This window comes from Nocardia sienata NBRC 100364, from assembly GCF_001613205.1.
Taxonomy (GTDB): Bacteria; Actinomycetota; Actinomycetes; order Mycobacteriales; family Mycobacteriaceae; genus Nocardia; species Nocardia sienata.
Genome location: NZ_BDBX01000035.1, coordinates 1 through 56,937 on the forward strand (window position 1 = coordinate 1; position 56,937 = coordinate 56,937).

Annotated in this window: 56 protein-coding genes; 32 read left to right on the forward strand and 24 right to left on the reverse strand. The window is 65.6% G+C overall.

Going from position 1 to position 56,937, the window contains the following annotated elements:
• Positions 1-1,048: 1,048 nt before the first annotated feature.
• Positions 1,049-2,791 (reverse strand): WXG100-like domain-containing protein, encoded by a 1,743-nt coding sequence (locus NS4_RS18940; protein WP_157106117.1) that lies wholly within the window; start codon positions 2,789-2,791, stop codon positions 1,049-1,051.
• Positions 2,792-3,776: 985 nt separating this feature from the next.
• Between NS4_RS18940 and NS4_RS18945 the strand changes: the two genes are divergently transcribed.
• The 5 genes from NS4_RS18945 (at position 3,777) to NS4_RS18965 (ending at position 10,628) form a co-directional block, all read left to right on the forward strand.
• Positions 3,777-4,622, forward strand: a complete 846-nt coding sequence (locus NS4_RS18945; RefSeq protein WP_063060870.1) for a 2OG-Fe(II) oxygenase — start codon at positions 3,777-3,779, stop codon at positions 4,620-4,622.
• Between the two features lie 260 nt (positions 4,623-4,882).
• Positions 4,883-5,668 carry a hypothetical protein gene (locus NS4_RS18950; protein WP_157106118.1) on the forward strand — a complete coding sequence of 262 codons (786 nt, stop codon included), beginning with the start codon at positions 4,883-4,885 and terminating at the stop codon, positions 5,666-5,668.
• Positions 5,669-5,700: 32 nt separating this feature from the next.
• A complete protein-coding gene (gene argS / locus NS4_RS18955) occupies positions 5,701-7,425 on the forward strand; it encodes an arginine--tRNA ligase (RefSeq protein WP_063060872.1) in 1,725 nt (574 codons plus the stop codon).
• Positions 7,426-7,542: 117 nt separating this feature from the next.
• The gene (locus NS4_RS18960) at positions 7,543-8,508 is read left to right on the forward strand and encodes a hypothetical protein (RefSeq protein ID WP_157106119.1); all 966 of its coding nucleotides are present in this window, start codon (positions 7,543-7,545) and stop codon (positions 8,506-8,508) included.
• A gap of 173 nt (positions 8,509-8,681) precedes the next feature.
• Positions 8,682-10,628 carry an acyl-CoA dehydrogenase family protein gene (locus NS4_RS18965; protein WP_063060874.1) on the forward strand — a complete coding sequence of 649 codons (1,947 nt, stop codon included), beginning with the start codon at positions 8,682-8,684 and terminating at the stop codon, positions 10,626-10,628.
• An 8-nt stretch (positions 10,629-10,636) separates the two neighbouring features.
• On the opposite strand, the gene NS4_RS33460 is transcribed toward NS4_RS18965, so the two are convergent.
• Positions 10,637-11,569 (reverse strand): alpha/beta hydrolase, encoded by a 933-nt coding sequence (locus NS4_RS33460; RefSeq protein ID WP_245665541.1) that lies wholly within the window; start codon positions 11,567-11,569, stop codon positions 10,637-10,639.
• 232 nt (positions 11,570-11,801) lie between these two features.
• On the opposite strand from NS4_RS33460, the gene NS4_RS18975 reads away from it, so the two are divergent.
• A complete protein-coding gene (locus NS4_RS18975) occupies positions 11,802-12,722 on the forward strand; it encodes a hypothetical protein (RefSeq protein ID WP_063060876.1) in 921 nt (306 codons plus the stop codon).
• A 113-nt stretch (positions 12,723-12,835) separates the two neighbouring features.
• Here NS4_RS18975 and NS4_RS18980 read toward each other — a convergent pair whose 3' ends face one another.
• Positions 12,836-13,630: an IclR family transcriptional regulator gene (locus NS4_RS18980; protein WP_063060877.1), complete on the reverse strand. Its 795-nt coding sequence runs from the start codon at positions 13,628-13,630 to the stop codon at positions 12,836-12,838.
• 152 nt (positions 13,631-13,782) lie between these two features.
• On the opposite strand from NS4_RS18980, the gene NS4_RS18985 reads away from it, so the two are divergent.
• The 6 genes from NS4_RS18985 to NS4_RS19010 all read left to right on the forward strand — a co-directional run bounded on the left by NS4_RS18985 (position 13,783) and on the right by NS4_RS19010 (position 21,168).
• Entirely contained in the window at positions 13,783-14,649 is an 867-nt protein-coding gene (locus NS4_RS18985; protein ID WP_063060878.1) for an isocitrate lyase/PEP mutase family protein, read from the forward strand.
• A gap of 17 nt (positions 14,650-14,666) precedes the next feature.
• A complete protein-coding gene (locus tag NS4_RS18990) occupies positions 14,667-15,911 on the forward strand; it encodes a 3-isopropylmalate dehydratase large subunit (protein ID WP_063060969.1) in 1,245 nt (414 codons plus the stop codon).
• Positions 15,908-16,441 (forward strand): 3-isopropylmalate dehydratase small subunit, encoded by a 534-nt coding sequence (locus NS4_RS18995; RefSeq protein ID WP_063060879.1) that lies wholly within the window; start codon positions 15,908-15,910, stop codon positions 16,439-16,441. The genes NS4_RS18990 and NS4_RS18995 overlap by 4 nt, the downstream gene beginning before the upstream one ends.
• Positions 16,438-17,787 (forward strand): MFS transporter, encoded by a 1,350-nt coding sequence (locus tag NS4_RS19000; protein WP_063060880.1) that lies wholly within the window; start codon positions 16,438-16,440, stop codon positions 17,785-17,787. Before NS4_RS18995 ends, NS4_RS19000 begins: the two co-directional genes overlap by 4 nt.
• Complete coding sequence (locus NS4_RS19005; protein WP_084487498.1) at positions 17,784-19,460, forward strand: class I adenylate-forming enzyme family protein; 1,677 nt, start codon at positions 17,784-17,786, stop codon at positions 19,458-19,460. The genes NS4_RS19000 and NS4_RS19005 overlap by 4 nt, the downstream gene beginning before the upstream one ends.
• A gap of 139 nt (positions 19,461-19,599) precedes the next feature.
• The gene (locus NS4_RS19010; protein WP_169811779.1) at positions 19,600-21,168 is read left to right on the forward strand and encodes a pentapeptide repeat-containing protein; all 1,569 of its coding nucleotides are present in this window, start codon (positions 19,600-19,602) and stop codon (positions 21,166-21,168) included.
• Between the two features lie 314 nt (positions 21,169-21,482).
• On the opposite strand, the gene NS4_RS19015 is transcribed toward NS4_RS19010, so the two are convergent.
• Both NS4_RS19015 and NS4_RS19020 read right to left on the reverse strand, forming a co-directional pair.
• Positions 21,483-21,989, reverse strand: coding sequence for a GNAT family N-acetyltransferase (locus tag NS4_RS19015; protein WP_245665543.1), 507 nt, complete (start codon positions 21,987-21,989; stop codon positions 21,483-21,485).
• A gap of 34 nt (positions 21,990-22,023) precedes the next feature.
• Complete coding sequence (locus NS4_RS19020) at positions 22,024-23,319, reverse strand: helix-turn-helix domain-containing protein (RefSeq protein ID WP_084487501.1); 1,296 nt, start codon at positions 23,317-23,319, stop codon at positions 22,024-22,026.
• A gap of 255 nt (positions 23,320-23,574) precedes the next feature.
• On the opposite strand from NS4_RS19020, the gene NS4_RS33670 reads away from it, so the two are divergent.
• Both NS4_RS33670 and NS4_RS19025 read left to right on the forward strand, forming a co-directional pair.
• The gene (locus NS4_RS33670; protein ID WP_281219836.1) at positions 23,575-23,706 is read left to right on the forward strand and encodes a hypothetical protein; all 132 of its coding nucleotides are present in this window, start codon (positions 23,575-23,577) and stop codon (positions 23,704-23,706) included.
• Positions 23,703-24,005 carry a hypothetical protein gene (locus tag NS4_RS19025; protein ID WP_063060885.1) on the forward strand — a complete coding sequence of 101 codons (303 nt, stop codon included), beginning with the start codon at positions 23,703-23,705 and terminating at the stop codon, positions 24,003-24,005. Before NS4_RS33670 ends, NS4_RS19025 begins: the two co-directional genes overlap by 4 nt.
• A 155-nt stretch (positions 24,006-24,160) precedes the next feature.
• Here NS4_RS19025 and NS4_RS19030 read toward each other — a convergent pair whose 3' ends face one another.
• Together NS4_RS19030 and NS4_RS19035 are read right to left on the reverse strand one after the other, a co-directional pair.
• On the reverse strand, positions 24,161-24,481 hold the full coding sequence (locus tag NS4_RS19030) for a helix-turn-helix domain-containing protein (protein ID WP_084487502.1): 321 nt from the start codon (positions 24,479-24,481) through the stop codon (positions 24,161-24,163).
• Positions 24,482-24,579: 98 nt separating this feature from the next.
• Positions 24,580-25,038 carry a hypothetical protein gene (locus NS4_RS19035; RefSeq protein WP_245665544.1) on the reverse strand — a complete coding sequence of 153 codons (459 nt, stop codon included), beginning with the start codon at positions 25,036-25,038 and terminating at the stop codon, positions 24,580-24,582.
• A gap of 401 nt (positions 25,039-25,439) precedes the next feature.
• Between NS4_RS19035 and NS4_RS19040 the strand changes: the two genes are divergently transcribed.
• The 4 genes from NS4_RS19040 to NS4_RS32970 all read left to right on the forward strand — a co-directional run bounded on the left by NS4_RS19040 (position 25,440) and on the right by NS4_RS32970 (position 28,145).
• Positions 25,440-25,736 (forward strand): hypothetical protein, encoded by a 297-nt coding sequence (locus NS4_RS19040; RefSeq protein WP_157106121.1) that lies wholly within the window; start codon positions 25,440-25,442, stop codon positions 25,734-25,736.
• Positions 25,736-26,935, forward strand: a complete 1,200-nt coding sequence (locus tag NS4_RS32965; protein ID WP_218020367.1) for a DUF6973 domain-containing protein — start codon at positions 25,736-25,738, stop codon at positions 26,933-26,935. The genes NS4_RS19040 and NS4_RS32965 overlap by 1 nt, the downstream gene beginning before the upstream one ends.
• A complete protein-coding gene (locus NS4_RS19050; protein WP_157106122.1) occupies positions 26,925-27,341 on the forward strand; it encodes a hypothetical protein in 417 nt (138 codons plus the stop codon). Before NS4_RS32965 ends, NS4_RS19050 begins: the two co-directional genes overlap by 11 nt.
• 468 nt (positions 27,342-27,809) lie before the next feature.
• Positions 27,810-28,145 (forward strand): NUDIX hydrolase, encoded by a 336-nt coding sequence (locus NS4_RS32970; protein WP_063060890.1) that lies wholly within the window; start codon positions 27,810-27,812, stop codon positions 28,143-28,145.
• An 18-nt stretch (positions 28,146-28,163) separates the two neighbouring features.
• Here the strand turns inward: NS4_RS32970 and NS4_RS19065 are convergent, their stop codons facing one another.
• Together NS4_RS19065 and arfB are read right to left on the reverse strand one after the other, a co-directional pair.
• Positions 28,164-28,529 carry a hypothetical protein gene (locus NS4_RS19065; RefSeq protein ID WP_063060891.1) on the reverse strand — a complete coding sequence of 122 codons (366 nt, stop codon included), beginning with the start codon at positions 28,527-28,529 and terminating at the stop codon, positions 28,164-28,166.
• Between the two features lie 283 nt (positions 28,530-28,812).
• Positions 28,813-29,241: an alternative ribosome rescue aminoacyl-tRNA hydrolase ArfB gene (gene arfB, locus NS4_RS19070; RefSeq protein ID WP_063060892.1), complete on the reverse strand. Its 429-nt coding sequence runs from the start codon at positions 29,239-29,241 to the stop codon at positions 28,813-28,815.
• 308 nt (positions 29,242-29,549) lie between these two features.
• On the opposite strand from arfB, the gene NS4_RS19075 reads away from it, so the two are divergent.
• The 3 genes from NS4_RS19075 to NS4_RS19085 all read left to right on the forward strand — a co-directional run bounded on the left by NS4_RS19075 (position 29,550) and on the right by NS4_RS19085 (position 32,848).
• Positions 29,550-30,371: a CPBP family intramembrane glutamic endopeptidase gene (locus NS4_RS19075; RefSeq protein ID WP_084487503.1), complete on the forward strand. Its 822-nt coding sequence runs from the start codon at positions 29,550-29,552 to the stop codon at positions 30,369-30,371.
• 417 nt (positions 30,372-30,788) lie between these two features.
• Positions 30,789-31,844 (forward strand): Fic family protein, encoded by a 1,056-nt coding sequence (locus tag NS4_RS19080; protein ID WP_245665545.1) that lies wholly within the window; start codon positions 30,789-30,791, stop codon positions 31,842-31,844.
• A 179-nt stretch (positions 31,845-32,023) separates the two neighbouring features.
• Positions 32,024-32,848 (forward strand): alpha/beta hydrolase family protein, encoded by an 825-nt coding sequence (locus tag NS4_RS19085; RefSeq protein WP_063060895.1) that lies wholly within the window; start codon positions 32,024-32,026, stop codon positions 32,846-32,848.
• Positions 32,849-32,920: 72 nt separating this feature from the next.
• Here the strand turns inward: NS4_RS19085 and NS4_RS19090 are convergent, their stop codons facing one another.
• Together NS4_RS19090 and NS4_RS19095 are read right to left on the reverse strand one after the other, a co-directional pair.
• Complete coding sequence (locus NS4_RS19090) at positions 32,921-33,817, reverse strand: aminoglycoside phosphotransferase family protein (protein WP_063060896.1); 897 nt, start codon at positions 33,815-33,817, stop codon at positions 32,921-32,923.
• 64 nt (positions 33,818-33,881) lie between these two features.
• Positions 33,882-34,487, reverse strand: a complete 606-nt coding sequence (locus NS4_RS19095; RefSeq protein WP_063060897.1) for a dihydrofolate reductase family protein — start codon at positions 34,485-34,487, stop codon at positions 33,882-33,884.
• Between the two features lie 342 nt (positions 34,488-34,829).
• On the opposite strand from NS4_RS19095, the gene NS4_RS19100 reads away from it, so the two are divergent.
• Positions 34,830-35,570 carry an AAC(3) family N-acetyltransferase gene (locus tag NS4_RS19100; protein ID WP_218020369.1) on the forward strand — a complete coding sequence of 247 codons (741 nt, stop codon included), beginning with the start codon at positions 34,830-34,832 and terminating at the stop codon, positions 35,568-35,570.
• A 253-nt stretch (positions 35,571-35,823) separates the two neighbouring features.
• Here the strand turns inward: NS4_RS19100 and NS4_RS19105 are convergent, their stop codons facing one another.
• The 3 genes from NS4_RS19105 to NS4_RS19115 all read right to left on the reverse strand — a co-directional run bounded on the left by NS4_RS19105 (position 35,824) and on the right by NS4_RS19115 (position 38,221).
• Entirely contained in the window at positions 35,824-36,291 is a 468-nt protein-coding gene (locus NS4_RS19105) for a hypothetical protein (RefSeq protein WP_063060898.1), read from the reverse strand.
• Between the two features lie 25 nt (positions 36,292-36,316).
• A complete protein-coding gene (locus NS4_RS19110; protein ID WP_157106123.1) occupies positions 36,317-36,829 on the reverse strand; it encodes a hypothetical protein in 513 nt (170 codons plus the stop codon).
• Positions 36,830-37,090: 261 nt separating this feature from the next.
• The gene (locus tag NS4_RS19115; protein WP_063060900.1) at positions 37,091-38,221 is read right to left on the reverse strand and encodes a hypothetical protein; all 1,131 of its coding nucleotides are present in this window, start codon (positions 38,219-38,221) and stop codon (positions 37,091-37,093) included.
• A 293-nt stretch (positions 38,222-38,514) separates the two neighbouring features.
• On the opposite strand from NS4_RS19115, the gene NS4_RS19120 reads away from it, so the two are divergent.
• Complete coding sequence (locus tag NS4_RS19120) at positions 38,515-38,946, forward strand: pyridoxamine 5'-phosphate oxidase family protein (protein WP_063060901.1); 432 nt, start codon at positions 38,515-38,517, stop codon at positions 38,944-38,946.
• 74 nt (positions 38,947-39,020) lie between these two features.
• Here the strand turns inward: NS4_RS19120 and NS4_RS19125 are convergent, their stop codons facing one another.
• Positions 39,021-39,449, reverse strand: a complete 429-nt coding sequence (locus tag NS4_RS19125; protein WP_063060902.1) for a nitroreductase family deazaflavin-dependent oxidoreductase — start codon at positions 39,447-39,449, stop codon at positions 39,021-39,023.
• A gap of 86 nt (positions 39,450-39,535) precedes the next feature.
• On the opposite strand from NS4_RS19125, the gene NS4_RS19130 reads away from it, so the two are divergent.
• From NS4_RS19130 to NS4_RS19140, 3 genes are all read left to right on the forward strand, one after another.
• The gene (locus NS4_RS19130; RefSeq protein WP_063060903.1) at positions 39,536-40,498 is read left to right on the forward strand and encodes an AraC family transcriptional regulator; all 963 of its coding nucleotides are present in this window, start codon (positions 39,536-39,538) and stop codon (positions 40,496-40,498) included.
• A 135-nt stretch (positions 40,499-40,633) separates the two neighbouring features.
• Positions 40,634-41,215 (forward strand): DUF1707 SHOCT-like domain-containing protein, encoded by a 582-nt coding sequence (locus NS4_RS19135; RefSeq protein WP_169811780.1) that lies wholly within the window; start codon positions 40,634-40,636, stop codon positions 41,213-41,215.
• A gap of 540 nt (positions 41,216-41,755) precedes the next feature.
• On the forward strand, positions 41,756-43,399 hold the full coding sequence (locus NS4_RS19140; RefSeq protein WP_063060905.1) for a flavin-containing monooxygenase: 1,644 nt from the start codon (positions 41,756-41,758) through the stop codon (positions 43,397-43,399).
• Between the two features lie 64 nt (positions 43,400-43,463).
• Here NS4_RS19140 and NS4_RS19145 read toward each other — a convergent pair whose 3' ends face one another.
• The 6 genes from NS4_RS19145 to NS4_RS19170 all read right to left on the reverse strand — a co-directional run bounded on the left by NS4_RS19145 (position 43,464) and on the right by NS4_RS19170 (position 48,477).
• Positions 43,464-44,711 (reverse strand): cytochrome P450 family protein, encoded by a 1,248-nt coding sequence (locus NS4_RS19145; RefSeq protein WP_157106124.1) that lies wholly within the window; start codon positions 44,709-44,711, stop codon positions 43,464-43,466.
• A 91-nt stretch (positions 44,712-44,802) separates the two neighbouring features.
• A complete protein-coding gene (locus tag NS4_RS32975) occupies positions 44,803-45,129 on the reverse strand; it encodes a hypothetical protein (protein ID WP_063060906.1) in 327 nt (108 codons plus the stop codon).
• A gap of 84 nt (positions 45,130-45,213) precedes the next feature.
• A complete protein-coding gene (locus NS4_RS19155; protein WP_063060907.1) occupies positions 45,214-45,759 on the reverse strand; it encodes a YybH family protein in 546 nt (181 codons plus the stop codon).
• 141 nt (positions 45,760-45,900) lie between these two features.
• The gene (locus NS4_RS19160) at positions 45,901-46,542 is read right to left on the reverse strand and encodes an AAA family ATPase (RefSeq protein ID WP_218020370.1); all 642 of its coding nucleotides are present in this window, start codon (positions 46,540-46,542) and stop codon (positions 45,901-45,903) included.
• Positions 46,543-46,615: 73 nt separating this feature from the next.
• Positions 46,616-47,284 carry a histidine phosphatase family protein gene (locus NS4_RS19165; protein ID WP_218020371.1) on the reverse strand — a complete coding sequence of 223 codons (669 nt, stop codon included), beginning with the start codon at positions 47,282-47,284 and terminating at the stop codon, positions 46,616-46,618.
• Positions 47,281-48,477, reverse strand: coding sequence for a PEP/pyruvate-binding domain-containing protein (locus NS4_RS19170; protein WP_063060908.1), 1,197 nt, complete (start codon positions 48,475-48,477; stop codon positions 47,281-47,283). The genes NS4_RS19165 and NS4_RS19170 overlap by 4 nt, the downstream gene beginning before the upstream one ends.
• A 56-nt stretch (positions 48,478-48,533) precedes the next feature.
• Between NS4_RS19170 and NS4_RS19175 the strand changes: the two genes are divergently transcribed.
• From NS4_RS19175 to NS4_RS19195, 5 genes are all read left to right on the forward strand, one after another.
• Entirely contained in the window at positions 48,534-48,929 is a 396-nt protein-coding gene (locus NS4_RS19175; RefSeq protein ID WP_063060909.1) for an SANT/Myb-like DNA-binding domain-containing protein, read from the forward strand.
• Complete coding sequence (locus NS4_RS19180) at positions 48,926-49,561, forward strand: hypothetical protein (protein ID WP_063060910.1); 636 nt, start codon at positions 48,926-48,928, stop codon at positions 49,559-49,561. The genes NS4_RS19175 and NS4_RS19180 overlap by 4 nt, the downstream gene beginning before the upstream one ends.
• A gap of 899 nt (positions 49,562-50,460) precedes the next feature.
• Positions 50,461-51,261, forward strand: a complete 801-nt coding sequence (locus NS4_RS19185) for an SGNH/GDSL hydrolase family protein (RefSeq protein WP_169811781.1) — start codon at positions 50,461-50,463, stop codon at positions 51,259-51,261.
• Entirely contained in the window at positions 51,258-52,508 is a 1,251-nt protein-coding gene (locus tag NS4_RS19190) for an acyltransferase family protein (protein ID WP_063060912.1), read from the forward strand. Before NS4_RS19185 ends, NS4_RS19190 begins: the two co-directional genes overlap by 4 nt.
• A 119-nt stretch (positions 52,509-52,627) precedes the next feature.
• Positions 52,628-53,179, forward strand: a complete 552-nt coding sequence (locus tag NS4_RS19195; protein WP_063060913.1) for a dihydrofolate reductase family protein — start codon at positions 52,628-52,630, stop codon at positions 53,177-53,179.
• A gap of 62 nt (positions 53,180-53,241) precedes the next feature.
• Here NS4_RS19195 and NS4_RS19200 read toward each other — a convergent pair whose 3' ends face one another.
• Positions 53,242-53,742 carry a cupin domain-containing protein gene (locus NS4_RS19200; protein ID WP_063060914.1) on the reverse strand — a complete coding sequence of 167 codons (501 nt, stop codon included), beginning with the start codon at positions 53,740-53,742 and terminating at the stop codon, positions 53,242-53,244.
• A 266-nt stretch (positions 53,743-54,008) separates the two neighbouring features.
• A complete protein-coding gene (locus tag NS4_RS19205; protein ID WP_063060915.1) occupies positions 54,009-55,223 on the reverse strand; it encodes an MFS transporter in 1,215 nt (404 codons plus the stop codon).
• Between the two features lie 96 nt (positions 55,224-55,319).
• On the opposite strand from NS4_RS19205, the gene NS4_RS19210 reads away from it, so the two are divergent.
• On the forward strand, positions 55,320-56,300 hold the full coding sequence (locus NS4_RS19210; protein WP_084487505.1) for a LysR family transcriptional regulator: 981 nt from the start codon (positions 55,320-55,322) through the stop codon (positions 56,298-56,300).
• 43 nt (positions 56,301-56,343) lie between these two features.
• Here NS4_RS19210 and NS4_RS19215 read toward each other — a convergent pair whose 3' ends face one another.
• The gene (locus NS4_RS19215) at positions 56,344-56,877 is read right to left on the reverse strand and encodes a hypothetical protein (RefSeq protein WP_245665546.1); all 534 of its coding nucleotides are present in this window, start codon (positions 56,875-56,877) and stop codon (positions 56,344-56,346) included.
• Between the last annotated feature and the right edge of the window lie 60 nt (positions 56,878-56,937).

Consider the following 56,937-nt stretch of genomic DNA (forward strand, 5'->3'; position numbering starts at 1 on the left):
CAGGCGAGGGGCCCGTCGACGGACCATCCGACCCGCGCGACGGCCTTGAACCGCCACCTTCGCCACCGGAGCTGCTGGCACGGCGGTCGAGCTCCGCTTGCTCCCGACGGCTCAAGTCGTCCGCCGTAGGCCGAGTCCCCACCCCAACCGGATCGCCGGACCCGCTGGTATCACCAGCGCCGGTGGGTAGGTCCGGTCCCCGCCCATCGGAACCCGGCCCATGCGACGACGCGGGCTGTCCATCCGCCCGTGGACCGGTCCGCGGCGGCGGCCATACCTGCACATCCGGCGAGGAGCCATCAGGCGTATGAACCCACCTGTTCGAGGGTCCGAAATAATGCCAACGCATACCAGGTGGCGGTGCAGTTGTGGGCTGTGGTGGCCGCAGTGTGGGTCCCGGCAGAGAGGCTTGCCTACCCGGTTGGGCCCCGGCGCCCGGGCGGCCCCCCTCACCGAGTGACCGTGGGGCCGCGCTGTCTGGGCCAAGCCCGGCAGAATCACCCCGTCGATTCCCGAAAAAGGGAAGATAGTGCATCCAATGCGGGGCCTGATCGCCGTCCCCGCGAAGCAGCCCGTCGGCCGTTTGACTGTCTCTAGACCTGAAGCGTCCCTCGAGGTCTCTCAACTTTCTGGGAAATTGTTCGAGCACGCTGGCCAGTGCGGGAAGCTTCTCTACGAGCTTCGCTTTACCGGCTCGAAGTAGTCCCTTGAATCCGCCCGAACCCGCCACTTGCTCCTCCAACCTCGAACGAGGCTTCCGTCATGCCCGCTTCTTCGTCACACTCGAGGTGCACTTACCGTCTCGACGCAAACAGCGGGCCGCCGTTCACCCTGTTCCCCGCAGTTCGGCAACCCGGCTGGGTCGGCGAGAACAGTGCCCGAGCCAGTTTGTCGAACGACAGGTCCCCGTACCGCCGAAACCGCTACCTGTCGAGCTGGTCGTCAGGCCGCTCCCATTCTGAGCTATCCCCACGATCGGGGACTCACCACTGCGCAGGCACTGAGTCGCGCCCCGCCCGCGCGGCCGTATAGCCAGGACGGGAGCGCATTATGCCGACCCGCTCGCCGGCGGCCGGGTTTCCGCCCCGGAGGGGTCGCCCTCCTTGGCCGGCGCCGCGACAGGGACATCGTGGTCTCGGTCTCGGTTGTCTGTGGTGGACTTGTCGGCTGGGATATCCGGTGGGGGCACTGCGGTGCTGGGGGCAAAAACCTGCGGAGCCGTGGCCCGGGGGCTGTCGGGTGCCGCCTCTGTCCGAGGAGCACCACCACTCGTGCCGGGATCTTCCGCCGAGACCGCGGGCACTTTCTGGTCCGCATCTTTCGTGGCGGGTGCGACACGCCCCGCTTTGCCGCCCGCACGCGACCACGGTGTTTTCGAAACCTTCTTGTCCGAGGGTCGAGCGTCCGATCCAGCAGGGGCGCCTGTTCCACCTTGACCACCTGCACCGCGAGCTGCGCCGCTCTGGCCCTTTCCTGCCGCAGCGTCAGTGGGACGCTGTGCGTTCGAATTGGCCCCGGCCTGCGACGAACCGGCTGCCGACTGGGCGCCGGCAGCCGACTGGGCGCCGGCAGCCGACGGGGTGGACTGCGCTGTTGCCTGGGGCACCATTCCGGGACTCATACCGGCCTCGTGGTGCGTAGATGCCGCGTCGGCGGCAGTATCCGCGCCGGAGCTCGCGTTGTCCGGCGCAATCGATCTGGTGTCCGCTGTGATCCCGGCTTGACCGGAAGGATCTGGTCCACCCGCCGAGATACCCGCCGGCAGGGAAGCGCTTCCGGGTGCAGACGACGGAGCAGCTTCTGGTGGCACGGTAGCCGCCGGCCGACCCGCGCCGGAATCGGACGAGGTTTCAACCGGCGGCGCGGTGTCGCCGTTTGTACGTGGGTCTGCGGGCGCTGTGGAGCCGGACTCGCGGGCCGAGGCGCCCTCGGAAGGTGTTTCGATGGTCGACTGCCGCGCAGCGTCAGGTTGTTGCTGTGGGCCGGGCAGGAGATCGGGGAACATCGTCGTCAGCGGATTCGGCTGTGTAACGTTCACCGGCGGAGACACATTGGCCGGTCCAGGCAGTTCTTCGGTCGGCACTTCCAACCCCGGAGTATTGAAGTCCAGCTCGGAGAGGCGGTTACCGAGTTTTGCGCCGTGCTCCTCCATATCGCGCACATGGTTTTCCAGGACCCTGATGGCCCGGTCGACTCCCTCGGGATCCATGTGCACCTTCGAGGAGGAGCCCGGTGTCGGCAGAGCCACATCGGGCGGGCGTAAAGCGTCCCGAAGGAACTCGTCGAACTTGTCGAGCATCGGCTCGAAAGCTTTGGCCATCAACTCGCCCGCGACGTACCACATAAGGAATTCGGCCATCGCCTTGGCGATCTGACGCGCCGCAGCCGCGAGCAGCGGGCCGGTGACCGGCCCGGCGGGTGTGAACATACTCGCGATAAAACTCGCGGCGAGCGCCGCTAATTCTACGAGAACGGCGATCTGTATCCCCTCGATGACATCCGCCGCGATATCGAGCGCAGTCGATGTCACATCGAATGCGGTTTCCAGCTCCGCCATCTTTCCGGTGGTATGGGACCACAGCACGAGAATACTTTGGTAGGAATCGCCGGACAGGACCGTTTCCATCTCTTCGAGAGTGACGGTCGAGTCATCGAAGGTCTTTCGAACATCCACGGCGAACTCATTGATGGCCTGCGCCATCTCGCGAACCTGGTCCACGTCGATATCGGGATAAGGAATGCCCAGGGCATTGAGAAAGAACACAACCTCACTCGGTATGTGGATACTCAATTCTCGAACCTTCTCACCGCAGCGTGAACGGGTCGGCTGGGCCGTGAGTTACATCCGGACGACCGGTCAGGGCACGGCGGGTGCTGCGGGCCCTCCTTGCAGAGGTCATCGAGCTCGCACTCCCCGCGACCGCGTAGAGCACCGGCGCGACGAGGGCCCAGACTGCCGCGACATTCGACTTCACGCACCTCGCTTCGTACACGTTCGTTCAGACAGCGCACCAACTCGCCATACCGATTCGGGCTCCGGACAGACTACCCAACCCCGGATTTCCGACTCATCGTTCATCGGCCCGCCGAACGCTGAGCGCGCTGTACCGGCGTACGTTCTGCGCCACCCCAACGGAGTCGAGGGATCGCCACCGAAAGATCATGGGAGGCGCGCGCTCCATTCGTCGCCGGATCCGTCCGACATCACCTCGCCCTGGCCGAGCGACCTGGGGGCGGGAGAGAAAACCACACTTATGCGCAGGTCGCCCGCGTTCCACCACATCCGGCGGGGAGAATTGCGGGTTGCACCGGCGCGCCGCCACGGAGCTACACGATGATCCCGACGCTCCGGCCGACACAGAGGAGAACCGGCGGGTCCGACTGTCGGAGCGCGGCGACGGTCCAGCTTCCGGAACGTCCCACTATCACCAACACCGGGAATACGAGCGTGACCTCTCCGGGCCGGCCATTCGGACATACGCGGCGGAGAGGAAAAGCCACCAGGCTCGGAGCACATCCCCGACCGAGCAGCGGGAGAGTGCGCCAAACCGCCGAACCGCGGAGAATCACCAGTTCACAGCACACTCCGGGCGGCCCCGGTACCCACGACGAACCTGCGAAGCGCGAGACCGACGCGGGAAGGAACCGAGCTCGGGCGTCGGGTCACCACAGGCGGGCCACACTTTTCGGCACGACGCCAGCGGCCCGCCGTCGATGGCAACGGTCGAGTGTTCGCCACCGATGGGACGTACGGAATCCGCTGTTATTCTTCGAGGATGACGGTGGCACTGGATGTTTCGTGGGGGGGCCGTATCGAGTCGTGGATCAACGAAAACCTCGAGCAGGGCCATTCTGTCGACTCGATCATCGAATCCATGATCAACGAGGGTTTGGCCGAGGAAACGGCTACCGCAGCGGTACTCTCCTTGCTGAGGGGGGAAATTCCGGGCGACTCCGCCTACGAATACGATCCGAGCCCCGTGTCGCGGGAACGAGTTGTTCATGCCCACGACCGCATGATCCCCGTGCTACTGCGAGTGGAACAGCCGCAACTGATCCTTTTCGACAACGTCTTCTCGGCCGATGAGTGCGATCAGGTGATCGAGATGGCGCGAGATCGACTGCAACCTTCCGCGACCATCGACCCCGCCACCGGAAAGCTCGAACAAGCGGAGAACCGAACCAGCGAGAGCTGCACCTTCGCAGTGTCCGAGAACTCGTTCGTCGACAATCTCGACCGGCGAATATCCGCCCTGATGAACTGGCCGTTGGAGAAAGGCGAAGGTCTACAGGTTGTGCACTACAAACCCGGCGGGCGGTACGGGTCTCATTTCGACTACTTTCCGCCGGCGGATCCCGGCTGCATTCCCCATCTCGTCTGCGGTGGACAGCGGATCGCGACTCTCATTGTTTATCTCAATGACGTCGAGGCCGGCGGCGAAACATTCTTCTCCCGAGCCGGCATATCATTTTCCCCACGCAAGGGCCAGGCACTATATTTCCGGTACTTCAACAAGCGGGGTCAACTCGATCCGGCGACCCAACACGCCGGGCAGCCGGTCCTTTCCGGCGAAAAATGGATAATAAACAAGTGGATGCGCCGATACGGCATCACCGACTGATCAGGAGAATTCACTTACCTGAGTTATGCCGAGACCGCCGTAATCGAACCCAACCAGCAAATCCACTCGACCGGCCCGGTTCGTCGGAATATTTCGGCTTCCATTCATCCTTACGATGTTAGGCTTCAACCGTGGACACGAATTACTCACCCCCGGTTTCACATGACCTACTCATATGCTCGACGATGATGAATCCGGATCCGGGTCTCCACTGTTGGATCGAGTATCATCTACGTCGGGCGGATGCGATCTTGATTTTCATGGACGACCCCGGCCAACGACCGCTGTTCGAGCCGTTCGCGCGGGATGATCGGGTTCTGCTGATGCCAGGTGTCACAGCGCGCACCGACAGGACACCATCCGGGCTTTTCAACCGCGAGGTCGCCAATTATCAGAAGGCGGTTTCGTACGCTCTCGACATAGGGATCTCTTGGCTCATCCCCTTGGACGACGACGAGATCCTATACGACGAAGGCGATCACAGCTGGAAGACGCTGGACAACGTGGGGCACGTGACCTTCACGAATCATGAAGCAGTCCCCCTGGGTCACAAGGTCGCCAATCGTTTCACCGATTGCCTGCTTTTCCGCCTCAACGGCCGCACCGATTTCATGGCGTACGGCAATGGCAAGAGTGCCGTACGCGTATCTCCCGGGGTGAAATCGGGAGTACATTCGTTCAGCGGCTACCAGGGTGAACATCACACCGTCGATCAACCGGCCATTCTGCACTATCCGAACCCATCATTCGACAGCTGGGTCGACAAATTCGGCAATTTCGACGCCTTTTCCGATTTCTGGTGGGACAACCCGGACTGTCCCATCGTAATACAGTTCATGCTGCGGTCCAGAGACTTGCTGCGCGCGGCCGGGGAAACCGGCAACTGGGATGAGGCACGGGACTACTTCGCGTCGTGGAGTCTCGATCCCGCGACCCGCGATATGCTGTTGGAAACAGAGGTGTTGAGGCACTACGATCCTATGGCGGAGCTTCGCAATAGCCATTACGCCCGAGCGGCGAAGTCCGGGGGCAGTTCCGATCGGTAGGCGCGACACCGCGTTCGCTAGGGTTCTCCTCCGTGGGCACCCCCGAGCAGATACTGTCCGAACGCCTCGCGCACGCCTTTGAGGCCGTGGTCGGCGAACCCCTCGACCCGCTCGTCCAGCGATCGCAGTTCGCCGACTACCAGTCGAATGCCGCCCTGGGATCGGCCAAGCGCCTGGGCCGCAAACCCCGCGACCTCGCGGCCGCGGTGCTGGCCGCCGCCGACCTCGACGATCTGGTGGAGCACACCGAGATCTCCGGACCTGGGTTCATCAATGTGACGCTGCGACCACAGGTTCTCGGCGAGATGATCGGCGCGGCCGGCGCCGACGGCCGCCTGGGTGTCCCGCCCGTCGCGGACCCGGAAACCGTGGTGGTCGACTATTCGGCGCCGAACACCGCCAAGGAGATGCACGTCGGACATCTCCGCAGCACGATCATCGGCGACGCCGCGGTGCGGATCACCGAGTGGCTGGGGCATCGGGTGATCAAGCGGAATCACCTGGGCGACTGGGGCACTCCGTTCGGCATGCTCATCGAGCATCTGCTCGATATCGGCGAGGCGGAGGCCGCCGCCGAACTGTCCGTCGGCGACCTGAACGCCTTCTACACCGCGGCCCGGCGCAAATTCGACGGCTCCGACGACTTCAAGGAACGCTCGCGGCGGCGGGTGGTCCTGCTGCAGGGCGGTGACGAGGCCACCCTCCGGCTGTGGCGGTTGCTGGTCGCCGAGTCGAAGCAGTACTTCATGAAGGTGTACGACAGTCTCGACGTCCGGTTGGTCGAAGCCGATTTCGTCGGCGAGAGCGCCTACAACGACGAACTCGCGTCGGTGATCGCGGAGCTGGACCGGCTCGGGCTGCTGCGCACCAGCGAGGGCGCCGATTGCGTGTTTCCCGCGGGGTTCACCGGCCGCGACGGCGCGCCGCTGCCGCTGATCGTCCGCAAGAGCGACGGCGGGTACGGCTACGCCACCACCGATCTCGCCGCGATCCGCGACCGGCTCACCACGCTGGGCGCCACCCGGCTGCTCTATGTGGTGGGTATGCCGCAGCAGCAACATTTCGCGATGGTGTTCACGACCGCCCGGGAGGCCGGCTGGCTCGCCCCACCGGCGCGTGCCGCGCATATCGGATTCGGGTCCGTGCTCGGCGCCGACGGTAAAGTGCTGCGCAGCCGGGCCGGAGGGACGATCAAACTCGTCGACCTGCTCGACGAGGCGGTGGACCGGGCGACCCGGGCCATCGCGGAGAAGAATCCCCAGCTCGACGCCGGGTCCCGCGCCGAGGTCGCCCGCGCGGTGGGTATCGGGGCGATCAAATACGCGGACCTCTCCACCGACCGCCTCCGTGACTACACCTTCGACTTCGACCGTATGCTCTCCTTCGAGGGCAATACCGCCCCCTACCTCCAGTACGCGCACGCCCGTATTCGGTCGATATTCCGGCGTGGCGGCGTAACCCCCGGCTACGACGGCACACCGGTACAGATCCAGGAGCCGGCGGAACGGGCGCTGGCGCTCGAGCTGCTCGCATTCCCCGATATCGTCGCCGCGGTGTCGGAGACCATGGAGTTCCATCGGCTCGCGAACTATCTCTTCGCGCTGGCGACGGCGTTCACCGCGTTCTACGAACGCTGCCCGGTCCTGAAAGCCGAAGAACCGAGTCGGACCAGTCGCTTGGCCCTGTGCGACCTCACCGCCCGCACCCTGGCAACCGGTCTCAACCTGCTGGGGATATCGGCTCCCGATACGATGTAGCGCTCCGACCACTGCTTCGGCCTCCCGACCGGAAGCGGGTGGAATCGTGACAGTGATGTGCGCCATCGCGGGCGGTCTCGGTGTCGAATACCCCTGCTACGACCGTATATTAGTGCTATGCCGATCAACAGGGCCGACGCAACCCTCGGACAGGCGTTGCGTCGGCTTTCCGTTGCCGTTGACGACGTCGCAGAGGTGCTCTTTCGCGATACCGGACGGATAGCGCGGCGCACGAATCGCGCCGGCACCGAGCTACGCAACAGCGACCAGGTAGGCCTGGTCTTGGCGAAGATGGACAAACTGGACAAGCGATCCACCGCCATACGCCGCAGCGGGGTCAAGGCGGCCGAGCCTGCCGTCTGGGTGACGAAAATGCGCGGAAAGTGGCGGCAACCTCCCGTACTACGGGTGGAAAACGGTCCCGCCCGGATCGCCGACGAGCTCGAACGCATATATCTCGACGGGGACAAGGCCCGGTGGGCGAACTACGACCCCAAGCTGTACGAGAAAGGTCATCGAGCGCTCGAAAAGTGGCTGAAGGCAGAAGGACCGCTCGCCCCGCTGAGCGAGCACTACGGTCTGAACTGCTGGGAGATGATCGGTTACGCCGCCGTGCGGTGCGGCGTCCTGGACAAACACCGGGCACGGGAATTACTGGAAGTCCCTCGGCGACCGCTCACCGAAGGCGCGAATTACGACTATTACCTGGACGCGTGGTTGCCGCGCATGGGGGATTGGCTCATCCCGGAGGGCCGTCGCACCTACACCGGAAAGCCCGAAGATCCATTACCCGAACGCGGCGATATCGTCATGTGGAACGGCAATGCCGAACATGTCACGATGGCAACAGGGCGTCTGGGGGACGACGGTTCACCCGAGGTGTATTCGTTCTGGTACGCACCGAAAGACCCGCTCGTCTGGGACGAGGGCACCAAGTCGTATTCCGCGGTCTGCGATGCCGTACAGAAGACGACCGTGCGGGAATTGACCGAGGCGATGCACACCTTGCGCGACAAGGACGGTAATCGCATCTATCCGCCCAGCATGGCCATGGAGGTCGTGTTCGGTCGCGGTCCCTGGTGAACGGACTTCGCCGGAGGCACCGTACTCCGCTCCGCGGAGCCGGAACGGCGAAAACCCACCCCGCGGCCGCGCGGTAGCCTCTGCCCCGACCCGGCGCGATTTCGGGCTACCGGCGAGTAACAAAGACTCCTACACTCGGCTATGACTGTCATCACTCACGAGGGAGTCAAGCTATGGCCACTGCCGCGAAAGTCGACGCCACCGAGGAGCAGGCCAGAACCCTGGTCGAGGAATCCCGGGAGGCCACCTGGACCAAACCCTCCTTCGCGAAGGAGTTGTTCCTCGGCCGCTACCGGGTGGACCTCATCCATCCCTTCCCGAAGCCCAGTGCGGAAGACACCGCCCGCACCGACGCGTATCTGGCGCGGCTACGGGCCTACTGCGAGACCCTCGACGGCAGCGTGATCGAGGAACAGGGCCGTATTCCAGAGGAATATGTACATGGGCTCGCCGAACTCGGCTGTTTCGGCCTGAAGATTCCCGAGGAGTACGGCGGGCAGGGCCTGAGCCAGGTCGGCTACAACAGGGCGTTGATGGTGGTCGGCTCGGTACACGCCAGCTTGGGCGCGCTGCTGTCCGCGCATCAGTCGATCGGCGTTCCCGAACCCCTCAAGCTGGCGGGGACCCCGGAGCAGAAGCAGCGGTTCCTGCCGCGGTGCGCGCGGGGTGCGATCAGCGCCTTCCTGCTCACCGAACCCGATGTCGGCTCCGATCCGGCCCGTATCGCCAGTACCGCGACCCCCACGGCCGACGGCGAAGCCTATGAGCTGAACGGCGTCAAGCTGTGGACCACCAACGGCGTGGTCGCCGAATTGCTGGTCGTGATGGCCCGGGTACCCAAGGGCGACGGGCACCGCGGCGGTATCTCCGCCTTCGTCGTCGAAGCCGACAGCGAGGGCATCACCGTGGAGCGGCGCAACTCGTTCATGGGTCTGCGCGGGCTCGAGAACGGCGTCACCCGCATGTACAACGTCCGGGTGCCCAGAGAAAATCTGATCGGCCGGGAAGGCGACGGGTTGAAGATCGCTCTCACCACGCTCAATGCGGGTCGGCTCGCGATTCCGGCGCTGTGCACCGCGGCGGCCAAGTGGTCGTGCAAGATCGCCCGCGAATGGAGCACCGCCCGGGTGCAATGGGGACGGCCGGTCGGTGAGCACGCCGCGGTGGGCGCCAAGGTGTCCTTCATCGCCGCGACGACCTACGCACTGGAGGCGGTACTCGATCTCTCGGCGACCATGGCCGACGAGAACCGCAACGACATCCGTATCGAGGCGGCGCTGGCCAAGCTGTGGGCCTCGGAGATGGGCTGCCGGATCGCCGACGAACTCGTGCAGATCCGGGGCGGCCGCGGTTACGAGACGGCGGCGTCGTTGCGGGCCCGGGGCGAACGAGCGGTCGGCGCCGAACAGCTGGTCCGGGATCTGCGCATCAACCGGATCTTCGAGGGCTCCAGCGAGATCATGCGCCTGCTCGTCGCCCGCGAGATGGCCGACGCGCATATGGCCGCCGCCGGAGCACTCGTCGACAAACACGCGGAATTCAAGGAGAAGGCCAAGGCCGCGGCGGGGGCCGGCGGCTTCTACGCCAAATGGTTCCCGCAGTTGGCCGTCGGGCCGGGGACGGCACCGGCCGGGTTCGCCGATTTCGGGCCGCTGGCCCGGCATATGCGCTTCGTCGAGCGGATGGCGCGCAAGCAGGCCCGCGCACTGATGTACGGGATGGCCCGCTGGCAGGCGAAGCTCGAGTACCGGCAGGTGTTCCTGGGTCGCCTCGTCGATATCGGCGCGGAACTGTTCGCCATGTCGGCGGCTTGTGTCCGCGCCCAGGCCGAGCGCGCCGACGGCACGGCGGAAGGCGAAGCCGCCACGGAACTGGCCGACGTCTTCTGCCGGCAGTCCCGGATCCGAGTACGCCAACTGTTCGACTCGCTGTGGGAGAACACCGACGACGCGGACGTGCGCCTGGCCCGCAACCTGTTCGACGGCCGCTACCGGTGGGTGGAGGAGGGCGCGCTCGACCCGAGTGAGGGCACCGGTCCGTGGATCGCCGAGTGGCAGATGGGTCCTTCCACCGAGGAGAACCTCCTGCGACCGTGGTTGCGGGTGGGCGCGCTGCACTGATCCCGTCGTCAGCCCGCGCCGAGCGCGTCGAGGATCATCGGGCGGGCGGTGGTGATCGCCTGCCCCCAGTAGGGCCAGGTATGAGTGCCGTTGACCAGATCGACGCGGGCCGGGATGCCCAGCGCCGCGACCCGATCGCGGAAGATCTGCGCGGCCACCGTCGCCAAGGCCTCCAGGCCCATCGCATTCACGGTGTTACCGGCGCCGTAGGGCAGGTCGGGAGCACCGGGCACGCCGTTACCGGCCCAGATGTACATCGGCAGGCCGCGCAGCAGTTCGGCCTGCAGAGTGGGATCGTTGCGGTTCCAGGCCGGGTCGCCGGGAGGCCCCCACATATCGTCCACGTTGAACCGGCCTTCGTCCCACAGTGCGGCGCGGACCGCTTCGTTCCACATCGGAAAGGCCGGGTGCAGAAATCCGGAGAACGATCCGGCGAACTTGAACTGGCCGCGGTGGTGCGCGGCGAGCGCCAGGGCCGCCCCGCCGCCCATGGAGGCACCCACGATGGCGTTATTGCTGCGCGAGACACCGTATTTCGCGAGGAAGGCCGGCAGCTCCTCGGTGAGGAAGGTTTCCCACTTATACGTCGTGGCCTGGCCGTTCGTGCTGCTCGGCCGGTACCAGTCGGCATAGAAACTGGAATGCCCGCCGACCGGGAACACCAGCGTCACATCGTCTCCGGCGAACCGACGCAGCACATCGGTATCGCTGGTCCACTGATTGTGGTCGTGGGGCGCCCGCAGGCCGTCGAGCACATAGAGCGCCGCCCGCCCACCGCGCGCCGCCCACTGCACCTGAACCTTGATCGGACCCATCCCGGACGGCACCACGAGTTCCTGATACCCACCGGCCGGGGCCCGCAGTGCCGGCGCACCGAGCGGCGCCGCACCCGCCACCGCCCCGCCGGCACCGGTGGCCAGCACCAGTGCCGCAACGAACACACCGAGTTTCCGCAGCCGCCCCCACGCAGCCTGCCGCCTCTCCACTAACCACCTCGTACTCAGTCGTCGGTCTCGAATCGCGCCGCTGAACAACGCTACCGGCGAGATACCCACTACGCCCGCACGAAACTTCCCACGAATCGGAAGTGGAGATGAGCTCTTCGCGGGCCGGAGATTTCGCGTGTGCGGTTTGTCTTCGCGTCCCAGTCCGATTGGTCGGTATCCTTTTTCGGTGGCCGGAGGAGATCTGGGCGCGATCGTCGCCACAACACTGCGCCGTCTGAAATCGTCATTCGACGGAGTGGCCGGTGTGCTCTTTCGCGATACCGAAGCGATAGCTCGGACCAGTCGCGGTGGTGCGGACACGCTGCAGAACCGCGCCGATGTCGGCCTCGGCGGCGTCCACCGGAGCGAGGCCGGCAAGCCCGACCCCGTGGCGGATCTCGCGTTGAATCCGCCGGATCGGCTCGGACCTCCGCTGCGCACCGGACAGAATCCGGGTTTGCTGGTCGCGGACGAATTCGATCGCATGTACCGGGCGGGCGAGAAGGCACGCTGGGCGAACTACGACACCAAGTTGCTGAAACAAGACCTTCGCGGGTTCGAACACTGGCTGCGGACCGAGGGCCCGCTCGCGCCGCTCACCGAACACTACGGCCTGAACTGCTGGGAGATGATCGGCTACGCGGCGGCGAGAGCCGGGGTACTGGATAAACATCGACTTCGCGACCTGTTCCAGTTACCACGCGACCCGGACGGCACCTGGAGACAGGGCGATATGAACTCGTTCCTCGAACGCATGGAGCGTAAGCGGATGCCCAAAGGAAGCCGTATCTACACCGGTGACCCGGGCGACCCGCGACCGCGGCGCGGCGATATCGTGATGTGGAACAGCACCGCCGACCACGTCACGATGGCCACCGGCCGTACCGCTGCGGACGGATCGCCCGAGTTGTACTCGTTCTGGCATGCACCGAAACACCCACTCACCTGGGACGAGGCCACCGAATATTCGAGTGTGACGGATGCGGTGCAGCTGACCTCGGTGAACGAGTTGACGGAGGCGATGTACAACATGCGGCTCAAGGACGGCGAGCTCCTCTACGACAGATCGATCCCCTTCGAGATCCACTACGGCCGCGGGCCTTGGTGAACCGTTCAGCGCTACTCGGCGACCCGGGCTCCGGCTCGCATGGAGGCGCCTGCCGCATGTCGGTATCGGATGCACTGCGGTCGACCGCAACCATTTGCGGGCAGCCCGGGACCTCAGCCTCGCGGTAAGGCTTGCACGATCCTGGTGATCCGAGCTCCGGCGTCGCGCACCTTCTCGATCTTCGCGGCCAGTGCGTCGCCTTCGAACTCTTCGGCCCGGCCGCCCACGCTGATGGACGCGACCACAGATCCGTCCCGCCCCAGGATCGGCGCCGCCACCGCGGCAACCCCGGGCAGATAGTCCGAATTGCTCAGCGAGTAGCCGGCATTCTTGATCTCGTCCAGGTGTTCGACGAGCCGGTCCGCCTGAGTGATGGTCCGCTCGGTGATCGCCGGCAGCTCGTCGCTGATCCATCTTTCCCGCAATGCTTCCGAGTGGGCGAGCATGACGGTCGGCCCCGCCGCGGCGTGATAGGGCATCACGGATCCGACAGTGATCCCGGCGACGACGAGCGAGTTCCGCCCTTCGAGCAGATCGATGCAAACCGCGCCCTGTTCCGCGGGGACCATCAGATAGGCCGTGTTACCGAACGCAGTCGCCAACTCTTCCATAAAAGGCTTTGCCGCAGAACGGATATCGAGTTTCGACAACGCGGCGGCTCCGATCTCGAAGACCGGCATCGCCACCCGGTAGGCGCCCTCCTCGGTGCGATCAACCCACCCCGCCTGGATAAGCGTGGCCATCAGACGGAACACCGTCGTCTTGTTCATCCCGCTCGCCACGGTGAGGTCGTTCAGCGTCCAGGCGGGACGGTCCGCGCTGAAGTGACCGAGCAGCGTGCACGCCTTGAGGACGGCGCCCACGACATCGCGACCCCCCGGCGCCTCGGACTCTACGGGCACAGCCACTGCTACTCACTCGCTTCCACGGGTCGTGCGATCGATGTCGCCACCATACGAACACATCCCTCGTTCGGGGTTGACTTTGTGACCTGAGCCACCTTACCGTCTCATATCGAGATACGAAACGCATTCCGCATTGCGAAACGGAGAGTGGACTGGTGCGCAGCCCGACCTTGAAAGACCTCACGTCGAACGGACTCGTCTACGCCCCCGGCGTATGGGACGGCCTCACCGCCCGCCTTGCCGAACAGGCCGGTTTCAGCGCCCTGTGCGCCTCGGGCTTCGCCGTCTCGGCAGCGCTGGGCCTCCCCGACGCCGAGCTCTACACCCAGACCGAGAACCTCCAGGCGGTCCGCACGATCCGGGAGTCCTCCAAGCTGCCGCTGGTCGCCGATATCGACACCGGCTACGGCAATGCCGTCAATGCCGCCCGCACCGCCACCAAGTTCGCCGACGCCGGCGTCGGCGGAATGTTCATGGAGGACCAGGTCTCCCCCAAGTCCTGCCCCATCTGCGTGGGCGACCCCGTCGACCTGATCACCGTCGCCGAGGCCACCGGCAAGATCCGCGCCGTCCGTGACTCAATCCCCGACGACGTCCTGCTGATCGCCCGCACCGACGCTCGCGGCGATGATGCCATCCGCCGCGCCCAGGCCTACGTCGAGGCCGGCGCCGACATGATCATGCCGGTCACCAAGACCTTCGAGACCGTCGAGCAGTGGCTGCGCTGCCATGAGGAGGTCGGCGTCCCGCTCATGGCCACCCTCACCGCCTCGACCTGGACCGAACGCGATTTCACCCCCGAGATCCTCGACCAGATCGGCGTCCGACTCGCCCTGCTGCCCACCCAGGTGCTGATGGCGGTGGCAGGGGCGGCCCGCGAAACCCTGAAGCGGCTGGCCACCGGTGAAGCCCCCGCCCAGGTCAGCACCGACGCGCTTCAGCACCACGAGTTCGTCGAACTGATCGGGTTCCCCGAGGTCGAGGCCATGCAGAACAAGTACCTACCCGCGAAGGAGCAGTGACCGCCGTGGGTTACACGATGACGGAGAAGATCCTGGGCCGCGCCTCGGACCGGGACACGGTCCGCGCCGGCGAGAACCACGCCGTGCACCCGGCCCGCATGATCGCCTACGACTTCCCCGGCTACACCGATGTGATGTTCCGGCAGATGCGCGAGGACTTCGGGATCACCGAACTGGAGGACCCGAGCCGCTACATCGTCTTCATCGACCACATGCTCACCAAGGGCAACGACAAGGAAACCGAAGTCCACCAGGTCACCCGCGACTGGTGCGAGTTCTACGGCATCGAACTGCACGAGGGCCGCGGTATCGGCCACCAGCTCACCGCCGAGCTGGGCCTGGCGATCCCCGGCGAATTCCTGGTCCATTTCGACGGCCATATCAGCGGTATCGGCGCGTTCGGCGCCCTCGGGTGGGGTATCCGGCGCGACCTCATCGAAGCCTGGGTCACCGGCCGCGTCTTCGTCGATATCCCCGCCACCACCCGCTTCGACCTCGTCGGCGAATTCCCGCCCGGCGTCGACAGCCGCGACCTCGTGCACACCATCATCGATCTGGTCGGCGCCGACGGTTGCGCCCATCAGGTGATGGAATTCGGCGGCCCCGGCGCCCGCGCCATGACCATCGACCACCGCCAGGGCCTGTGCGGCATGGCCATGTTCACCGGCGCCGTCTCCGCGCTCTTCGAACCCGACGAGACGTCCCTCGCCTACGCGAAGAATGTCGCCCGCCGCGACTTCGACCCGGTCTATCCCGACCCCGACGCCACCTACGCGGCCCGCCACACCATCGACCTCTCCACCCTGACTCCCCGGGTGGTCCTCCCCGGTTCGGCCCGGGCCGTCAACACCAAAACCGCCCAGGAACTCGCCGGCACACCCATCACCAAGGCATTCATCGGCTCCTGCGCCAGCGGCCGCATCGAAGACCTACGCGCCGCCGCACTGGTCCTGGACGGCCGCAAGGTCGCCCCCGGCGTCGAACTCAATGTCGTCCCCACTTCACAGAAGGTGTACGAGCAGGCCGAGCGGGAAGGCATCCTCGATGTGCTCCGCGCCGCAGGTGCGCATATCAATATATCGAGCTGTGATTTCTGCTTCGGCTACCAGAAACCCCTGCAGGCCGGCGAGAACTGCATCTCCACCGGCGTCCTGAACATCTCCGGCCGCATGGGCAGCCCCGACGCCAATATCTACATGGGCTCCCCCTACACCGTCGCCGCCAGCGCCCTGGCCGGCACCATCCAGGAGTCGGTCCAGTGAGCGCCTATCCCCCACCCCCGGACATCATCGAAGGCAAGGTCGCCTGGGTCTTCGGCGACGATTTCGATATCGACCTCGTCGTCGGCGTCGCCAATATCAAGTCCTACGACCCCGACCGTCTGCGCTCGGTATGTATGCAGGCCTACGACCCCACCTTCACCGACCGCGTCCGCCCCGGCGATATCATCGTCGGCGGCCGTAACTTCGGCTACGGTCATCCGCACTATCCGCCCATGGTCGCCCTCCGCAACGCGGGTATCGCGGCCATCGTCGCGGAATCCTTCTCGCCCGGCTTCTGGCGCGGCGAGACCTTCAACGGCATGCCGTTGATCACGATCCCCGGCGTCTCGACCGCAGTCCGGGTCGACGACGCCGTGGCCCTCGACTGGCGCACCGCCACCCTGCGCCGGCCCGAGGGACCCGACCTGGTCGGAACCCCACCGAATCCGCGGACCGTTCAGGTCATCGAGGCCGGTGGTTCGTATGAACTCCTGCTCGCCGAGCACGCACGCCAAGGACAACCGCAATGACCAATGTCGATCATCGCGTCGAGAACCCTGACAGCCGGCCCGCCGGGCAGCTGCCGGTGACCGCACCGAAGAAGTCGAACTCCGTGGCCCGCCGCGCCGCCATCGCCGGCGGCGTCGGCACCCTCATCGAGTACTACGACTTCGCGGTCTACGGCTTCCTCGCCGTCACCATCGCCCCCCTGTTCTTCCCCTCGGACAATTCCGGGGTGTCGATCCTGTCGACCCTCGCCGTCTTCGGCGTCGCCTACGTCGCCCGCCCCCTCGGCGGCATATTCTTCGGCCGCCTCGGCGACCGCCGCGGCCGCCGCCACGCCCTCGTCATCACCGTCGTCAGCATGGGCGTGGCCTGCGGCATCCTCGGCCTGCTCCCCACCCATTCGACCGTCGGCGTCCTCGCCCCCATCCTGCTGGTCCTCGTCCGCCTCGCCCAGGGCTTCTCCGCCGGCGGCGAAGTCGGCGGCGCCGCGACCTATATCGCCGAATCCGCCCCGCCCCGCAAACGCGGCTTCTTCGGCTCCTTCACCCCCGTCGGATCCACCCTCGGCTTCGCCGTCGCCGCCGCCGTCGTGGGTGTGGTCGCCCTGATCACCACCGACGAGCAGATGGAGTCGTGGGGCTGGCGTATCCCGTTCCTGCTCGCCCTCCCCCTCGCCTACGTCTGCCTCCGCGTCCGGATGAAGCTCGAGGACACCCCCGAATTCGAGGAGATGGCCGAGAAGCAGCAGGTCACCAAGAGTCCGCTGCTGGACACGGTCACCAAGAACCCGTGGTCCGTCCTCCGCGTCGTCGGTGTCGCCATCGCGATGAACGGCTCCGGCTACATCGGCCTGACCTACTTCAGCGTCTACCTGATCAAAGACCTGGGCTTCTCCAAGGACGCCGTCTACTGGACCTCCGCCATCGCCATCGCCCTGGCCTGCGCCACCTTCCCGATCAGCGGCATGCTCACCGACAGGTTCGGTCGTAAACCGGTACTCGTCGGCGGGTACCTCGCCTACGTCGTGATCGCGCTTCCGGCGTTCATGATCATGGGGGCGACGGAGAGCATTCTCGTGATCGGCATCGTCTACTTCCTGTACATGGTGCTCAACGGGGTTGTGCAGGTTCCGGCGTTCCCGCTGTTCACCGAACTCTTCCCGCGAACGGTTCGCTACACCGGAGTCTCGCTGGGCTTCAATATCGGCACCATCGCCGCCGGCGGGACCGCCCCCTATGTCGCCGCGCAGTTGGTCGAATCGACCGGCAACGCGATGTCACCCGCCTACTGGGTGATGGGTGTCTGCGCCATCGGCCTGCTCACCGTCGCCACCATCCGCGAAACCAGCCGCAAGGAACTCCCTGCATGACCACCGGTAACACCGGGTCAGCCCCGTCCGCCGCATTTGATGAGGGTGCGGCGGGCGGGGTTTCCCGCCCGCGAGAGGTAACCGAACAGTTCTCCACCCTCGTGGCGGCATGGAACGACCGTGTCCAACACGAACCGGATGCCCCGGCCCTCGTCTACTTCGACACCACCCTCAACGTCCGGCAGGCCGACGACCTCGCCACCGCCCTCGCGGCCGCTTTCGCCGACCGCGGCGTGGGCCACGGTGAGCGGGTGGGCATCCACCTGCAGAACATCCCGCAATACGCGCTCGTCCTGCTCGCCCTCTGGAAACTCGGCGCGATCGCCCTACTGCTCAACCCGATGTATCGCGGCCGCGAACTCCGCGAACTGGTCACCGATGCCGAACCGGTCGGGATCATCACCACCGACCGCGATGTGCAACAGGTCCGGGAGGACGTCGAGGGCACCACCGTCGGCTGGGTACTCGGCACCGCGGAGTCGGACCTCCAGTCCCGCAACGACCCCCGCGTCTTCAAACCCGAAACCGCCCCTGTCGGCGAGAAGTCCGCAGACCTACTCACTTTGGCCCACGAGTACACCGGCCGGAAACCCCCAACGATCCAGGTCCACGGCGACGACCTCGCTTTCCTCGCCTACACCTCCGGCACCACCGGCCCGCCCAAGGGCGCCATGAACTCGCACGCCAACGTCCGCGCGGTAACCACCAGCTTCGCCGAACTCGCCGGCATCACCCCCGGCGACGTCGTCTACGCCCTGGCCCCGCTGTTCCACATCACCGGAGCGGTCGTCATCGGCGCCCTCGCCCTCACCGAACGCACCTCCCTGGTCTTCACCGGCCGCTTCACCACCGACGTAGCCGTAGACGCCCTCCGCGAACACGGCGTCACCTACACCATCGGCTCCATCACCGCCTTCAACGCGATGATGAACTCGGAATACGCCACGGCCGAACACTTCTCCACCATCAAAACGCTGTACAGCGGGGGTGCGCCGGTCCCACCGAGCACGGTCGCCCGCTTCCAGGAACGCTTCGGCCACTACATCCACAACGCCTACGGCATGACCGAAACCTCCTCGGCAGTCACCGCAGTCCCGCCGGGAACGAGCGCCCCGGTCGACCCGGACAGCGGCACCCTGTCCATCGGGTTACCGCTGCCGGGAGTGCAGGTCGAGGTGGTCAACCCCGAAGGCCACCCCCTCGCACCCAGCAGCCAAGGCGAACTCGTTGTCACCGGTCCACAGGTCATCCGCGGATACTGGCGCAAACTCGATGAATCCGAGGCCGCCCTACCCGAAGGCCGCCTCCGGACCGGCGACAGCGCGATCGTGGACGAACAGGGCTGGGTCTACCTGGTAGACCGGATCAAAGACCAGATCAACGTGTCGGGGTACAAGGTGTGGCCGCGCGAAGTCGAGGACGTACTCTACGAACATCCGGCGGTGCTCGAAGCCGCGGTTGTGGGGGTCCCCGACGAGTACCAGGGTGAGTCGGTGGTCGCCTACGTCTCCCTGAAGGAAGGTCACAGCGCACATGCGCACGAACTCACTTCGTTCACAAGGAACCGACTGGCGCCTTACAAAAGGCCTCGGACGGTGAAAGTACTCGCAGACCTGCCTAAGACACAGACCGGAAAAATCCGCCGGGGTGCACTACGCGACCAATATACCTAACGGCCGAGACCGCAAGGCGCACAGCGAGGCTCCGCAACACCGACAAGCGGCGGTCTGAATTCGAACCAGTCCCCTACCTGCGCAGGTTCAGATCCCGGGCGAGAGCGGCGTCAGTCAGAATTAGACGATGCTTGGGTGGATGAGTGCTCTTGGTGCATTGACCAGTAAACCAATGAACGCGATCCGAGAGGCGCTGAGCGACGACAGACGGGCGGCGCTCAGTCGCCGAGCGGCTCAAACTCAGTTGTTTCCGGCGATGTTGACCGCGCTCACCGCCGGACTCGGCGTCGCGTTTGCTGCTTACGGGTTCTTACGGTGGATGACCCCAGTGGACACCAGCAGGGCTGCCGCCGAGATCGACGTAACCCGCGTTGCGTTGTCGGTTGTCGCCGGAGCAGGTGGCGTGGTTGCGTTGGTGATCGCCTATCGACGCCAGCGAGATCTCGAACAGAGCAGATTCGTCGAACGCTTCGATGCCGCAGCGAGACAGCTCGGGGACGTCGACGCCGCGGTGCGCATCGCCGGCGTCTACGCCATGGCCGGTATCGCCGACGATTCCGAAAGCCCACACCGCCAGCAATGTATCGACGCCCTCTGCGGCTACCTCCGACTGCCTTACGACGCCACGCATGGCGCCAGCGGACGCACCAAGCAAATAATAAAGAAACCCCGTATCGAAAACGGCCGAGTTCGCGGTGAAATCGAAGAGCACTTTGAATTCCGACAGAATGACAAGGAAGTCCGCTCCACCATCCTCCGCGTTATCGCTGACCACCTGATGCCGAGCGCCGAGCACAGCTGGTCAGCCAGCAACTTCGACTTTCGCACGGCACATCTCGAAGACGTAGATTTCAGTCGCGCGATCTTCCTCGGCGCCGCCCGGTTCGGCAGCACAACCTTCTTCGGCACCGCACGGTTCGATTCCACTGAGTTCGCCGGTGACGTCGACTTCGCCGACACGATGTTCACCGGTCCCGCCAGGTTCAGCTACGCGAGATTCCTCTCAGACGCCATGTTCCATTCCGCTACCTTTTCCGGCAACGCCAGCTTCGCCGGGGTGAATATTTCCGGAATCGCCAGGTTCAAAAAGGCAAGTTTCGCACGTGACGCGGAATTCTACATGGCCAAATTTTTCAGCGATTCCTGGTTCCAGGAGGCCACATTCTCCGGCGACGCAGAATTCAGCCGGGTCGACTTCTCCGGGAATGCTTTGTTCGATCACGCAAAATTCTCCTGCAAGGCCATTTTCACCTACACGAAATTTCTCGCAGAGACCAGGTTTCAGACCGCAACCTTCGTCGGCAGCGCCGAGTTCACCGCTGTCAAATTCTCCGACTACAACACCTGGTTCAACAGCATAGAGTTCTCTGACATCGCCGTGTTCAACAGCGCGCTCTTCGCCGGCCCCACCTGGTTCGACGACTCCAAGTTCGCCGGCACCACCCGGTTTAATGACGCAATATTCCAGGCGGACGCCTGGTTCAACAACACGAAGTTTCTGACAGACTCCTCTTTCAACAGAACGAACTTCTCCGGATCGACCCTATTTAGACGAGCAAGTTTTGGCACAGGCAATATAACCTTTGCCAACCCGAGGCGATGGGGACCCCCAACGCCGCAGTTCGACTGGGACGATGACGTCAGCCAGAAGCCGTCCAATGTCGAACCGCAAGATTGGCCACCACTGGTTGCGTCGGGAGGCGGGTAAAGGTCGAAGTAGTAGGTGGGTGTTTACCGCTGTGCGGTAACACCCACCTACTGTTTTCTTAAATATGTTGCCCGCGTTGGCGTATTGGCGCGATCTCCGGTCAGTCGAGTGAACGACCAAGTAAATTCGGAGACTTCATGCTCAGACGTCATTGTGGTTCCTCCGGATCGAAGCATTCCACCTCCCGGTAACGCCAACCTGTAGCTGGTGCCGACGACACCCTAACCGCTCGCGGCAGCTCCGTCGGGCTCTCGGATTGAGCGACTGCATTCAGGCAAACCCAGATCACAGGGACCGAAACAGCTTGCATCCGGTCATAGCGGTAGAGCGCGAATCAGTACATCGAAGGTAGGCGCCCCGTACCAGCCAGGACGCTGCACGCCGACCCGGTACCAACCCCATCGCCGATACCGTGCGTAGGCGCGCTCGTTACCAGGATCCACCAACAGCGTCGCCCGCCTCTCCTGCCGAGTACCCAGCAGTTCGTCATGCAGCATCCGTGCGTAACCCCGGCCGGTGTGCTCGGGTACGACCATGATCTCCGACAGTCCGAAGGTCCGGGTCCCGTCCTCCTGGGTGAATTCTGGATCGTCCTCGTTGAGCTGCAATCCGTCCCAGCCGGCGGTGTTCTCGCCGAGCGGCCACCCCCATGCCTGCCCTATCGGTTCACCGTCCAAGTACAGCACTACCAGGTCGAAGCCCGGTACACGCAGGTAGGCATCGAACCGATCCATCGACGCCTCCAGCGACTCGAAGGGATCGCCGGTCGCGATGGTCTCCGCGTACGAGCGCGCATAGACGTTCTGGACCGTGTCGCGCATATCGCGCGCACCGATTTGATCGAAACGGCGGAATTCAATCAACCAAAGACCCTTTCGTGGTGGCGAGTGCGTCGAACCGAGCTCGGAACTCATCACCTTCGGAAGAAGTGTCGGCCAGCTGTCGTACCGGTTCCAGCGCTTTGAGTGCACGCGGTGACGCAAACCATCCTTCCAGCGCATCGAGCACCGGTGTGCCCGCTTCGACCGCTGACCTCGTATCGCCGGTACGGGCGAGCGCCGCCGACCACCAGGCCGACGCGTGCACGGTGTTACCAGCGCTTGCCGGTTCGCCAGCAACGACCTCGTGCAGGACGAGTGCTCGGCTGTGGTTGCCGATGTCAGTGCAGGCCCGCGCCTCATGGAATCGGATTTCGGAATGGTCGACGAACCGCAGCCATGGAGCGCATTCTGCCACCGGCTCATGCTCGGCTGCATTGTCCATTTCCCGCCATGCCGCCGACATGGCTCGCTCCACACTTCGTCGATCACCGGCTGTGCCGTACGCCGCGGCTTCGCGGGCGGCGATCAGCGCGTGTATCCGTCCAGCGGGCAGCCTCCGCACCAGATCCGCAGCCCGGCGTGTCAACGCGAGTGCGTAGGAGGGCGAGGCATCACCGGCGCGGGCCAAGCTGATGGATTGCAGAGCAGCATTCATGCAGGCGTGGACAGCCAGATCGTCGTCTTCGGCCATAGACGCCAACGAGAGCGCATTGGAGTAGCACTTCCGCGCCAACTGGACTCGATCCGCGTCGTATGCGAGCCAGCCGGTTTCCACGGCCAGCGCGCCTACGGCGGAGATCCACGCTCGGCCTGTTGCAGCATCGAACACGCTGTTGTGCAGCAAGCTCTGGCTACGTTCCAACGTGTCAACGGCGGAGGACAGTAGGCCCGCTCCACCCACAGCCTGATCGGCGGCTTCCAGTTCCGCCGTGAATGCGTTCAGGCGTTCGACGTCGGCCATACCGATCCGGGAGTGGCTGGCCGTCGGCAATGTCGCGGCGGTAAGCGCTGCGGCTTTACCGAATTCGCGGCGGTTCACATCTGCCTCATCGTAAGTGCTTCCGGGCGGTGGGTGTCCTTGCGCTGATTGCCACGCGGACGACACGGCTAGCGTAAATCGGCGCGTCGCCTCCGGGCTCAGCTTCTCGAGGCAACTATCGAGGTCGGCGGCACGTTGCCCGCGTACCGGCCGCGATTCGGTGGCACGTTCCCATTTTCGCACGGTCGCAACAGACCACCCGATCTGTTCGGCGAACTGCTCCTGCGTCATCCGCAACGCCGCGTCACGCAGCGCCCGCACCTCGACCCTTGTCCAGACCTCCACGATCACGCGAAACCCCCTGTCGCTGCGCACTTAGCGGAAGCGTAGCGGTTCTCTATGACTGCTGTCCCTGGGACCGCGAACACCGGCCGATGAGGCTTGAACCAGCCCCGGCGCCGGGCCGAACCACCAGGCCGGCCAGCACCTTACGAGGCCACCGACCACGGAATTCCTCGGCGCCGGGTGCACGCCATGACACCCCACCCAGGAGGCACTGTGCGCGAACGACCACCTCTGCCCAAGCGACCGGCACGAAACCGGGCAATGGAAGCGACCGTCCGGCTGTTGCGCGACCAATACTGCATCGATACAGCAACATTGGAACGAGTGGCGGCCGGGCTCCGCACCAGTCGAGATATCCCGGAACCCGCCACCGACGCCGATATCGCGCCATGAGCCACTCGATCGCGTTCGGCTGGATCAACCACGACATCAGCCGAACGCCCGAGACCGACCGCGACCGCGTACACCGCCTCGCCGACCGACTCGGCTACCACCTCGTATGGCCCGGCGAACACTCGGTGCTACGCGTGGCCGACCAGGCACGCAACACCGGCGCCGACCTGGTGATCCTGCCGGCACCCGACCACCTCGGCCCGCACGAACTCGACGCCGTACTGGACGTCTGCGATGTGGAAACCGTGCTACCGCGTCTCAGCTTCCCACGCTGGACCTCCGTGCAGGACACACCATGAGCGCCCTGGTAGTGGCCGGTTTCGCCATCGCGGTCGGACTACCGCTGCTGGTGATCGCGGCGACGATCTGGTGGCCCTGATCGTCGCATCGTGAATGGGCCACCGGCAGTAACACTCGGGTGCAACGGTGCAGCCCGCTGTCGGCAACAGACACCTCACGCCGCGGGGTCGGTGGGCATCTTCAGCAGATGCCCGCCGATGTCCGCCAGTAGCTCCAGCTTCCCGCCCAACGCGGAAACATACGCGGCGAGAGCTTCGACCGTCGCGACCTCGCCGTGCTCGATCTGCGATATCCGCCCGGGGCTGACGCCCATGATCTCGGCCAAACCCGCCTGCGTGAACCCCAGCCGCTTCCGCTCCTCGGCAAGCTGGTAACCCCACTGCTCGGCCATGATCGACCGACGACGGCGCGCGGCCTCCTCCTGGCCCACACGCCGGCGATAGCCTTCACGATCCCATTTGGAGAAGCTACTCATCGCCCTTCCTCCTCCGTCCGTTCCTTAAGAACTATCCCGGGAACAGGCATGGCGCCTGGCCTACCAGCAGGTCTGGGAAATTTCCGGTTAATGAGAGCTCAGGAACGCGCCGCGCCTTCGGGCCACACCACGTCCACAGCCAACCCACGCTCCCGCGCCGGCTTCACCACGCTGCCGGTACCGCCGGCCTCGCCACCTTCCCCATCCCACACCGCGATCAGCCGGTCAGCCGATCCGAGCAGCGCCTCGTTCGCCGCCTCATACGCCTCCCGTCCGGCCTCTTCGAAATCCATCACGTGCACTTCGGACGCACGCGCCACCAGCTCATCGAACACCGGCACATGATCGGGTTTCACCTTGGCTTCGCGGTAATTCCGAGAGGGCAGCACCACCTCGAGCCGACCACCGGCCTCCAGCACAGCTTGCGCGAATACCGAGTCGGCTCCGCGGGCGATACAGCTCACGCCCACCAAATCGGGAACCTCGGCAAGGTGCCGAGCGATCTCTTCACGCACCAGCACCGCGGTTTCGGCAGTGATGTTCATGTGCCCGGTCACAGCGATCCGCATTGGCTCACATCTGTGCATTAACCAGCGGGCGCATCCGGTCACGTAGCTCAGCGATCGGGTCGGGTGGTTGCCTTTCGCCCGCGCTCTGTTCGTTTGTAGAGCTTGCCGACCTTGACTCGAACCCGATCCAACCGGGTCCTTTCAACGACGCCCAACGCATCATGGCCAACCTGGCAGACCTGACTCTCAACCCGACAGTTCGGCCCGACAATCGAATCACTCTACTGACCAGAATATTAGGAGGCCGACAGCTACGGGCAGGGTCGGGAAGCCGGTTCGACCGATCGTTCGGTCCGAACAGCCTTGGTAGGCTGAATCCTGGCTCGAAGGCGGTGTGGTCGAAGCCGCAGTTCCGAGTCGGCACTGCCGCAAGGCAGAGGGAGGGCACCTTGTTACAGGCAGACATAGACAAGCTGAACGAGCTGGCGCAGAAGCTCGAACAGAACGGCACCGCGATCGATGATCTGGACATCCGTACCAGGCCGAGCCCATCACTGCCCGGGGTCGAGATAGGTCAGTCGTTCGCCGAACTGGCCGAGAAGACCGAAGGCGCCTACCTACGTATCGCCGACCGGATGCGGGCTGTCGCCGGAGCGACGAGAGCATGCGCGAACGACATGAGCATGACCGATGAAGGGTTCGCCGCCAGAATGAACGAACTCGACTTCAAGCCTGCGCAGAGCTGATGAAGATTTCGAAATCCCAGCTGGAGCGCTGGGACCTCACAGCCATGAACGACTGGGCCGACGCTCTGAACAACATCAACGAGCAGGCGATGCAGGCCATCGACAGCACCCGCAACTACTTCACCGACGCCGGAACCCATTGGCAGGGAGCCGCCTACAACGCAGCGTACGAGCGCATCTCCGAAGACCACGACCAATCCCGTCGCGTCTACTACGAAATCTCCGACGTACCGGGGATCATCAAGAACGCGGCAACCGACCTGACTTCTCTTCGCGGCGTACTCCGCGGCAAGGCCGACGACGCAGTAGAAGCGGGTCTCCGCGTCGACGACGACTGGACCGTGCACGGAACCGACGAGGCACAGGTCAAGACCCATCAAGATGCGATCCGGGTCGCATACGATGCGCTGATCCAGGAGGTCTCCCGGCTTCAGATCGACATCCTGAACCAGGCGGGTCTGATACGCGCGGCAGGTGACCTGCTCGGATCGGGAAACTTCATCGACGAGCAATCGACCAACAATCGGCGACAAACACTCGCGAAGCTGTACCACGACGACCTCCTCGCTCGGTTCAACGTCCCCGTCGACCCTGATGGCATGACGACCTGGCCGAAACCACCACTCAGCTGGCCGTTCGGCAGCCAGAAGATGACAGCCGAGGAAGCGCGTCTACTGGACGATCTCGGGCTCATGGGTGCTCGCGATGCCTACGGCATCTACAAGACCGCGATTCACGAGTCGGAGAACGTGTTCGACAGCGCGGGAATCACCGATGGACACTCGGACGCGTTCCGGCACGCCTACTGGAACGCGATGCTGGCCAACCGGTTCGGACCAGAGTTCGCACAGGAGTACACCAACGCCCACGAGGGAGTGGACACCAATGCGGCGTCCGCCGAAGCGATGGACCTTCACAACAATGCGGTGGGGCGCAGAATCGCCGCCGAACATCCCGACGCAAGCCCCGAAGAATTGGCCACATACGTCAAAGAAGCTGTTCTCCGTGGGGACATGGTAGTCGTCGGACCGGACGGTATGCTGACGCCGAGCGACCAGGTCGCCCTCGGTGAGACGGGCCGTGCCGAAGGGCCACCGGCGACAGGCGGCACCAAACCTCCGCCCACCGACACGGAGTTCACCTCGGGCGGGTACAACCCGGGAAGCGACGGCGAAAGTTACGGCACGTATGACAGCTAAGACGGTACTGCTCACGTTGTTCGTATGCGCTGCGCTGACGCTGACTGCGTGTTCCGATGATGAAGGGGTTGCCTTGGAAGAAGACCGGACACTGTCGACTCAACTGGCCGACCTCCGCCAGAACGGTGGGTCGGTCAGCCTCCACGAGCTGACCGGCGGCGACTGGGACTCCGTTTATGTGTCGCATCAGCCGGTCTCCCGCGACTACGTCGAGCGCCAGGTCGGGGGCAAGATCGACATGGATGAGACGTTCATGCAACAGGGAAATATCCTCGTCTTTCTCAAGAACGGCGAGGTCGCTCGGGCAACCTACATCATCCCCGATCTCCTTCGGCCCGGTGAGTACTCCAGCAGCGTTCGAATCACCGCCGATGGATACCCTGCGCTGCTCGAGATGTCCGAATAGGGCACCTGAGCAGGGGGAGAGTAAGCCATATCTTGCTTCTGTGATGCCGGGCGTACCATAGCGGCCGTGAATCGGGTTGTGGCTGACCTGCCGGCTCTGCTGAGACGGTGCCCGGTTGCTGCGGTCACTCGGGTACTCGCCGGTCGTGTGCCATATGGTCGCGTTCCACACGGCAGCGGAGGTCGAGGCTGGAGTGAGAGGCCTGGGCGCGGACATATTCGATGAGTTCCGGCTCCCGGTTGTGACCGGGCTCGACAAGGCCGCAGGTTTCCTGTGGTGGTCCGACCTGTCGACGGGTCCGAACGGAGAGGATTTCACGGTGGATGAGCGGCTCGCTGAAATCTTGCGGCGCTAGAACCAGGCAGTGCCGTTCACACGGCGATTACGAAGGCGGAACCGCGACTGCGTGCAGCCGTTCAGCGCGTATCTGGGTCGATATGAGGTCCGCTCTCGTTCAGCGCCCAGTCGATGCGCTTGCGCTGGCTGCGGTCCATCGGTAAGTCGGGTATCTGCTCGACCGGCACCCACTCGACGCGCGTGGACCCCCAGGACATCTATCTTGCCCACGGCGCCGACCTCACCGACACCGGGCCGGATATCAACGAAGCCGAAATGATCCGGTGGATTTCGCTCGACGAATCGGTGCGGAGGATCGACCGCGGCGAGATCGTCGGCGCCGCGACCGTAGCCGGTGTGTATCGGGCGCTGCCGGAGGACCGCGGGTCGGTGGCCGGGCGCACGCCCGAATCGGCGGACCTTCGCTCACCGAATGGCTCGACGCCACCTACCCCGTCAAAGGGCTGACCCCGCGGCCCCGGCCGATCAGCAGCCCTTCGGAGCCCGCCAAGCGTCCTGCGCGTAGGTGGTCGAGCCGATCATGGCGCCGATCACGCCGCCGATGATCCCGAAGGGGATGGCCCCGACAAAGAAGATGGGCAGCCCTGCGATCGCGCCGCTCCCGGTCCCGAGCAGGGCGCCCAGACCGGCCCGGAGTTCGATGGAGTCGCCGGGCGCCATGCACGCCGCGACGGGCGCCACCGCCCCGCGCCCCGGAGCATCGGGTGCTTGCACCGGCGCGACCGGCGCGGGCGCCGGGGCCGGCTCGGCCGCCGCGACGCCCGCTGAACCGACAATGAGTTGCACGGCAATGACGCTGCCGAGCATGGTGCGGGTCGATATCTTCAACATATGCACGCAGATCCCTGATCAGTCGAAAAACGCAGTGTGCGACCTGAGTAGTCAGATCTGCGACCATAATGTCGTATCGGCCGGTGTAATGCTCGCTTTCGATATCTCGGTCGGAGCGGGCCAGAAACCGTGCTCGCCGATGATCCGGCCTACCCCGCCTGCCCGTCCTGCGCTTGTAGACCCGGTTTCCGTCCTCCCCCATGTCGTCGGCTGGAAGAAGTTGCCGTCCGATTCTCGAATCGGCCGCCGGCACCTCGTAGGCTCGGGTCGAGCCGAAGTGTTGCTAGTCGTCGGGAAAGGCGCGGCGGTTTCGCTTGGTGATGCCGCGCCGTTTCTTCGCGGCGATGCGACGTTCCTTCGCGCCGCGCGAAGGCTTGGTGGCGCGGCGAACGGGCGGTGGAGCGGCAGCGGCGTCGCGCAGTAACGCGGCCAGGCGTTCGCGGGCGGCTGCGCGGTTCTGCAGCTGCGCGCGGTGCTCCGAAGCGGCGATCGTGAGCACCCCGTCGACCAGGCGGGTCGCCAGGCGGTCGAGCATCCGGGTGCGCAGCGACTCCGGCACGGAGGGCGAGTTGGCGAGGTCGAATAACAGCTCGACCCGGCTGTCGGTGGTGTTGACGTGCTGCCCGCCCGGGCCGGACGAGCGTGAGAACCGCTCGCGTAACTCGGCGGCGGGTATCACCAGCGTCCGAGTCACGGTCAGGTCTTCTGCCATGATCCGATGCCGTCTTTCCGATTCGCGAGGCCACTATCCGGAGTGGCTGAATGGTGACTCTCTCGTTCACGATAGTGACGACCTTGTGTACGGGTAACAGGCAGCACGCGGTCGCCGCGTTCTCATCGATATCGCCGACGCCGGACTCGCACGCCTCGCGAAGCCTCGCCTCGAGGGCCTGACCGAAGAGCTAGCGGACAGTACGGTGTCCCCCTCGAGTACTACCGGGAAGTCTCCCGTGGAGTGATGCGACGCGGCTCGGCTCGTTCGTAGTCTCGCCGTACTGCACAACGGCGAAAGGACTTTCGATGGCCGCCCCCACCAAACGGAAATGGCCGATGCAGCGGTTCCGGGTGCCGATTCTGCTCGTCGGGACGGTTGTGTTGCTGATCGCCGCACGGGGGCTGGACGCGCTCGTTTCGGATGTGCCTGTGCTTCGTTTCGCCCTCGGGATCGGCGCGGCCGCCGGGGCGATCTTCGCCTATACGTGGCTGTCCCGCCGTGTCGAGAACCGGCCGGCGGTCACCGAACTGGCCGCCGCGGGGCGGTGGAGCGGGCTCGGGCGTGGCGCGCTCATCGGCGCCGGAGCTTTCCTCGCGACCATGCTGCTCGCGGCCCTGTTCACCGACGCCGACGTCACCGGTGGGTCGTTCGGGGCCTGTCTGGGCGTGGCCGGCTCGATGGCCTCGGTGGCGGTCACCGAGGAACTGCTGTTCCGTGGCGTGGTGCACCGCATTTTGGAGGAACGGACCGGCAGCATCGTCGCGATCGCGGCCTCGTCACTGATCTTCGGTCTGACACACTCGGTCAACAGCAACGCGACGCTATGGGGCGCCCTGGCCATCGCGGTCGAAGGCGGTGCACTGCTGGCCATTGCCTATACCGCCACGCGGTCGCTGTGGCTGCCGATCGGCCTGCATTTCGCCTGGAACTTCACCGAGTCCGGTGTGTTCGGCACTGCGGTATCCGGCGCCGACGGCGAACCCGGCCTGCTGCGCACCGTCCTTTCCGGACCGGAGGTACTCACCGGTGGGACCTTCGGTCCGGAAGCGAGCCTCTTCGCGCTGCTGTGCTGCCTGGTCCCGGCGGTGTGGCTCCTCCGCAGGGCGAAGCTCGTCACCCTGCGCTGACCAGTTCACCTCCGGACCTCCCGGAGCGGGCATAGCTGCGCGGACACGCGATTTCCGGATGTCCACGCTCGAGGAACACGCTTTCCGGCAGCCCGGCATGCCCCGCATTTCGATCGGACTCCCGTAGGCGAAACGTCCGGGAACGACCTGGACGAGGCACTCGTCGCTCTCGAGAGACATGCGAAGCGCGACGAAAGTGGGATTTGGCGGCCCTCTATTCCTGCTTTAGGCTGAAAGCAGGAATAACAATGTCCCTAATCCTGGTTTGGAGGCGCTATGGCCGATATCGACTGGCCTCCGCATGAGCGGCCAGCGGTTCCATGGCGCCAGCAGTTCAGAGGCGGTACCCGCGAAGACCGGACGATGCGCGAAGTCGAGGTAAGCCTCCCCCCGGCCATCGCCGATTCGGATATTCGGTTGCCTTCGCACCTGCTCGCCGACATGGAGGCGGCGTTACGCGAGATCACCGCCCTCGACGCGGAGCACGCGGCCGGACTCGGCGCTCTCGGCACATTGTTGTTGCGCACCGAGTGCGTGGCGTCCTCCCGAATCGAAGAGATCGACGCCGGGGTCGACGACTATGCGCGAGCGCTGCACGGGGTGAAAGCCAATCCCTCGGCTACCTCGATGGTTGCCGCGACGACTGCCACGGATGTGCTTCTGGCCAAGGTCACCGGCACCAGAAGAATAGATGCGGACGACTTGACGGCCGCCCACCGCGAACTCATGCGGGACGACCCGACCGACGGCGACTACGCCGGACGCGTACGCGACATGCAGAACTGGATCGGCGGCAGCAAGTACTCACCCCGCGATGCCCTGTACGTTCCTCCCCCACCGGAAACTGTCGGCGGCTATCTGCAAGACCTCGTCAGGTACACCAACCGCGACGACATTCCCGCATTGACCCAAGCCGCGATCGCGCACGCGCAATTCGAATCCATCCACCCCTTCACCGACGGTAACGGCCGCATCGGTCGTGCACTGATCAACGCCGTACTCCGGCGCCGATCCGTAACGAGCACCGTGGTCGTGCCCCTGGCCTCGGCCCTGGTCGCGCATCGGGACCGCTACTTCGACGATCTGGCCGCCTACCGGAACGGCGACCCGGAACCGCTCATGCACTCGTTTACCGCGGGATCACGAATCGCAGCTTCCGAATCGCGCCGGACAGCAGGTCATCTGGCCGCCATTCCCGAACAGTGGCGAGAACTGACAGGTCCGGTACGCAGCCACAGCGCCGCCGCGAAGATCATGGCGTCACTGGTCGCCGTGCCCGTCATCACCGCGGAAGACGTCGCCGACCGACTCGGGCTGAGCACCAGCAGGGCCTACGCCGCCATCGAACGCCTGCACGAGAGCGGAGTGATCCGACCTCTGACGTCCCGAAAGAGAAATCAGGTGTGGGGCGCCGCCCTGGTTCTCGACGAACTGGACGCACTCGGGGCACGCATCAAGAAGGCGGCAACCTGAGCCATGCCCCGACGACGACCCACCGGCGGTTCACCTACAGGTCACCACTGGGCACAGCGTTCTTGTCGTCCGAGGTAGCTGTGTCGGACACTTTGCGTGTCGATCCGGCCGGCCCGGCCGGTCGGGTGAGCCCGGCCGATCGGGGTGCACGTCGATCGCTACGCGAACCGAGGAGATTGATGGAAACGATCACTGGAACCGCTGCCGGCGTCCCCTACACGGCGCTGCCACCCGACGGCGGGGTCGACGCTCCCGCCCCACTGATCGTGACCTGGCACATGCTGGATGCGCCGCGCACCGATGCGGCGTTCGCCGCGGCCCTGCCGATGGCCGGGGTGCCGGCCTGGCGGGTCCATCTGGGCATGCCGATGTGTGGCGCCCGGATGGTCGACGGCCGCGTCGACGCCGTGCTCGAACTCGCCCGCCGGGACGCGCTACTCGCATTCCTCGCACCGTTCGCGCAACAGGCTGCCGACGAGTTCCCCGCGGCCCTGGCGGCACTCCGCGATCAGCTGCCGATCGACGAGGAGCCGATCGGCATTCTCGGCGCTTCGCTCGGCGGTGCGGTCGCACTCCGAGTGCTGGCCACGGAATCGATCCCGATCCGGCATATCGCACTCGTGAACCCGGCCGTGCGTATCCGCTCGGTGGTCCCCTTGACCGAGGGCATAGCCGGTCACCCGTATGAATGGACCGCCGAAGCCGAGCGTGTCGCCGACAGCCTGGACTTCGTGGCCCGCGCCGCCGAACTCACCGTCGCGCCGGCGCTGCTGGTCGTCAGCGGAGAAGATGATCACCCGGACCTCCGCGCCGATGCGGCCGCGCTGGTCCACACTCTGCGTCAGCGCTACGCACAGCCGGACGACGTCGAACTGGTCTCCGTGCCGAATCTCGCGCACCCGCTGGCCGACGAACCGGGGCTCGAGCCGGCGCCACAGGGTCCTGAAGCCAAGGCCGTCGACGACATCCTGACGCGATGGTTTCGCAGGCAGCTCGACTCGTAGACTTCGCCGTCGACCACCACAGTCGGCTGTGGTTCTGCCGGCGAGACCTCAGCGGAGGTCGATCTCCGTGGGTCACACGCCCTTCAGAACACGCTCGAGTGCCGCTCGGCCCACAGGTCCCCAGTGCGGTTTTCCGCCCGGGAGGCCCCGATCTCCGTTCTGCCCCATGAGCATCAGGAACAAACTCTTCATGGCCGCCAGTCCGCGGGCTCGCCGGATCGCCGCCTCGTCCGCGAGCGCGTAGCTGTCGAAGAACCGTGCGGCCATGCCCGCGGGCAGCAGGACCCAGGCGGCGGCGAGGTCCCACGCCGGGTCACCGGCGAACAGGTCACCGAAGTCGACTATGCCCGAGAGCGTTCCGTCCGAGACGACGGCGTTCGCGGGATGGAGGTCGCCGTGCACCCACACCGGCGGGCCCTCCCACACGCCGGCGGCGACGGCATCGTCCCAGACCGCCCGGACGTCGGCAGCGCGGTCGGCAGGGGCGACGGCTCGGAAGAAGGCTTCGAAGCCATCTGCGCAGTCCCGGGGATGGGCGCCGCGGTCGGTAGCGATCGGCGCCTCGGCGGGTGCGGGAACGTGCAGCGCCCGGAGGAATGCCGCCAGCGCCTCGGCCGCATGGGCGCCGCGGCTGATCGTGGCGTGGTCGAGCGGCTCGCCGGGAACCCACGTCATTACGGTCCAGTGCTTGGGGAAACGCTCGGACGGTTCACCGAATCGCACCGGGGCCGGCACCGGCAGCGGCAGGTGCGGGCCCAGCGCGGGTAGCCACCGCCGCTCCTTCAGCTGCACGTCCGGGGTGGGATCCATGCGCTCCATACGTACGGCCAGCTCGTCCCCGAGACGCCACATCTGGTTGCCCCAGCCACCCGCCACCTCGCGGATGGTCAGGCCCGCGAGATCGGGATGCTGCTCCCGCAGCAGGTCACGGACCAGGTCTGCGGTGATCTCCAGCTCGGTGCCGGTCATACGAAGTCACTGTACTGAGGCAGCATGCAGTGTGAGTGTGGGCCGGACCGGCGGGCAGGAGTCGTCACGCGGGGGCGCCGAGCGGCGGGTGCTCGAGTACGCGGGGCTTGTACTCGACCAGCTGGATGCGGCCGTCGAAGGTGCGGTGCTCGATCATCTCGAGGGCGACGTCCGGATAGCCGTCGTAGATGCGTTCTGCACCCGTCGCCCCGGTGATCACCGGGAACATCACGACCCGGAAGCGGTCGACGAGTCCGGCTCGCAGCAGGGACCGGCACAGGCCGAGACTGCCGATCGTGCTGAGGAGCCCTGAACCACTCGACTTCATGGCGCGGACGGCCTCGACAGCGTCGTCACGGACCAGCCTGGAGTTGGCCCACCTCAACGGCTCCTCCAGCGAGGAGGAGAACACCACCTTGGATGCTCGCGTGAGCTCATCGACCGACGCCTCTTCTTCGGGCCGGAACTCGTCTTGGCCTTCCGGGACCTCGCCGGCGGCGAAGCCCGACATCAGGCGGTAGGTGTTCGCTCCCATCAGGTAGGTGACCTCGGGCTGCTCGCCGAGCCACGCGAGGTACTCCGGGCCCTCCAGGCCCCAGAACCCGGGCCATCCCTCTCCCGATGCGTAGCCGTCGAGGGAAGTGATGAAGTCGACGAGAAGCTCCGACATGGCGATGTCCTTTCCTAGGTGTCACGAGCTTCGACCGGCCGGGAGTGACAAACTCATCGGCCGCGCTGTCGGGTAGAGAGAACACGTGCGCTCACGAGCGAGCTGCACTACGGCGGCAGCAAATACTCACCACTCGGCGCACGAATCAAGGAAGGTGGCAACCTGAGCCGTTGCCGGGCCACATGCCGACAAACCTCCTGCTGGTGATCGCGGCGACGATCTGGTGGCCCTGATAAATTCCCGGCCATGGTGTACAGCGACTCCACTGTGCCGGCATCGCGGCCACCACAGGCACCGGGCGACCAAACCCGCCCCCACACCCGGGATTCCCTTGCAGAAGACATGAGAGCACTGGGGTTGCGTAGCGGCGACCTCGTCCTGGTACACGCGAGCCTGAAATCGCTGGGATGGGTGTCCGGTGGAGCCGTCGCCGTCATCCAGGCACTACAGGACACACTCACCCCCTCGGGCACCCTGGTCGTCCCGACCCATACATCGGGCCTGACAGATCCCGCGAGATGGCAGAACCCTCCGGTACCTCCGGAATGGGTGCCGGAGGTACGGGCCAGTTTGCCGGCCTTCGATCCCCGGCGAACCCCCAGCGAGTGGATGGGGGCGGTGGCCGAGACATTTCGCACCTGGCCGGACGTGCGGCGGAGTCACCATCCCCATGTCTCGTTCGCCGCCTGGGGTACCGACGCGGCAGCGATCGTCGACGGCCACGAGTTGAGCATGTCGCTCGGCGAGGGATCACCGCTGGCGCGCTTGTACGACCGCCACGCACGGGTATTGCTGATCGGCACGAACAACTGCACGAGCCTGCACCTCGCGGAGGTTCGCGCCGGTACGGCGTCCGTGGTAACCCAGGGCGCTCCGCTCATCCGCGACGGACAACGGCAGTGGGTGCGATTCCCGGACCTGGATTACGACGACACCCACTTCGCCGACATTCTCGACGAGTTCGCGGCAGCACGACCGGCCGATATCAGTACCGGACGGCTCGGTTCGTCGGTCGCGCGGCTGGTGGAACAGCGACCCTTGATCGATTTCGCCACCGGCGCGCTGCGCAGAAAGATCGGGTAATTCCCGCAGCCACAGCCGGTCGGTATGGGATCGGATGCGACCGAGACCACGCTCCGGACAGAACCGCGACAGATCTGAGGAAAGGCCGCGAACCTCCTCACCTCACGCAGCGGGAGTGGTCGGCATCTTCAGCAGGTGCCCACCGATATGCGCCAGCGATTTTGAAGTCCTGCTTCTCGGCGAACTGGATGCGCTCGGGGCGCGCATCAAGAAACCGGCAACCCGATCCGTGCCCGGCGGCGGATCGCGTTGTTCAGATGTTCAAGAACTCGAGATGGACGATACGAGTCTGCGCGTCACGCTCATCGACCAGTACCTTACGGAAAACGAGGTTCCCCGACGGAGACGTGATGTTGTCGCGAGCGTAGAGAAGCTTCGGCGAAGAGTTCGGATCAGGACCGGCGATCGTCGAAATGGACAACGCGTGCCCGGGCCCGAGGGGAGTGGAATAACGGGACTCCTCCAGCATCCACACCAGATCCGGTGGCGACATCTCGACGGCCAGACGGAACCGGGGCACGCGACCGACTTCCTTCTTCACCAGCAGAACCTTCCCGTTCACCGGAAGAGTCCAATCGCCGTATTCGGTAGCCTCACGGATCAGGTCCGGGCCGGTTCCGGTTTCGGTATCCGCCGCAGCACGGTCGACGGACTCGGTGCATCCCACGCCGGCCAGCGAAACGAACATGAGCAGACCGACGAACAGGACGCGCAGCGACACCCGGAGAACCCTCGGCGACCCGCTGTCATCGGGTCGGATCGGTGCGGTCGCCGTTCCTGCTGTCCGGTGGGTCCGGAAAATCGATAGCGCCATGGGTGGGTACAACCCCCTCGTAGTGTTGGACCGACGAAGTTCCGAACATATTGAATTCCTTGGCGTATCCCGCCGTGTGCAAGCCGCCCATCCGCTTGTCACTGATGTCGAAGCCGAGCAGTTCGACGCCTTTCGGGCTGGGCCCGGAGCTGTCCCAGTTGTAGCGATCGAAGACATAGCACTTGTAGTCGACCACGACGGAGGGCTGCCCGCCGTCGGTTTCCGGGGCCCGGACCGTCACCACGCCACTCGCGGTGAAGTGCACTGCGTTCACCGCAAAGTACCAGTCCCCCTGCGTGTCCTGATCGAAGGTGTGGTCCTCGGTCCACGGCTGTTGGAATGTGACAGTCCTTCCGTGGTTTGCCGGATCGAAAGCGATTTGCTGCACAGTGAGGGTGATGAAACTGTCGACGCGTCGCTTCATGATGGGATCGTCGGTCATCATCTCGTCCGGGCTGATCGTCAGGTCCTTGCCGCTGTTGCCGAGGTAGTGGCGGAGGTGCCGTGCCGCGTTCGTCCATCCCGCAGCATCTGCCGCTACTGCTCCTCCGAGGGCGACCTTCGCGAATGCGGCGTCGTCCGCCCGGCTGTACCAGGGCTGCGAACCGTGTGCCCCCTGCCCGGGATCTGTCGGCGGCAACGGCGTCGGCATTCCGGGGATCTCCGGCGACATCAGAACACCGTTCCTATCCCTGTCACCAGGTACTCAACCTGCGGATGCATTACTTTCCTCCCACCACACGTTGTCACCGAACCCATATTTCGCGACACCCGGGTCGACCACGATTTTCTCCGGCACCTCGAAATCGACCGGGCTGTATACCGCAGCCTTCCGCCCAGGGGCGTAGTCCACGGCGGCGGAGACCTTCTCCAGCATCGTTGTGATGGTCGTATGCCGGGATTCGGCAGCGCTTCGCAATCCATCGAGCGCCGACCGGATCTCTGTCCTCAGCGATTCCGGCATCGGGTTGTTGATCAGTGACGCCCACACACCGAGCGGAAACGACGCCTCTTGGTGGCTGATCGACTTCAGCACCAGATCGCTCAGGCCGACCGCCTGGTTGTAGACCAGCCGGGTCAGTACGAGCCCGCCGTTCTCGACGATCTTCGCGACGGCATCGAGATCGATACTTCTGTCGGCCATCGTCCGCGCCGCGGTGCCGGTGCCGGTGCCGAACGACTGCGCGGCGTCACCGGTCCAACTGTTCTGTAACCATCTCGTGCCGTTGACCAGGTTCTCCGAGGTGACATAGTCGTTGATGCCGAGCCAGCCGATCCGCTGGCCGATCGCTTGCAGAGCCTCCCAGTCCGCAACCAGCGGTGCAAGGTAGTCCGCGACCGGTTTCAGCCCGATCGCCACGGCGAAGTCGTCGTCGTAGACCTGTATCTGATCGATCGCCGCGGTCAGCACTCGGCGAACGGAGTACTCGACCTCCGAAACGTCCGGAAAACCGGGCAGTTGCAGGCCACTGAATCTGTTGACGCCTTGCCCCGCGCCGGCCGGGTCGGCGGCGCCCGAACCGCTGGGAAGACCAGTCGATGCCGCGGAGACTGCGCTCGCCGTGGCACCATCTGTGGCCCGATAGGAGGCCGCCGACGCGGAAAGGTTCGTTCGGAACATCTCGATGGCTATCGAGTCTGTCCGCTGGGCGGTAGAGATCGCTGTTTGAGACTTCTCGAACGACGGCGTCAGCGTGGCCATCAGGCCCGTCGTGCCGACCGGAAGGGCCGTCCCGGGTAGAAACCGGGAAGCATTCGAGATGAAGTTCGCTCCCATATCGGTGAGATCCGATTCGAACCCGGCGAGGGCTGCCGGATCGACCGTCACATCGGTCACAATGTGTCCCCCGTACTTTCACACGAACTCATGCAGACCCATCGCCCTCGACCGGAACAGCCGTATGATATGCGGGACATGCCGCTGCACATATACATCGAATCCCCCGTTCGAGCTTGGAGCCGAGGATACCTCGCCTACAGGAGAAGGGAACGGCGCAGCGCGACTTCTGTCCGAGCCGCTCGTCAACGCCGTCGTGACGAGTACGACGGTCGAGCCGGCAAAGCAGGGGGAGGGTCCGCACCGACGGGCCATACGGGAAGAGAGCCATCGACCGGCCGGTTACATGCTGTATGCCGAAACCCTTCACCGAAGCCGAACGCCAAGAATTTCTCGCGGGCAAGCACATTGCGGTGTTGTCGGTCGCCGCGACCGATGGACGGCCGCCTACCTCGGTCCCGATCTGGTACGACTACGTCCGGGGCGGTGACATCAGGGTCAATACCGGCGCGAACAGGCGCAAGGCCAGGCTCATCCAGGAGGCCGGGGTGGTGACCTTGGTCGTTCAGCGCGAAGAGCTGCCGTATCAGTACGTCATCGTCGAGGGCACCGTGGTCGGTGCCGAGACCCCGTCCCCGCATGCGGCGCGGGAAGCCATCGCCGTCCGCTATCTCGGTCCCGAGGGTGGACGCGACTTCGCCGACAAGATGGACGGCAGCCAATCCGTCCTGTTCACCATCCGCCCCGACCGCTGGATCAGCCAGGATTACTCGAGCGACTTCTGACCAGCGCTGTTTCAGTTCGGACCCGATCGGTGGGCGCGAGGCCGTGGGGAAACGAACGGAATCCGAGCCTCGCGTCAGTGGCCGGTCCGCCGCAACTCGACGACGGGAATGATCCGGTCGGTCTTGCGCTGGTACTCACCGAACTGGGGCTGCACGGCGACCTGTTTTGCGTAGATCTCGTCGCGTTCGGCCCTGGGCAGCACCCGAGCGGTGACCGGGAACGTCTCTGTGCCGTACTCGACGGTGGTGTCGGGGTTGGCCACCAGGTTGTGGTACCAGGCCGGGTGCTTCGGGCTGCCGCCCAGGCTCGCGAAGACGAAGATCCGGTCACCCTCTATGTAGGGGACCAGAGGCGCGATACGTTCGACGCCCGATTTCGCGCCTTTGTGATGCACGAGGATCAGCGGGAAGCCCTCGAACATGCCGCCGACGGTGCCGCCTTTCTCGCGGAATTCGGTGATGACCTGGGTGTTCATCTCGATGATCTCGTCCACGTCTGCCATGGTTCGACCATATGCGATACCGGGTGAATTGATCGATAGCAGAATTGGCCAGAAACATATCCGTTTGTCGCACTATCATCGATTATATGGATGTTCTTGCCGACGTACTCGCGGTCGGCGGTGTCCGCGGTACCGCGGGTGCGCGCATCGAAGCGGGCGGCACCTGGGGGATCTCCTGGGACGCGCGCTGCGACGCCGCGTTCTATGCCGTCACCTCGGGCACCGCATGGCTGTGCCTGCCCGGCCAGGAGGCGCAGCAACTCATGCCCGGCGATGTGGTGCTGTTGGCGAGCGGGGCGGCGCACGCGTTGAGCAGCGCACCCGGCGTGCCGCTGGCCCCGTGCGGCGGGTGCGGAGGCGACGCGGCCATGGCGGACGGCAGTGTGTTGCGGTTGGGCGACGGTGCGGTGCAGACGCATATCCTCGGCGCGAGTTACGAATACGACCGCACGGTGTCGACGCAGGTGATGACATCATTGCCGCCGGTTCTGCACATCAGGGCCGAGCACGGCGGCAACTGCCTCGACGACACCGTCCGGCTGCTGTCGCGGGAGCTGGCCTACCCGCAGATCGCGACCGCATTCGTACTCAACCGCTTGGTCGACATTCTGTTGGTGCAGTTGCTACGGGTCTGGTCGGCGAAAAGCCCGGACGAGGCGCACGACTCCTGGCTCGGCGTGCTGGCCGACCCGGTGGTCACCGACGCGCTCGCCAAACTCCATCAGGAGCCGGCCCGGGGGTGGACCATCGACTCACTCGCCGCGGAGCTGACGCTCTCCCGCAGCACACTGACGCGGCGGTTCCGCGCGGTGACCGGTACCGCGCCGGCCGAATACCTGACGCGATGGCGGATGGATCTGGCCGCGATCCGCTTGCGAGACAGCGACGATCCTCTCGATGCCATCGCCCGCTCGGTCGGATACACCTCGGTCTACGCGTTCAGTCGAGCATTTCGCCGGGCACGCTCGCAGGCTCCGGGGCAGTTCCGTAGCGCGACGCGGACAACCGAGCGCGTCCCGGCACGTCCTCCTGGGGCTGCCACCGAATAAGGCCACTACAGTCGTCCCCCGTCACTCCCCGCCCCGAGCCGGGCACCGCGGCGAGCCGATCCGAACTGCACGCCCCCGCACCACTCACACCGGAACGGAAACCGGCGAATTCACCGCTCCGCTATGGTGACGAATATGACGGTAGAGCCACCACCCGAGGACCTCCCGGCGGTGCGCGCCACCGACAACGAACGCGAGAACGCCGCCGCGCTCATCCAGCAGGCGCACGCCGACGGACGGCTGGACCTCACCGAATTGGATGAGCGACTCGCCGCCGTGTACTCCAGTAGAACCAGGTCGGAGCTGGAGGTGGTCACTGCCGACCTGTCGCCTGTCGCGCACGGCGGTACGACAGACCGCCTGGTACTGCGCTCGAAGGGCAGCAAACTCGCACGGCAGGGCGCCTGGCTGGTGCCACCGCAGATCGTCGTGCGCTCCGAACACGGCAGAGTGGTACTCGATTTCGGCACTGCCGTGCTGCGGTCCCGGGAAATCCTGGTCGAAGTGGATTCCAAACACGGCGGCGTCGAATTCGTCGTACCCCAGGGCTGGATCATCGACCTCGACGATATGGTCACCGAGTGGGGACGCATCACGAACAAGGCGGTCCCCCCGGTAGCCGGAATGCCCCGGCTCCGGATCAGCGGCCGCATCGAACACGCCGGAATCACTGTCCGTCACCCCCGCCGCCGGCGCTGGTGGTGGCCGTTCCGCTGAGGAAGCGGTTCTCCGTCCGTATCACTGCCGAGGGCTACCCCGCACTGCTCCGGATGTCCGAATAGCCCCACGGCGAGCAACGGGACTGCGTTTTTCGGCGCTTCCGACCTGATTACCGCGGCGCGGCGGCCCGGCGAGCTGACACGCGGTCAGCAGAAGCTCGTCGGTGTGGCCTCTATTTCGGTGATATCGGCTGAGCCGAGACGCTTCCGCGCACGAAGGCTGCGGGGCGACCACAACCCAGGAATGACCGAGCAAATACCAACGCGCGCAACGATGTTCCGCCGACCGCGAACTGTGACGTTCTGCAATACTGACGCTCGGCGGGTCTCGTTCGCGCACCGATGAGCTCGTGACATCAACCGGGTTGCAGCGATATGAGGGAGGGGGCAGGAACTTCTGCGGTGTCATCGTCTACAACGTCCGACCACCACATCACGCCCAGCTCTTTCCTCGACCAGGTAACTGCCGGCTCGCCACATAGTCGAACCGAACCGCTGTGTTCCTCCCACGGCGACTGATGGAAAGGCAGGACCCACGATGACAACGACCTCGGAGCATTCCACATTCTCGACCGGGCATGAGGCTCGCGAGATCGACGCAGTCGTCGTCGGAGCCGGATTCGCCGGTCTCTACATGCTGCACAAGTTGCGCGGACTCGGACTCTCGGTGCAGGTGTACGAGGCCGGTGGCGGACTCGGTGGCACGTGGTACTGGAACCGTTATCCGGGCGCACGCGTCGATGTGAAGAGCATGTACTACAACTACTCCTTCGATCCGGAGCTCGAGCAGGAGTGGGAGTGGACGGAGAAGCTGCCGCCGCAGCCGGAGTTGCTCCGCTACATCAACCACGTCGCGGATCGTTTCGATCTGCGTAAGGACGTGCGGTTGCGAACCCGGGTCACCGCCGCGGTGTACGACGAGCCCGCCGCGCGGTGGCGGATCACGACCGATCAGGGCGAGGTCGTCTCGGCGCGGTTCGCGATCATGGCGACAGGTTGCCTGTCGGCGCCGAAGATGGTGGAAGTGCCGGGCATCGATACGTTCCGGGGTCGCAGCTTCCACACCGGCGACTGGCCCGATCAGGAGGTGGACTTCAGTGGCCGACGGGTCGCGGTGATCGGCACGGGTTCCTCGGGGGTGCAGGTTATTCCGCTCGTCGCCGAGACGGCCGAGAAGCTCACCGTGTTCCAGCGGACCGCGAACTATGTGCTTCCCGCCGGCAATCACGCGATCGATCCCGAATTCCAGCGCGATATCAAGTCTCGCTATCGCGATGTGCGCAAGGCCAACCGGGAATCGTCGTTCGGCATCGCACGGCCCGAGGCCACCAAGGGGGCGCTCGAGGTGAGCGAAGACGAGCGGAATGCCTTCTACCGGGCGGTCTGGGAGGACAAGAACAGCGAACTGGTCAGCATGCTGACCGGCTTCACCGATACCCTCACCGACGAAGCCGCCAACGAGACCGCCGCCCAGTTCATCCGCGACCGCATCGCCGAAATCGTGACGGATCCCGCTGTCGCGAAACTACTTCAGCCCTCCGGCCTGTTCGGCGTCAAGCGCCCGGTTCTCGGTACGGACTACTACGAGACCTTCAATCGTCCCAATGTCCGGCTCGTGGATGTTTCCGCGACCCCGCTGACCGAGGTCACCGAGTCCGGACTCGAGACGACGCAGGAGAGCTTCGAGTTCGACGACATCATCTACGCCACCGGATACGACGCGATGACCGGTGCGCTGGACGCGGTCGATATCCGCGGCCGGGGCGGTGCGTCGCTGCGAGAGAAGTGGGCCGACGGGCCCGTCACCTACCTCGGTCTCGCCGTGGCGGGTTTTCCGAACCTCTTCACGATCACGGGCCCGGGCAGCCCGGCGGTTCTGTCGAACATGCTGGTGTCCATCGAGCAGCACGTCGACTGGGTGGCGGACGCGATCGATGTGATGCGAACCAAGGGCGTCACGACCATGGAGGCCGAGGGCGACGCTGAACAGGAATGGACGCGGCACGTCGGCGAAGCCGGCGATATGACGCTGTATCCGAAGGTGGACTCCTGGTACGTGGGATCGAATGTGCCCGGCAAGCCGAGGGTGATGTATGCCTACATCGGCGGCGTCGGCGCATATCGCGAGAAATGCGACCAGGTCGCCGCCGACGACTACGACGGGTTCACTCTGACGCGGTGACCGAGGCACTGCCGGTGGCGGGCACCGCAGCGCCCGCCACCGTGTGGTGTCCGGTGTAGCCCTATCAGGCGAGACGCATCGGCGGGCACGCCGGAAATTCGACCGGTAGTGCCGCCAAGGCGCGGTGGAACTGTCCCTGCCGCCAAGGTAGTTGCCGGGCGGGTACTTTCGAGCGAATATCGGGCAGGGCATCGAGCAGCAGGTCGATACCCTGCGAGGCGATGGTCTGGGCGAGGGTCCGGGCCGGGCAGCCGTGCGGGCCACCTCCCCATGCGAGGTGCGAACGGTTTCCCCTGCGGTCACCGCCCGCGATGCCGGGATCGTTGTTGCACGCGGCCAGGCTGATGACCACGGGCTGATCGGCCGGCAGCCACACATCGCCGACGAGTTGCGGTTGTCTGGGGTAGCTCACGCACCAATTCGCCAGCGGCGGATCCTCGAACAGCACCGCATCGATAGCGTCCCGCGTGGCCATGGCGCCGCTGAGGACCTCGCCCCCGTACTGCTCGTCGGTCATCAACAACAGCAACGCATTGAGGATGAGATTGCAGGTCGGCTCCGTTCCCATCGAGAACAGGAGGGCGGCCTGGTTCACCATCTCCATGGCATCGAGCCCGTCCGGGTGCTGCAACAGCTCCGAGGTCAGATCGTCGCCCGGCTCGGCCCGCTTCTGCTCGACAACTCCGATCAGCGCCTGGACGAAACGCTGCTGCCCCTCCTCGGCGCCCACTCCCTCCAGCATGGCAGCCATACCGTGGTAGGCCTCGGCCGCGGCGTCTTCGGGAAAGCCCATCAGTTCACTGATGACCCGGAAGGTCAACGGATACGCGTAGTCCGTTCGCAGGTCGGCGGTACCGCGTTCGCAGAAGTCGTTGATCAGCGCGTCGGCGGCCCGCGCCACCGCTCCGTGCACCTTGTGCATGTCGACGGTGTCCAGCGCCGCGATGATGGTGCGCCGATAGCGCTCGTGTTCCAGGCCTGCGGTTCGCAGCGCGTTCTGGCGATAGCCCAGCATCGGCAACATCGGAGAGTCCCCGGGGGCGTTCTTCTCCCATCGGCGGGGGTCGGCGGGGAAATGGTCCTCGTCGTTGAGGATTCGCATGGCCACCTGGTAACCGATCACGAGCGTGGCCGGCACACCCGGAGCGAGCTCGATCGGCACCAACGGGCCGTGACGTCGCAGCTCCGCGTAGGTGCGGTGCGGATCGGCCGCGAACGAGGGGATGTCCAGCCGAACATGAGAGCCGGCGGATATCGGGGGACCCTGTGCGATCACGGATTCGCCCTGCGAACCCAGATCTGTGTCGCTCAACGCGTGACTCCCCTGCGCGGTGCCGCGTTGCGTCCCTTTCGGCCTGCCGCCCGACGGCCCGGCATTCGTTGTGTGGGCATGCTGGCGCATATTACCGGGAACCGTTACAGTCCAACATTTTTGGCGAGGCAACAACCATAGTCGGTTGCGAATGAATGCTGTCTGCGGTGATCCAATTCCGTAGTTTGTCGGGATTGCGAACGGCCCAGACGCGGGCGATCCGGTTGTCGGCGAGGTCGAAGGCGACGACCGAGGTGATGGTTCGGTTCGTCTGGATCGCCAGGCCGGGTACGACGTCCTCGGCATCGGCCAGAGAGCCGAGGAGGCGGTACGCCAGATTGATCAGTTGGTGGCGCTCGCCCATGACCGAGTCCGAGCCGGATTCGATGCGGGGCGCAGTCCCATGTTCGCCGCTCATGGTGTCGTCGGCCCTCTCTGTCGCATATGGATAGACGAAGCGGTCTCGCCGAAGGTGATGTTCACCCGGGGCGCTGAGCCCGAATCAGGACGGGCTTGTGACTCCGGTCTCTCGAACCCCTCTCCGCCGCAGACCGAAACGCATGAGCAAACCGGTCGTGACCAGCCCGAATATGGATCGTCCACCGCCTCGGGCGGGAGAGTCCTTCTCGGACGCGAACCAGACCTGGAAATTCGCCGGGTTGACCGGGAGTGAGATGTGCTCGTGCGTTATCGCCCAGGCGTCGTCCGTCCGTCGCAGACACACTGTCTCGCGCACCCATATCGGCAGCTCGATCCCGCCGGGGCGCTTTCCGGAGTCCAGGTGGAGCATGTGGGCGAAAGCCGTGTCCTCGGCTGTGATGACGGTCAGATCGTGGGTTTCCAAGCCGATGGGGCCGACGTACCCATCGAACCATCGCACGAAGTTGCGGCGCACTTCGGCCGAACCTGTGAACCGCAAGGGCGCTACGGCATCGTAATAGACGATGTCCGGTGAATAGAAGGACATGAGGCGATCGATGTCCTTGGACCGCTGTGCATTGGTACGGCTCTCCAGCAACGCCCTGATCTGGGCTTCGTGTGACATCATCGTCTCTCCGTTCGACGCTTTCCGGCTGCAGCCGACTACCCGGCAGCCGACCCTGCGCTTGCAGTAATCCGACGAAGTAGCCCGGAGGAATGTGAGGCGCGACCCGATATCGCCGCGATGCGGTACAAAGTCCGGAGGGGCTCACAAACGGATGTTGCGGACTGTGACGGCCATGCGGCGGAGCCGGCCCCGTATCCGGCCGTCGGTGTCGGGCGTCAGTGTCAGGCCGACTGTGTCGGCGATGCGGGCGGCTACCGCTGCCACCGGGATCGTGTCGGTCCGGATGTGGTCGGCGAACTCGGGCTTGCTCAGCTGTTCGAGGCAGAAATCCAACCGGTCCACCGCGAACTGTTCCGCACGCAGCAGCAGATCCTCCTGGCCGACCGCTCGCAGAATCGGAGCGAAGCCGAGCCCACGATCGCGCAGACGATCCAGAACTGTCTCCCGGCGCGCCAGCAGCGCGAAATGGCGTACATCGTGACCGGCTTCGCGCAGCCGCCCGACCGTCTCGTCGAAGTACCGCGGGTCGGCGACGGTCATCGGGGCGATCACCACGCCCTCGTGCTCACGAAGCACATGGTCCAAGACCTCGAACACGCCTTGCCGCCAGCTCGGATAGTCCTGGAAATCGGTCCGCAGCTTCGGCGGCATCATGCGATGCAACCCGTATCCCACCATTTCCGGGTCGCACACGACACTGCCGGGAACCCGGCGGCGCAGCTCGAACGCGGTCTGTGTCTTTCCCCCGCCGAAGGGACCGTTGATCCAGAGCAGCATGACCATCAACCTATCCGGGGCTGCGCCGGCGAGCGCTACGCAATCGACATATTTCCTTCCAGGCCGGCGGAGAGGCCCGTCAAGGACGGATGGTTTCTGGGAATCCGGTCCATTGCAACCCGGGCGTAAGGTGACTCATCTCGTTGAACATGACGAGGCGCGGGGGGAGGCCCGGGCGGTACTCGACGACGGTGAGGGCGGCGTTCGCGCTGTCGAGGCCGAGCCATCGGGCGGGAGGTGCGCCGAGCGCGTCTCTGACCAGCCAGGCGATCGGGTACGCGTGGGTGATGAGCAGTTCATGGATGTCCCGCTCGTGCTCGGGCGTGGTCGCGAAGGTGTCGATCAGGCGCTGCGCGATTCGCTGTCCGTTCTCGGCTTCCGCGGTGTCGTAGCCGTCGAAGAACGGCATCCAGGACGCGGGAGTTTCGTCGGGTGCGGGTACGTAAGGGATGTGGTCGACGAGTTCCGCGGCTTCGGTGACCGGCACGCGGGACCGAAAGCGCTGTGCTGTCTCGCGAGCACTGTCGGCTGCCCGGGACAGGGGGGAATGCCGGACCGCGTCGAACGGAATATGCGCCAGACGTGCGCCGAGCAGGCGTGCTTGTTCGCGTCCGGTGGCGGTGAGCTGCCCGAAGGGGTCGGCGTGGCCGTGTCGGGTGAGGTAGAGATATCGGATCGCCATATGTTGCTCGGGATACAGGGCCTGCTCGGCTCGCGCCTCTTTCGGCCGGTGGGTCGTGCGGGTCAAATTCCGACGGCGGTCACGGTTCCCGCCGAGCCGTCGATCGTGACGGGGGTGTCGTCGCGGATCAGATCGGTTGCGCCGGTAACCGCGAGGACGGCGGGAATACGCATTTCGCGGGCGACGATCGCAGCGTGGGAGAGCACACCCCCGGTTTCCGTCACGACGCCCTTCGCGATCCGCAACAGAGGTGTCCAGGCCGGATCGGTGTACGGACAGACCAGGATGTCCCCAGGGCGGACCCGGGCGAAATCACCGGGGCCGCGCACGATCCGGGCGGTGCCGGTCGCGGTTCCGGGACTGCCCGGTGTGCCCGTCGAGCTCGGCGGGGAACCGATTGCGGCATTGTTCGCGGACTCATCCGGTGGGGGTGAGGGAAACCCGGCAGTGATGGGACGGGCCTGCAGTATCCAGATCCGATCACCCTCGAGCGCCCATTCGACGTCTTGCGGTCCACCGAGAACGGAGGCGATCGTGTGCCCGAGCCGGCTCAGACGCACCGCGGTCTCGTCATCGATCGTCGCCGCGCCACGATCGGTGGCCGACACATCGCGGGTGACCAGCACCGCGCCGTCGCGATCCATCCGGAGACGCTTATCCGAGATGTTCTCGGTGACCGCCCCGCTGCCGTCGACTCGGTAGGCATCGGGGGTGACAGCACCGCCGACCACAGTGGGCCCGAGGCCCCAGGACGCTTCGATCGCGGTGTTGCCGCACCGGCCGGTGGGAGTGAACATGACCCCGGAGACCTCGGCGTCGACCAGACGCTGGACGAGGACTGCCATCGCCACGTGACCCGATCCACGTTCGTGCCCGCCCAGAGCGGCACGGTAGGCGGTCGCACGCTGCGACCACAACGAAGTCCAGCATGTTTGCACCGCGTTCATGACCGAGTCGACGCCTTGCACAGCGAGAACGCTCTCGTGCTGCCCCGCCGCGGAGGCCGCGGGCGTGTCTTCGTCGTCCGCCGACGAACGGACCGCGACGGGCCGATCGCCCAGTCTCGCGAGCCCCTCGGCGATGGCATCGCGCAGCACATCGGTAACCGTCGTGGTGGGGTTCGCGAGGGCGGCTCGATACACGTCGAACGGGATCACGAAACCGTCCGGCACGAGCAGGCCGGCGCGGACCAGCGCCCCGAGCGTGCCCGCCTTCCCACCGCAGGTTTCCGGGACGGCATCCCGCAACTGATGGATCACACGCCACCTTTCAACAGAACATTGACAACATTTTGTTGATTGTGCAGGATTGCGGCATGGAACGCCAGCGCGATGAGACGAACCCGGCGAGCCGGGATCACTCGAACGCCAAGCGGGAACACGAGGCCACCGACCACCTCCTGGCGGTCGGCGCGAGTGGAATAGCCCCTCGCCCGTGGCGTCCCGCGCCCGCACCACCTTCGGCGGTCGACCTCGTCCAATACACGCTCTGGCGATCCGGAGAGCTCACCCCCGACGACATCGCCAGCGCCCTGACACTGCTTCCCGCCGCTCGTGCCGAGCTCGACGGCCTGGAAGCCGGGATGCTGTTCGCCGCACGCAGTACGGGGCTGACCTGGGCGCAGATCGCAGACGCCATGGGATTCAATTCACCCCAGGCGTGCCAGCAGTACTACAACCGTCTGACCACCCGACACGGATCCGACTCATGACCCATCACTCCTCCCCGGATCTGCTCGCCCTGCACGCCGTCCGGATATCGGGGTTCGCCGATGCCCCGGCAATCGCCCACCGCTTCCACCTCGACCCCGCCGAAACGACAGAGTTCCTGCTCGATGCGCAGGCGTACGGATGGGTGCAATATGCGGAATTCGCCGACATGCACGGCTGGTCACTGACCGAATCGGGTCGGGCTCGAAACGAACAGCAACTCCACGAGGAACTATCCGGCATCGGCGGAGCAGATCGGATTCGTCTCCTCTACCGCGACTTCCTCCCACTCAACGCGCGTCTCCAACGAGCCTGCACCGACTGGCAACTCCGCCCGACGCCCGGCAACACACTCGCCGCGAACGACCACTCCGATACCGCGCGGGACGAGCGGATCCTCGAAGAGCTCTCCGCCATCGGCAACGCGCTCGGTCCGCTCGCCGACGAGCTCGGTGCGGTTCTCGCGCGACTCAGCGGTTACGGGACGCGCTTCGATACGGCGCTGCGCCGAGCGAAAGGCGGGGAGCACGGCTGGGTGGATCGCACCGACGTCGACTCCTGCCATCGGATCTGGTTCGAACTACACGAAGACCTTCTCGCGACACTCGGCCTCGATCGCCGCGCGGAGATCTGATCCCGAGCGCACCTCCGAGACCGGCCGGACACATGCGAGCGCCGATGAGCTCCGAGCGCGTATCGCGGACTGTGACGACCACGCGGCGAAGCCTGCCTCGTATCCGGGCGTCGATGTCACACCGACCGTGGCGGCGATACGGTCGGCTACCGCTGCCCGATCGCTTGGACGCGACGACACTGTTGCTCTCCTCGACTGGCCGCCACCCGCGACGTCCTCGCCGCGGACCGAGCGCGACTGCTGCGCCCTGACCGATACGACGGGGGCCTCCTACCCTGCCCAAGGAAATCAGGGCTGTAACGGGTTCTACGGAGACGGCGATAATTCGCTGACTCCGCGATCCGGAGTGGGGGGTCGAGAACGCTTTGATGCCAGCAGGATTGGGAAGTTTTCATGAAACGTTGCCTGGTGACCGTGTTTGCATGCGCTGCAGTGGTGCTCGGCGTGAGCGGGTGTGGCGACGAATCGGAATCGCACGATAACCACGGGACGACCTCCAGTACAGCTGCGACCAGCCCGGAGGCACCGTCGAGCGTTGCCTCGACCACCCCGATGCCGCAGAGTCCGGCACCGGCTCCCCCCGCCCCCGTCGAACCCCCGCCTGCCGCTGAACCGCCGGCCGTGGGGCCACCGGCCGTTGAGCCGGCACCGCAGCCGCCCACGCAGCCGCAGGCGCCCGCGCAGCCGGAGCCGGCCCAGCCCGAGCCGACACTCACCCTGCCCGATTTCGATCCGCAGGCCGGATACTGACCGACGGGATAGTTTTGCTCCGCAATATCCTTCGGCGTCGAAGCGGGGTGTTCGGCGCCGTGGTGGCGGCCGCACTCGCCGTGACCGCCATGTACGCACCGGCCGCGGCGGCGCCGGTTGAAAAAAGCCGCCCCGCAGGAAAATCTCTCGTGGTGCTGGGTGATTCGTTCACCGCGAACTACCCGAAGGTGTTCTCCGGCACCAAGGAGTGCCTGCACGCGCCCACGTCGTGGCCGACTCGGTTGAGCCAGCGGATGGAGCTCGCGGGCACGCCGGACTTCGTGGATGCATCCTGTAGTGGATCCACGATCGCCTCGGGGCAGGGCTGGTGGCTGGTACACGAGGTGGCCGAGGCGGCGAAGCAGCAGGCGTTCGGGCCGGAGACCGAGGTCATCGCTGTTCAGACCGGGATGAACGACGTCTGGTCCCGCACCAATACGGCGTCGATGATCAGCTCGTTGCAGACCTGCGTATTCAACTTCGTCGACGGATGCGGGCTGGAGGCGGCCGAACAAGGACGGTTCACCGAATACCGGAACGTCACAGGGCAGCTCTACGCCAACCGCATCCGTGAAGTGATCACCTATATGCGCTACTACGCGCCGAACGCACGGATCATGCTGGTCGGGTACCCGGAATTGTTCCCCGCGGCGCAGGGGCACGTCTGCGTGAACGTACTCGGCGCCGGGCAGGTCGTGCAGCCGAGGGGCCGCGCGGTGACCGAATACCTGGACCGCCTCGATACCGCGCAACGGGAGGCCGCCGAGCTGCTGCACCTCGAGTTCGTCGATATTCGCTCGGTGACCGCGGGCCACGGGCTGTGCTCGGCCGAACCGTGGTTGAACGGTTTCTTCGATCCCGAGGCCGACGTGGCCGGAATGCCGTTCCATCCCTCGGCGCACGGTGATGCGGTGACCGCGGAGGCGGTGTACGAGCGGATCCGCGGGTGAGCACGGCGCCGGCCCGGGTCGAGGCCGGATCGGAATTCCTCGATGCGGCGACGGTACGACCGTCGCTGCCCTCGCTGACGGGGGCACGCTGGTGGGCGGCGTTCGCCGTGTTCGTGTTGCACGCCCTGGTGTTTCTGCCGGTGTATCCGTTCCAGAAGTCGGAGTTGTTCCGGCAGATCCATCAGCTGATGCCGATGCAGCTGGGTGCCGCGGGCGTGACTTTCTTCTTCGTCCTGTCCGGTTTCATCATCTATTGGTCGTTCCGGCCGGGGAGCTCGGTGCCGCGGTTCTACTGGCGCCGGGTGTTGAAGATCTACCCGACCCACCTGGTCGCGGCCGCCGCGTTCATCCTGGTGGCAAGCGTCCCCTTGACGCGGCCGGTGGTCTGGGCGCCGAACCTCGCGCTCATCCACACCTGGGTGCCGAAGTGGACGACGGTCGGCGGCCTCAATGTGCCGTCCTGGTCGCTGGCCGCGGAGATCCTCTTCTATCTGAGCTTTCCGCTCATGCTGCCGCTGGTGCGCCGGATCAAAGGGCATCGGGTGCTGTGGGTGCTGGCGGGGACGCTGGTGGCGATCCTGTTGCTGCACACGGCGTATTACCTGTGGGCGCCCGGACCCAAGGGGACCGCGAATACCTTCGCACCACGGCTGATACCGGGTGAGGCGTCACCGTATTTCGAACTCCATGCCGCGCCCATCTGGTTCGAGCAGTCGGATATCCCGGTGGCCCTGTCGTATTGGCTCAGCTACAACTTCCCGCTCTCGCGGCTGCCCGAATTCTTCCTCGGGGTGCTCGCGGCACGACTGGTGCTGGAGGGACGCTGGCACCACACCCGGCTTGCGCCGCCGGCGATCGCGCTGATGGTCGCCTACGCGGCGACCTGGGCGGTGCCGCCGAACTACAAGATGTCAGCGCTGCTGCTCGCGCCGATGACGGCCCTGGTGGCCACGCTGGCCGCGCGCGATCTGGCGGGAATGCGGGGGTTCACCGCCTCGCCGCGAATGGTCTGGCTGGGCAATATCTCCTTCGCCTTCTATCTGATCCAGTTCCCGGTGATGGCGTTGATCACCCGGTTGTTCATCGGCGGAAAGCAGTTCGGGCCGCTGGGCTGGCTGGGGTTCGCCGGACTGAGCCTGGTCGTGTCCATGGTCGCCGCGGCGGCCATCTATCACTGGCTCGACGACCCCTTGATGCGCCGATTCGCCGGTCGCCCCACCGCGGCGCGGGAGAAAGCGGCCGGGTGAGGATGGCGCTGTCCCGGCGGAGGGCTTGCTCGGTCGGTCGTGGTGGACGCACTGACCGAATGTCCCGGCTCAGGTGCGAGCACCGATGAGTTCCGCGCGCGACACAGGTCTACACGGTTATGAGGAGACTGATCTATGGGTTCAGCGTGTCTGTGGACGGCTACATCAACGACCGCGCAGGCAGCATCGACTGGACCCACCCGGACGAGGAGCTGCACCAGTTCCACAACGACCGGTACCGCGAGGTCGAGGTCTCGCTGCACGGCCGTCGCCTCTATGAGCTGATGGCCGAGTACTGGCCGCACGTGCCCGAGGACGCGCCGCCCATCGAGCGCGACTTCGCCGCACTCTGGACGGAGAAGCCGAAGGTAGTCTTCTCCCGGACACTCACCGAGGTCCACTGGAACAGCACTCTGGTCAGCGAGAACGCGGTCGAGGAGGTTCGCACGCTCAAGGCCGGTGGCGACGGCATCATGGAGGTCGGTGGCGCGAGCCTCGCGGCCTCGCTGATGCCGCACGGGCTCATCGACGAATTCCAGCTGTTCCTCTTGCCTGTGGCGCTCGGCGGCGGCACACCGATGTTTCCCCCACTGGCCCAGCGCCTCCGGCTCCGACTGGCCGAGACGAAGCACTTCGACACCGCGGTGATGCTGCGCTACCTCGCCGATTGAGGACCGCTCGGCGCAGGCTCTCCCGTCCGGGCATGTCCCGACTACGCGGCGGGCTTATGCGATCACGCGTCGGCGAGCTCGTCGCGCCAGACCGGGCTGTCGACATAGTGGTTGTCGTAGCGTTGCGAGCTCGCACGGATCTCCTCGACGCTCGCCTCGCCGCGGTGAACCCGCTCGAGCAGCCGGTAGTAGTCGAACCGGTGCAGCCCCGGAGTGAACACCACGAGCAGCTCTGCCTCGGCACCGGCGGCCGGGGCGAACGCGTGGGGAACCGTGGGCGGCACGGTCAGGAAATCACCCCGCTCGAGCCGCACGATCCGCTCGCCCAGCAGAATCCGCACGGAACCGTCGAGCACCAAAAACATCTCGGTCGCGGCGGTGTGGAAATGCGCCGGCGCACCGGGGGAACCCTTGCGCAGGGTCGCCTTGTTGGCGGTCAGCGCGCCCCCGGTCTGTCCGGCGTCGGCGAGCAGGGTGATCAGGCTCAGCGCACCATCCTGAAGGGTCTCGGCCTCCTCGGCACGAACGAGGACGGGGGCGGCGGTCTGCGCGGAAGCGGTCATCGGAACTCCGTTGTCTCGGCGGGTGCGGCACCCGTTTTCATCTGCTGCAGAGTCGACGGAGCAGCCCCGCCGACTGTGACATCCCACCGCACTTGCTCCAGCACAGTTCACACTGTGAGCCGGGTGGTGCCGCCGCTGCGCGCGACACAGGCACACAGGGCCATATCGAAACTCTGCGCTCCCCACCCGGGCTGTTCGTGCGGTACACCCGACTCAGGGTTGCGCATCCTCGGGCCGGCAGCTCACGGTCCGCCGGGCCGACGGGTTCAGGTCGCAACCCCGGTTCTCCCGGATCGGGCAACCACGGCTCCGCCGGGCACCGCGGCCAGGGCGGCCGCGGCCGCCATACCCGCCGAAACCCAGAGCAGCACGTGCAATCCGGCGCCGTCGATGATCACTCCGCCGAGGAAGGATCCCAGCGCGATACTGCCGGTGAAGGCCCCGACGAAGAGACCGGTGGCGGCTTCGCGCCGTTCGGGCACGGCCTGGACTGCCCAGATCTGGCTGCAGACCGAGACACCCCCGTAGGAGAACCCCCACAGCACCAGTACCACGGCGGCCCCGATCGGGGTCGTGCCCACGAGTGGCAGTGCCGGCAGCGCAGCGGCGATACCGGCCGCCAGGACGAGCACTGTCGATCGGACGCGACGCGTGGCAGCGGCACCCGCGGCGAAGTTCGCGGCGATCCCGCAGAGCCCGTAGAACAGGAGCAGCAGCGAGATACCGGCACCGTAGACGCCTGACAATTCCTCCAGCGCGGGCCGCACGTAGGTGTAGGCGGCGAAATGTGCGGTGACCAGAAGGGTCACCACGATCAGCCCGCGGCGCACCGCCGGAATCGCCAACAGCGAACCGGTTTCGCCGCCTGATCCGGCGTCCTGCTGCGGTGGCAGTGCCGGCAAGAGCGCGGCGAGCCCCACGGCGAGCACGAGAGCGGCCAGCGCGAGTGAGCCGAAGGCGCTGCGCCACCCTGCGATATCGCCGAGGAAGGTACCGAACGGAACCCCCAGAACGGACGCTACCGCTACGCCGCTGACGACCGTCGACACCGCCGGCCCCGCGCGAGAGGGATCGACCAGCCGAGTTGCGAGCGCCGCCGCGAGTGCCCACACCACCGCCATGGCGAATCCGACGACCACGCGGCCGAGCGCGAGCACGGCGAATCCCTGAGCGATCGCGGTGATCAGATTTCCGGCGGCGAGCACGAGCGCGGCCGCCATGAGGACATGGCGCCGATCCGCGCCGCCGATCATCCGATAGACGAAAGGCGCGGCCAGCGCGGCCACGATCCCGGTGACGGCCAGACTGAACCCGGCTGTTCCCGGCGTGACGCCCAACCCTTCGGACATCGGCGTCAGCACGCCGACCGGAAGCATCTCCGAGGTGACGACGAGAAATGTGGACAGGGCGAGGACGGCGATCGAGGGCCAACGGCCACTCGATTCGGTGGCGGGTGCTCGCGATTCACGCACAGTGGACATGAATCCAGTCAAGGATGCCCGCTGGGGCGGAACAACAGCGATCAGCTCATTGTTCGATCAGCTGAACTCATCGATCGCCGCGACGGAGGGAGCGGGATGCCGGACCTTCCCGTCCGTGAGCTGGAATGTCTGCTGGTACTGGCCGAGGAGCTGCATTTCGGCCGGACAGCACAGCGGCTACGGGTATCGCAGAGCCGAGTCAGCCAGCTCGTCGCCACCCTGGAACGCAAGATCGGGACGCAGCTGGTAGAACGCACCAGCCGCCGGGTGACGCTCACCGATCGCGGCGCGGATTTCGTAGAACGGTTGCGCCCCACCTACACCCAGCTGGTCGAGCTGGTCGACAGCACGCGGCGGGATGCCGGGCGGGCCGCGCCCATCCGAATCGGTTTCCAGGGCCTCGCCTACGAGACGATCACCTGGACACTGGCCCGATTCACCCAGGAGAACCCGGACGTGGCGCTGTCGCTGCGGGAGCTACCGCTGGGTGACCCGTTCGGTGCGCTGCTGGCCGGTGATATCGATGCCGCCGTCGCGTTGCTCCCGGTTCGGGAGCCGGGGCTCTCGGTCGGGTTCGCGTTCCCACCTGCGCCCCGGATGCTGGCCGTGAGCCACGGGCATCCGCTGGCAGGGATGGAGCGTATCGATGCCGAAGCGCTGGCGGACGTGGACCTCGTCTCGGTGGACGGGCCGGCGCCCCGGTATTGGCGGGATGTGCACTTTCCGCGCTTCACACCGCTCGGGAAACAGATAGCCGGTACGGTCCGTGCGACCACCCTCCAGGAAGGGATGACTCTGGCCGCGACCGGTCGGTACGCGATGTTGACCTGTCGTCCGGTGGCCGAGCGCAACCAACGCGCCGACCTGCGCTACGTGCGCGTCACCGGATTCGACGAGGAGTCGAGGATGGCGCTGATCTGGCATTCCGCGCAGCGCCCCGCGCAATTGACAAAGCTTGCGGCATTACTGGGCGCGCTCCCCCCTCTCGCGGAATCGTCAGGGCAGCGCACTCTACGACAGGCCGAGCGGGACGCTTCCGCTGTTCCGCACATCGATACCCCCGCCGCTCGGCTCTGACCGACCGGGGACGACGCGCAGTATTTTCATGGTGCGGGTGCGGTCAGGGGACGAGGACTTCGGACGTGGCCGGAATGCCCGGACGGTCGGTGCGCACGGTGAGCGCGACCCGCCCCCGGCCCGAGTCCACGTGCAGGTAGAACGGCCGGGAGCTCGTATGGCCGGCGGGGATGAAGTGGCTCACCGAGCCGCTCCGGCCGGTGTCGAGATTCCGCCAGTCGACGATCGCCGTGACATCGCAGGCCAGCAGGGTCGGCGCGTAATTGCCCAGTGGGGAGAAGCCCTGCGTTATCCGCAGTTCTATGGAGTGCGCTGTCCCCGGGAAGGCGTGGTACTGGGACAGGGGGCCGTCGTAGGCGACTCCGGCGGCACTCAGCATGCCGACGCACACACCATTGCCCACCGTCCATGCCGGGGCCGTGCGGACCTCGGTCGTGGCGCATGTCCGGGGTCCGACATTCGACACCCCGAGCTGGCACGGATCGGCGGCGCCGGCGATGCCCGGCGCTGTCACGGCCATCGCCGCACCGACGATTCCGGTAGCTGCTGTCGTGGCCAATTTGCGTGCGATCGTCATGCGTACATGATCGTGCAGCGCCACGTACCCATTACATTCCGCGCCGTCCCGGGCGTAGCG

What these genes read in the sequence shown, in the direction of transcription:
- NS4_RS18945 (WP_063060870.1), top strand. Translation starts at nt 3,777, where the DNA reads ATGACGGTGGCACTGGATGTTTCGTGGGGGGGCCGTATCGAGTCGTGG.
- NS4_RS18950 (WP_157106118.1), top strand. Translation starts at nt 4,883, where the DNA reads ATGGACGACCCCGGCCAACGACCGCTGTTCGAGCCGTTCGCGCGGGAT.
- NS4_RS18960 (WP_157106119.1), top strand. Translation starts at nt 7,543, where the DNA reads ATGCCGATCAACAGGGCCGACGCAACCCTCGGACAGGCGTTGCGTCGG.
- NS4_RS18965 (WP_063060874.1), top strand. Translation starts at nt 8,682, where the DNA reads ATGGCCACTGCCGCGAAAGTCGACGCCACCGAGGAGCAGGCCAGAACC.
- NS4_RS18990 (WP_063060969.1), top strand. Translation starts at nt 14,667, where the DNA reads ATGACGGAGAAGATCCTGGGCCGCGCCTCGGACCGGGACACGGTCCGC.
- NS4_RS19000 (WP_063060880.1), top strand. Translation starts at nt 16,438, where the DNA reads ATGACCAATGTCGATCATCGCGTCGAGAACCCTGACAGCCGGCCCGCC.
- NS4_RS19005 (WP_084487498.1), top strand. Translation starts at nt 17,784, where the DNA reads ATGACCACCGGTAACACCGGGTCAGCCCCGTCCGCCGCATTTGATGAG.
- NS4_RS19010 (WP_169811779.1), top strand. Translation starts at nt 19,600, where the DNA reads ATGAGTGCTCTTGGTGCATTGACCAGTAAACCAATGAACGCGATCCGA.
- NS4_RS19015 (WP_245665543.1), bottom strand. Translation starts at nt 21,989, where the DNA reads ATGCGCGACACGGTCCAGAACGTCTATGCGCGCTCGTACGCGGAGACC.
- NS4_RS33670 (WP_281219836.1), top strand. Translation starts at nt 23,575, where the DNA reads ATGGAAGCGACCGTCCGGCTGTTGCGCGACCAATACTGCATCGATACA.
- NS4_RS19025 (WP_063060885.1), top strand. Translation starts at nt 23,703, where the DNA reads ATGAGCCACTCGATCGCGTTCGGCTGGATCAACCACGACATCAGCCGA.
- NS4_RS19030 (WP_084487502.1), bottom strand. Translation starts at nt 24,481, where the DNA reads ATGAGTAGCTTCTCCAAATGGGATCGTGAAGGCTATCGCCGGCGTGTG.
- NS4_RS32965 (WP_218020367.1), top strand. Translation starts at nt 25,736, where the DNA reads ATGAAGATTTCGAAATCCCAGCTGGAGCGCTGGGACCTCACAGCCATG.
- NS4_RS19050 (WP_157106122.1), top strand. Translation starts at nt 26,925, where the DNA reads ATGACAGCTAAGACGGTACTGCTCACGTTGTTCGTATGCGCTGCGCTG.
- NS4_RS32970 (WP_063060890.1), top strand. Translation starts at nt 27,810, where the DNA reads ATGCGCTTGCGCTGGCTGCGGTCCATCGGTAAGTCGGGTATCTGCTCG.
- NS4_RS19065 (WP_063060891.1), bottom strand. Translation starts at nt 28,529, where the DNA reads ATGTTGAAGATATCGACCCGCACCATGCTCGGCAGCGTCATTGCCGTG.
- arfB (WP_063060892.1), bottom strand. Translation starts at nt 29,241, where the DNA reads ATGGCAGAAGACCTGACCGTGACTCGGACGCTGGTGATACCCGCCGCC.
- NS4_RS19075 (WP_084487503.1), top strand. Translation starts at nt 29,550, where the DNA reads ATGGCCGCCCCCACCAAACGGAAATGGCCGATGCAGCGGTTCCGGGTG.
- NS4_RS19085 (WP_063060895.1), top strand. Translation starts at nt 32,024, where the DNA reads ATGGAAACGATCACTGGAACCGCTGCCGGCGTCCCCTACACGGCGCTG.
- NS4_RS19090 (WP_063060896.1), bottom strand. Translation starts at nt 33,817, where the DNA reads ATGACCGGCACCGAGCTGGAGATCACCGCAGACCTGGTCCGTGACCTG.
- NS4_RS19095 (WP_063060897.1), bottom strand. Translation starts at nt 34,487, where the DNA reads ATGTCGGAGCTTCTCGTCGACTTCATCACTTCCCTCGACGGCTACGCA.
- NS4_RS19100 (WP_218020369.1), top strand. Translation starts at nt 34,830, where the DNA reads ATGAGAGCACTGGGGTTGCGTAGCGGCGACCTCGTCCTGGTACACGCG.
- NS4_RS19110 (WP_157106123.1), bottom strand. Translation starts at nt 36,829, where the DNA reads ATGATGACCGACGATCCCATCATGAAGCGACGCGTCGACAGTTTCATC.
- NS4_RS19120 (WP_063060901.1), top strand. Translation starts at nt 38,515, where the DNA reads ATGCCGAAACCCTTCACCGAAGCCGAACGCCAAGAATTTCTCGCGGGC.
- NS4_RS19125 (WP_063060902.1), bottom strand. Translation starts at nt 39,449, where the DNA reads ATGGCAGACGTGGACGAGATCATCGAGATGAACACCCAGGTCATCACC.
- NS4_RS19130 (WP_063060903.1), top strand. Translation starts at nt 39,536, where the DNA reads ATGGATGTTCTTGCCGACGTACTCGCGGTCGGCGGTGTCCGCGGTACC.
- NS4_RS19135 (WP_169811780.1), top strand. Translation starts at nt 40,634, where the DNA reads ATGACGGTAGAGCCACCACCCGAGGACCTCCCGGCGGTGCGCGCCACC.
- NS4_RS19140 (WP_063060905.1), top strand. Translation starts at nt 41,756, where the DNA reads ATGACAACGACCTCGGAGCATTCCACATTCTCGACCGGGCATGAGGCT.
- NS4_RS32975 (WP_063060906.1), bottom strand. Translation starts at nt 45,129, where the DNA reads ATGAGCGGCGAACATGGGACTGCGCCCCGCATCGAATCCGGCTCGGAC.
- NS4_RS19155 (WP_063060907.1), bottom strand. Translation starts at nt 45,759, where the DNA reads ATGATGTCACACGAAGCCCAGATCAGGGCGTTGCTGGAGAGCCGTACC.
- NS4_RS19160 (WP_218020370.1), bottom strand. Translation starts at nt 46,542, where the DNA reads ATGGTCATGCTGCTCTGGATCAACGGTCCCTTCGGCGGGGGAAAGACA.
- NS4_RS19175 (WP_063060909.1), top strand. Translation starts at nt 48,534, where the DNA reads ATGGAACGCCAGCGCGATGAGACGAACCCGGCGAGCCGGGATCACTCG.
- NS4_RS19180 (WP_063060910.1), top strand. Translation starts at nt 48,926, where the DNA reads ATGACCCATCACTCCTCCCCGGATCTGCTCGCCCTGCACGCCGTCCGG.
- NS4_RS19195 (WP_063060913.1), top strand. Translation starts at nt 52,628, where the DNA reads ATGAGGAGACTGATCTATGGGTTCAGCGTGTCTGTGGACGGCTACATC.
- NS4_RS19200 (WP_063060914.1), bottom strand. Translation starts at nt 53,742, where the DNA reads ATGACCGCTTCCGCGCAGACCGCCGCCCCCGTCCTCGTTCGTGCCGAG.
- NS4_RS19205 (WP_063060915.1), bottom strand. Translation starts at nt 55,223, where the DNA reads ATGTCCACTGTGCGTGAATCGCGAGCACCCGCCACCGAATCGAGTGGC.
- NS4_RS19210 (WP_084487505.1), top strand. Translation starts at nt 55,320, where the DNA reads ATGCCGGACCTTCCCGTCCGTGAGCTGGAATGTCTGCTGGTACTGGCC.
- NS4_RS19215 (WP_245665546.1), bottom strand. Translation starts at nt 56,877, where the DNA reads ATGACGATCGCACGCAAATTGGCCACGACAGCAGCTACCGGAATCGTC.